Here is a 57,671-nt window from a genome sequence, read left to right as displayed (position 1 = left end):
ACCGCCGCGGTCGCGGCCGGCGATGATCGCCAGTCGGGCACCGGAATCGGAGAGCATGTGGGCCACGCGGTCGGACGGGTACTTCGGATCCACCGGGACGAACGCCGCACCGCTGCGGGTCACGCCCCAGACGCCGAGCACCGACTCGATGCCGCGGGCCATGCCCAGCGCCACCACATCCTCGGTACCGATGCCGCGGGCGATCAGCTCGCGCGCGATCCGGTTCGAGCGCTGGTCGAGTTCGCGGTAGGACATCGACCGGTCACCGCACACCAGCGCGATGCCGTCCGGGTTGAGGCGGACGGCCTCGTCGAGGATGTCGGAGAGCAACGTCGGTTGCGGTGCCTCTGGACCACGCACGGGGATGAGGTCACGGGTCTCGTCGTCGGCCAGGATGTCGATGTCGCCCACCGGGTTCGACACGTCGACGGTGAAGCCGTCGAGCATCCGGGTGAGTCGGTCCCCCAGCGCCCGCGCGGTGCCCGCGTCGAAGATGTCGGTGGCGTAGCCGACGAAACCGGTGACCCCGGCGGGCGTGCCGTCGGCGTCGAAGGACTCGCTGAGGTCGAAGGTCAGGTCGAACTTGCTGTACTCGGTGTCGACCGCACCGAGCTGCACGCGCAGACCGTCGAAGTCGAACCCGGTCTCCGCCGCGGCGTTGACGCCGATGACCACCTGGAAGATCGGGGTGTGCGACGCGGTCCGCGTCGGCGAGAGTGCGTCCACGACCTGCTCGAACGGGACGTCGCTGTGGGTGAACGCGTCGAGGTCGGTCCGGCGGACCTGCGTCAGCAGCTCCGCGACGGTCATCGACGGCTCGACCGTGGTGCGCAGGGCGAGCGTGTTGACGAACATACCGACCAGGGCGTCGAGTTCGGCGCTTCCGCGTCCGCCGATCGGGGCGCCGATGACGATGTCGGTACCGGTGTCGTGGCGGGCCATGACCGCGGCGAGCGCGGCGTGGAAGATCATGAACCGCGACACGCCGGTGGCGTTCGCGGTCGCCGCGATGCGCCGGTGCAGGTCCGGCGACAGGGTGAACACGTGGGTGGCACCGATGCCGCTGCGGGTCTGACCGCGCGGACGGTCGGTCGGGATGCCGATGATCTCGGGCGCGTCGGCCAGCGCGGCGCGCCAGTGGTCGAGCTGACGGGCCGCCGGTGACGCCGGATCGGTTCCGTCGCCGAAGGTCGCGGCCTGCCACACGGCGAAGTCGGTGTAGTGCGCGGTCAGGGGGGCCCAGTCCGGGCGGGTGCCCGCGACCCGAGCGCCGTAGGCCGCCAACAGATCGGTCGACAACGGTTGCATCGACAGCCCGTCGGCGGCGATGTGGTGGATGACGAAGACCAGCATGTGCACCGGCGGCTCGTCGGTGGCGTCCTCGTCGAGTCGCCACAGCGCCGTGCGCACCGGCACCGTGGTCGTCACGTCGAAGCCCGGACCGGCGAACTGCCGCAGACGATCCACCACCTCGTCGCGGTGGATCGAGTCGACCCGCACCGGTGGCAGGGCGTCCATGATCGGGACGACCGACTGCTCGGGCCCGTTCGGACCGGACGGGTAGATCGTGCGCAGCACGCGCTGGCGGTCGACGAGGTCGACGAGCGCGGCGCTCAGGGCGTCGATGTCGAGGTCGCCGGTGAAGACGAACGTCAGCGGGATGTTGTAGGCGCCCGACGCCGGGTCGTAGGTGTTGATGAACCACAGGCGTTGCTGGGCCAGCGACAGCGGGATCGGCGCGACGACCGGTTCGGACGGCACGGCGAAGCGCGGCACGACCGCGACGGCCTCCGACGATCCGTCGCGGCGGGCACTGATGAGCGACGCCAACTCACGGACGGTCTGCGCCTCGAAGAGGTCGCGGATGCCGATCTGGGTGCCGAGCGCATCGACGATGCGCGACGACAGTTGCGCCGCCATCAGCGAGTTGCCGCCCATCTCGAAGAACGAGCGGGTGGTGCTCACCCGGTCGAGACCGAGCAGGTCGCCGAACAACCCGGCGACGATCTCCTCGATCGGGCTCTCGGGCGCGACGAACTCGTCGTCGGACACCTCGAGGTCGGCCGACGGGCGGGGCAGGGCCGCGCGATCGAGCTTGCCGTTGACCGTCAGCGGGAACTCGTCGAGGACGACCACCACGTCGGGCACCATGTACGAGGTGAGGAACTCTCCTGCGGCACTGCGGGTTCCGGCCGGGGTGACGTCGGCCCCGGCGGCACGCACGACGTAGGCGATGAGACGGTCACCGCCGCCGGACGGCAGGGTCTCGACCATGGCGACGGCCGCGGCCACACCGGGCGAACGCAGCAACGCCGACTCGACCTCACCGAGTTCGATCCGAAATCCGCGCAACTGGACCTGGGTGTCGCTGCGACCGATGTACTCGACGTCGCCGCGCGAGTTCACCCGGGCGACGTCACCGGTGCGGTACAGCCGCCGACCGGTTCCGGCCGGGTCCGCGACGAAGCGGTGCGAGGTCAGGGCGACCTGACCGAGGTAGCCGCGGGAGAGCTGGGTGCCCGCGACGTAGACGTCGCCGGGGACGCCCCGCGGGACGACGCGCAGACGCGAGTCGAGGATTCGCAGCTCGAGACCGTCGATCGGGTCGCCGATCACCGAGCCGCCCGCCGACGCGGCGAACGCGCGGTCGAGCTTGATCCGGGTGACGTGCACCGTGGTCTCGGTGATGCCGTACATGTTGACCAGCACCGGCGACGAGTCGTCGTGCCGCTCGTACCACTTGGCGAGCTGTCCGAGGTCGAGCGCCTCACCGCCGAAGATGATGTAGCGCAACGACAGATCGTCGGTCGTCCCGCCACGGCCGGCGGCGACGCGACGGTCCTCCTCGGAGAGCTGGTAGAACGCCGACGGGGTCTGGTTGAGCACGGTCACGCCCTCGCGGACCAGCAATTCCCGGAAGGCACTCGGGGTGCGCGAGGTGGCGAAGTCCACGACCACCAGGGCACCGCCGTAGAGCAACGGTCCCCACAGTTCCCACACCGAGAAGTCGAACGCGTACGAGTGGAACATCGTCCAGACGTCGGATTCACCGAAGCCGAAGTAGGAGTCGGTGTTGTCGAACAGCGCGACGACGGACTCGTGGGTGACCACGACGCCCTTGGGTCGACCGGTCGAACCGGAGGTGTAGATCACGTAGGCGGCGTTCGACGCGCGCAACGGTCCGCGGCGTTCGGCGTCGGTGACCGGCGTCGCGTCCGCGGCGGCGAGTTCCCGTGCGAGCGTCGAGGATCCGAGGGTGAGCACGGTGGGCAGTGCGTCGGGCAGCGCCGCCCGCAGCGCCTCGGTGGTCAGGACCACCGAGGGCGACGCGTTCTCGACCACGTAGGTCAGGCGCTCGCGCGGGTGGGTGACGTCGAGGGGCAGGTAGGCGCCACCGGCCTTCATGGTGGCCAACAAGGCGACCACCAGGTCGACCGTCTTGTCGAGTGCGATCGCCACGAGCCGGTCCGGGCCGACCCCGCGGTCGATGAGCACCCGCGCGAGCCGGTTGGCCCGCGCGTCGAGCTCGGCGTAGGTCAGCGTGACGTCGCCGTCGGTGGTCGCCCGGTTGTCCGGGGTGCGGGCCACCTGATCGTCGAACCGCGAGACCAGGGTGACCTCGGTCGGCGGGGTCCCGGACAGGCCGGGGACGAATCCCACGGTCCGCCAGGCCTTGTCGACGGCGGAATCGAGCAGCGCACCGACCTCGGCGGGCGGGGCCACGGCGATCATCGGGACGAGACCGGTCAGCGCGATGGTCAGGATCGCGTCGGCGTTCATGCCCCGCTCGGTCAGCGGTCCGCTGATCATCGCCAGGCGGTCGTCGAGGTCGCGGTTGGACACCGCCGTCCCGTCGTAGGCGATGGCGTCGGCATCCGGGGCGATCGCGGCCGCGGCGGCCACCAGGGCCGGCATGTCGTCGACCGTCGGCACGCGTCCGTCCACGGCGGTGTCGGGCGATGCGGCGGCGTCCGACGCGGCGCCGGTCATGTCGAGGTCGGCGACGGCCAGCGACGGTGTCGTGGACGCGGCGCCCAGGAGCGCGACGTAGCGGTCGGCGATGTCGGCGACCGAGATCTCGTCGAACAGGTCGGTGGCGTAGCTGATCTGGCCGGTCAGTCCGACCACCGAACCGTCGTCGGAGAACACCTCGTCGAGGTTTACCGAAAGGTCGAACTGGGCGGTCGCCGTGCGCATCTCGGAGAAGATCTCGACGTCGACGTCACCGAGCGCCACGTGGGCACGCTCGTTGTTCTGGTAGGCGAGCACCACCTGGAAGAACGGCGAGTAGGCGTTCGTCCGGCGCCGTCCGAGCGCACCGACGAGCTCCTCGAACGGGACGTCGCTGTTGTCGAAGGCGGTGAGGTCGGTGTCGCGCACCGAGGCCAGCAGGTCGGAGAACGACGCGTCGGGGTCGACGTCGGTGCGCAGGACCACGGTGTTGACGAAGACGCCGACGAGGTCGGCGAGGCGGGGATCGGTCCGGCCGACGATCGGTGTGCCGATGGTGATGTCGCGGCTGCCGGAGTAACGCCCCAGCAGCACCGCGAGCGCCGCGTGAGCGACCATGAACACCGACACGGAGTGGTCGCGGGCCACCGCGTCGATGCGGGCGTAGGACGTCTCGTCGAGGCGGAAGGTGACCACGCCACCGTCGGTGGTGCGCTGTGGCGGTCGCGGACGGTCGGTGGGCAGTTCGAGCAGTTCCGGGGCGTCGGCGATGGTGCGGCGCCAGTGCTCGATCTGCCCCGCCACCACCGAGGTCGGATCGGTGGGGTCACCGAGGTGGCCCCGCTGCCACGCCGCGTAGTCGACGTACTGCACGGGCAGCGGCTCGAAGTCGGGTGCCGCGCCGCGTGATCGAGCCTCGTAGGACACGACGAGATCGCGGGCCAGCGGCGCGAGCGAGGCGCCGTCCCCGCTGATGTGGTGGATGATGACCGCGAGCACGACGTCGTCGGGGGCGATCTCGAACAGACCGGCACGCACCGGGATCGACGTGGTCACGTCGAACCCCTGCGAGGCGAACCCGATGACCGCGTCCGTCATCTCCGATTCGGTCACCGCGACCGCGGTGACGTCCACGTCGACGTCGTCGATCTCGAGGACCCGCTGGTACTGCGCGCCGTCGGCCGTCGGGAACACCGTGCGCAGCGTCTGCTGGCGGACGACCACATCACGCAATGCCGCCCGCAGGGCCTCGACGTCGAGGGCCCCGCGCATCCGCACGACCAGCGGGATGTTGTAGGCCGGCGACGTGGGGTCGAAGCGGTTGAGCAGCCACATCTGCTGCTGCGCCAGCGACAGCACCGGGCGCTCACCCGCGAGTCCGGGGCGCAGCGCGTCGGTCGACGGTGCGGGCATCGCGACGCCGGAGGCGCCGTCGATACGAGCGGCCAGGCCGGCGACCGTCGGATGGTCGAAGATGTCGCGGACCGGGACCCGGGTACCGACCGCCGAGGTCAGTCGCGCGGCGACCTTGGTCGCGACGAGCGAGTTGCCACCGAGGTCGAACATCGACGCGTCGGCGCCGACGGCGGGTAGTCCCAGTGCGTCGGCGAAGACGTCGGCCACCAGCTGCTCGGTCGGGGTCTGCGGCGTACGGCCCTCCCCCGCCATCGAACTTAGGTCGGGGACGGGCAAGGCCGCGCGGTCGAACTTGCCCGAGCGCGTCAGCGGGATCTCGTCGAGGAGCACGACAACCGACGGGACCATGTGCGACGGGACCCGGGTTCCGACGGACTCACGGATGTCGGCGGGGTCGGTGTGCCCGGGCGCGAGCACATAGGACACCAGCGCGGTGCCCCCCGAGGGCATGGGTGCGCCGATCGTGCTCGCGAACGTGACGTCGGGGTGCGCGGTCAGCGCGGCGTCGACCTCGCCGAGTTCGATGCGGAAGCCGCGCACCTTCACCTGGAAGTCGCGGCGTCCGACGTAGAAGATCTCGAGGTGGTCGCCGACCGGGATCCACCGGACGACGTCACCGGTCCGGTACATCCGATCACCGGGTGCACCATGGGGATTCGCGACGAAGCGGTCCGCCGTCAGACCCGGACGGGCGTGGTAACCACGCGCCGTCGCGGAGCCGCTCAGGTAGAGCTCCCCGTCGACGCCGACCGGTACCGGCTGCAGACGGCGGTCGAGCACGAGCGACGTCAGCCCGCGCACCGGTGACCCGATCGTGATGGTCTCACCGGGTGTCATCGGGCCGGCGATGTCGGCGAAACAGGTTGCCTCGGTGGGTCCGTAGCCGTTGAACATCGCGCGACCGGGAGCCCAGCGCTCGACCAACTCGGGCGGGCACGCCTCACCGCCGACGATGACGCTTCGGAAGGCGTCGAGTCCCGTGGGATCGACCGACGCCAGCGCCGCGGGGGTGATGAAACCGTGGGTAACCGCGTTCTGCGCCAGCAGGTCGTGCAGGTCGTCGCCGCCGTAGACCTCGGTCGGCGCGATGACCATCGTCGAGCCGTGCGCCAGCGCGAGAAGCACCTCGAGGACCGAAGCGTCGAAGCTCGGTGAGGCGAAATGCAGTGTCCGGGAATCGGGGTCGAGACCGAAACGGTCGGACTGCTCGGCCATCAGGCGGGCGAGCCCGCCGTGGGTCACCGCCACGCCCTTGGGCACACCGGTCGTGCCGGAGGTGTAGATCATGTACGCGAGGTTCGAGGTCCGCACCGGCGCGCGTCGATCGGCGTCGGTCACCGGCGTCGTGGGCTGCTCGGCGAGCGCACGTGCGCAGTCGTCGGAGTCGATCTCCCACCAGTCGACGGTCGAGGGGCGCGCATCGCGCCACCGTCCGGTCGACAGTCCGAACACCGCGGACGAGTCGGCGAGCATGTGCTCGATCCGGTCGGTCGGGTACCGCATGTCCACCGGCAGGTAGGCGGCACCGGTCTTGGCGACGGCCCACAGACCGACCATGAAGTCGACCGACCGACCCATGCCGAGCGCGACGATCTGCTCCGGGCCGATACCGCGTGCGATGAGGGCGTGCGCGAGCGCGGTGGATCGGGCGTCGAGGTCGGCGTAGGTGATCGACGCGTCCGGCGAGACCACCGCGTCCCGGGTACCTCCGAGTTCGGCTGCCCGGGCGAGCAACTCGGGCAGGGGGGTGACCGACGGGATCTCGACCGACCCGGTGCGGTCCTGGTGTAGCAGCAACGCGCGCTCGTCGGCGTCGAGGATGTCGAGGTCGAGAACGCACGCCGAGGGGTCGGCAGCGATCTGGGCGAGCACCCGGACGAAGGCGCGCAGGATGGCGTGTGCACGTTCGGCGTCGACGGCGTGCGGGAGAAACTTGGCCGAGAGCCGCAGTGCCGGATCGGTGATCGCGATGACGGTCAGCGGGTAGTGCGTCGCGTCGACGACGTCTGCGTCGGTGACCCGCATCCCGTCGACGCTGCTGGCCGCGGCCAGGGCATCCCGGTCGAGCGGATAGGACTCGTAGACCATCATCGTGTCGAACAGCGAGTCGACGTCGGTGGTGGCCACGATGTCGGCGAGACCGACGGTGTGGTGATCGAGCAGCTCGGCCTGTTCGTGGGAGACCCGCTTGAACAGTCCGGCGAGGTCGTCGCCGTCGTGCATGGTGACGCGCACCGGCAGGGTGTTGATGAACAACCCGACCATGGTCTCGATGCCGGGGACCTCGGGGGGACGGCCGGAGACGGTGGTGCCGAACACGACGTCGTCGCGACCGACCAACCGCGACAACACGATCGCCCATCCGGTCTGCAGGACGGTGTTCAGGGTGATGCCGGCGTCACGCACGTAATCGGTGAGCCGCGCCATCACGTCGTCGTCTACGGTCACCTCGACGACGCCGGGGACGGTGTCGGTCAGGTCGTCGGGCAGACCCGGCGCGACCAGCGTCGGCTCGTCGATCCCGTCGAGCGCCGATCCCCACACCTGCACCGAACGCTCGGTGTCCTGCTCGGCCGCCCAGGACAGGTAGTTGCGGTAGGCCGGTGGCGACGGCAGCTGGTCCCCGACCCCTCCGGCGGCGTAGATCGCGAACAGATCGCCGATGTAGAGCGGCATCGACCACCCGTCCATCAGGATGTGGTGGTTGGTCAGCACGAAACGGAAGCGGCCGTCACCGGTGTCCATCAACAGGAACCGGACGAGCGGCGGTGTGCCCATGTCGAATCGCGTGAGGCGGTCGCGTCGGGTCAGACGGTCGACCTCGGCCTGCGCCTCGGCGGCGTCGAGCGTACTGAGATCGTGCTCGTCCCACGCGGCGGTGGCGCCGGTGGTGACAACCTGCAGCGGCGAACCGCTCTCGGTGACCGCGAACGCCGCACGCAGGTTCGGATGACGCGCGATCAGGGCGTCGGCGCTCGCGTGGAGACGGTCGACGTCGACGACGCCGGTCAGGTCGAGCACGATCTGCGCGGTGTAGAGGTCCACCGATCCCGTCGACAGTTCGGCGTGGAACAGCAGGCCCTGTTGCAGCGGGGTCAGCGGCCACGCGTCGACCATCGCGGCGAAACGGGCCTCGAGGGTGTCGATGTCACCCTGCGTGAGCGCGACCAGGTCGAGGTCCGACGGCGTGAAACCGCCCGCGGTCGGGGTGGCCGCGTGCCGCGCGATCGACTCCAGCGAGCGCTGCCACAGGTCGACGAACTCGTCGATCGCGTCGTCGTCGATGGCGCCGGCCGGGTAGTCGATCGTCGCCGACAGCTGCGGCCCCGACGCGGACTCGGTGACCATCGCGTTGATGTCGATGACCGCGCGCACTGGCACGTCCGGTCCGCGCAGGCCCGCGAGTGCGTTGTCCCCGTCGGGGATCCATGCGCCGGATGCGTCCGTGCCGGTGAGCCGGCCGAGGTAGTTGAAGCTGATCGACGGGTCGCCGTGCCCGGCGAGCGCCGCGGACCCCTCGGGGTTGAGGTAGCGCAACAGTCCGTATCCGACACCTCGACGCGGGACCGCCGCGAGTTCTTCCTTGACCGTCTTGACCAGCGCGCCGGCCGCGGGGCCGCCGGCGAGTGCGTCGTCGATGTCGCACGAGCCGGTGTCCAGTCGCACCGGGTAGACGGTGGTGAACCATCCGACGGTGCGCGACAGGTCGGCACCCGGGAGGAGTTCCTCCTCGCGACCGTGGGCCTCGAGCGAGACCACCACGGAGTCGCCCGATCCGCCGTGCCGACCGCGCCAGTGCCGACTCGCCAGCGCCAGGGCTGCCAGCAACCCGTCGTTGACGCCGCCGTGGAAGGCCTGGGGAACCCGCGTCAGCAGGGTCTCGGTCAGTTCGGTCGACAGCGTCAGTTCCCGATGACGCAGCGTCGAGACGGTGTCGCGGGCGGGATCGATCGTCAGCGGTGAGTCGGCGACGCCGGAGAGCACCGACCGCCAGTGGTCGAGTTCGTCACCGATGTCGGGGTGGGTGGCGAGTTCGGCCAGACCGTGCGCCCACCGGCGCATCGACGTGCCCTGGGCGGGCAGCGCGACCGGTTGCCCCTGCTCGGCCTGCGACCACGCGACGGCGAGGTCGGGCAACAGGATTCGCCACGACACACCGTCGACGGCGAGATGATGGATCACCAGCAGCAGCCGGTGCGCGGCGTGCGCCGTCCAGTCACCACCGACGACGACCGCGCCGATGATCTCACCGGTCGACGGGTCGAGGCGGTCGGTGACCGTGTGCGCGGCCGTCCGAACCGCGTCGTCGAACGCACCCGTGCCCGGCTCCGCTGCGATCGTCAGGTGCTCGACCGTGGGGGCGGTGGCCTCGGAGGCCTCGGCGACGACGTGGTCGAGAGAGCCGTCCGGACGGGTCACCAACGACGATCGCAGGATGTCGTGCTGCGCGATGACCGCGCTCAGGGTCGCCGCCAACACCGCGTCGTCGAACGGTTCGGGCAGTGGCACGACGATCGACTGCGCGTACGGCGCGATGGCCGCGGGGTATTCGGCCATCCAGTTGATCACCGGTGTGGTGGGCAGGTCACCGACACCGCCGCCGGGCAGTTCGGCGAGCACCGACGTCGAGCCCTCCGCGCGGGCGACCGCGGCGAGCTCACCGATCGTCTTCTGCTCGAAGACCTCTCGCGAGGTGAAGTGCACACCGGCCGCGCGGGCGCGCGAGACCAACTGGATCGACATGATGCTGTCGCCACCGAGCCCGAAGAACGAGTCGTCGAGTCCGACGTCGCCGCGGCCGACGATCTCCTCGACCAGACCCACCAGCGTGCGTTCGGTGTCGGTGGTCGGCGGACGGAACGCCACCGCATGGGCGGTGAAGTCCGGCTCCGGCAACGCTTTTCGGTCCACCTTCCCGCTGGGACCGAGAGGCATCGCATCGAGCGCGACGACCGCATCGGGAACCATGTACCCGGGCAGTCGGGAACGCACCGCGCCGATGACCACGGCGGTGTCGATCTCGTGGTCGGCGGTGGCGACCGCGTAGGCGACGAGACGCTGCCCCTGCGGGCTCTCGTGGACGGTCACCACGGTCTCGCGGACCGCCGGGTCGGCCAGCACAGCGGCCTCGATCTCACCGAGTTCGATGCGCAGACCGCGGACCTTCACCTGGAAGTCGCTGCGGCCCACGTACTCGAGTTCGCCGTCCGGGTTCCACCGGACGAGGTCACCGGTGCGGTACATCCGATCCGACGCCCCACCGAACGGCGACGCCACGAAACGCGTCGAGGTCTGCACGGCGTCGGCCAGATAACCGCGTGCGAGCTGGACGCCGCCGAGGTACAACTCACCCACGGCACCCACGACAACCGGCCTCAGGCCACGGTCGAGCACCCACACACCGGTGTTCCAGACCGGCCGACCGATCGGGACCGACACCACGTCGTCGGCGACGTACTCGTGGAAGGTGACGTCGACGGCGGCCTCGGTCGGGCCGTAGAGGTTGTGCACCTCGACGTCGGTGAGCGCGGCCATACGCGAGGCGATGAGCGGGGTCAGGGCCTCGCCGCTGGCGAACACCCGACGCAGGGTGCCGAGGTCGGCCGCGTCGGCCGACTCGACGAACAGTGCGAGCATCGACGGCACGAAGTGCAGCGTCGTGACCGACCGCGCGGCGATGAGCCCGGCCAGGTACTCCGGGTCGCGGTGTCCGTCGGGGACGGCGATGGCGACCGATGCACCGACCTGCAGGGCCCAGAAGAGCTCCCACACCGACACGTCGAAGGTGACCGGCGTCTTGTGCATGACCACGTCGGAAGCCTGCAGCGGGTACTCCCCCTGCATCCAACGCAGACGGTTGACGATCGAACGGTGGCTGATCGCAACACCTTTGGGACGACCGGTCGATCCCGAGGTGAAGATTACGTAGGCGGTGTGATCGGGGCGCAACGGCGCGGTTCGATCGGCGTCGGTCAGCGGCGACGTCGGGTACGCGTCCGCGACCGAGTCCACCGACACCGGAGTCGGGGCGCCGCCGACACCCTCGGGAACCACGAACGCGTCGGCGTCGGTGGTCAGGATCGCGACCGGTGCCGCGGTGGTCAGGACCGCGACGATCCGGTCGTCGGGGCTGTCGAGGTCGAGCGGGACGTACGCGCCCCCCGCCTCCACGACGGCGTGGACAGCGATCAGCAGTTCGAACGACCGGCGCATCGCGATCGCGACGTGGGTGTCCGGGCCGACCCCGAGCGTGAGCAGATGGCGGGCGAGTCGTGTCACCCGGTCGGAGAACTCCCGGTACGTGAGCTCGGCATCGCCGAAGTGCAGGGCCGGCGCATCCGGTGTCGCCGCGGCCTGCGCGTGCCAGATCCCCGGCAGTGTCAGGGCATCGCCGATGTCGTGGGCGGTGTCGTTCCATTTCCGCGTGATCGTGTCGAGTTCGGCCGCCGAGCCCAGACGCACCGAGTCGACCGGCGCGGTCCGATCGGCCTCGAGCAACCGCTCGAGGAAATCGACGAAGCGATCGAGATGACGGTGCAGATCGACGTCCGTGTACGACCGCGGGTTGGCCTCGAGGTCGATCCGCAGCCGCTCACCCTCGGCACCGGGGTAGATGTTCACCGCGAGGTCCTCGACGGGCCCGGTGGTCAGCACGTGCGTCTGGCCCTCGATCTCGCCGAACGTCAGACCCGACTGGAACATCATCAGGTTGATCGACGGTCCGAACAGGCCACGCTCGCCGGTGCCCTGGCCGATGTCGCGACGCATGTCCTCGTGCCGGTACAGCTGGCGTCGCAGTGCGCCGGTCAGCGCGGTCTGCACGTCGGAGATGAGGCCGCCGACGGTGGCGGTCGCGGGTACCGACAGTCGCATCGGGACGATGTTGGAGACCATGCCTGCGGCGTTGCGCAGCTTCGCGGTGTTGCGGGCCGACACCGGGAGGCTGAGGACGACGTCGTCGGTGTCGGCCATCCGGGACATGTAGACCGCGAAGGCGGCGATCACGGCCGGGGCCGGACTGCCCGATGATTCGCGCGCGGCGGCATCGAGGAGGGCGCCGATCCGCTCGGACACCTCCACCGAGGCGATCCGGGAGAACTCACCGGGGGGCTCGCGCCGCGTCGCCAGCGAGACCGCACCGGGCAGGCCCTCGTTGCGTTCGGCCCAGTAGTCGCGGTCCTTGGCGAAGCGGGGCGATTCCCGGTAGACGCGCTCACCCTCGGTCAACTCGGCCAGGTGCGCACCCTTCCACGCCTCGGGCTCCTCGCCGGCGACGATGGCTGTGTAGGCGCGTGCCACGAAGCTGAGCATGGCCATCGCACCGAAACCGTCCATGACAATGTGGTGCGCGCGCCAGTACCAGAGGTGGTGGTCGGGGCCGAGTCGGAGCAGGGCGGTGATCGTGAGGCGGTCGGTGATGACGTCGATGGGCCGGCTGTAGTCGGCCCGCATCCATTCCAGGGCGGCCGCGCGCGGATCAGGGGCGTCGGAGAAGTCGATCTCGTCGATCGCGTCGTCGGCGGCGGAGTCGATGTACTGCAGGGGGACGTCGTCGGTCTCGACGATCCGGAGGAAGCCGGAACCGCCCGCACGGCCGGCGGCGTTCGACGCGGCGGTCAACGCCGCGAGATCAACCGGTCCGTTCAGTTCGACGTATTCGGCGATGTTGATGGGAATGCTGCCCAGAGCCTGCTGAGCGAACCAGATACCACGCTGCGCCGCCGAAAGCGGAAACGCTTCGGCGGGCACTACTGCTGGTGCATCAGAGCGGCCAGCAACCAAGTTCTCTAGCTCCAATCCCGAACCAAATGCTCGCCTGTCCCCGAAACAATGATCGCACGGACCTTTATGTCCGTACGCCAGGACAACATGATTTCATTCTGCGCTTCGAATAGGCGATCAACACGCCTGTAAGTCAGCAGATGCCTCTGGTCCTGGACAATCATTGCTCATCGGAAGCGCCTGTATGACTATCAGCAAAACGACTGCCAACGTTACACGAGCTACGACAAGACGGCACTGAGGTGGAGCGAGGATCCGAATGGCCGCCGAGACGCGCGCGGCCGGTCCGGGTCAGGCGTCGGAGAGCCTGCTGGCGATGCCGCGGAGGTCGATCTCGCTGGTGCGCATGGCGACACCGCGAGCCGGCCCCGTGGCGCCGGCGTCGAGGTCACTGAGATCGGAAAGGACACGGGCGAAGGTCCCGTCGACCACGGATGCGACCGTGGCCGGGTTCCGTTCGGCCGAGAGGGCGGGCATGCCCGCGAAGATGGCGGCCACGACAGCGGCGCGATCGTCCATCTGCTGGCTCCGGGTGACCGGGACCATCAGTTCGATGGCGGCGGCGAGGTCCCGGTAGCTCATGCTCCGGTAGTGGTAGCGGATGACCACACGATCCGGCGTGCTCTCGGCCAGTCGGCCGACCGCGGTCACCAGGTCATTGGTCGTGTCGTTGCCGACGCTCGATGCACTCATGGTCGATCCCCCCGACCGAACTGCTGCAAATGACATATCTCACCCCTAATGTTGGTGACACCATACGTGCTGATGGCCAGACTATGCGACCACCTGGTCCCCATGGGTTGACATTTTGTTACGCAATACAACGGTGACCTACACCACATCGGACACGAAACAGCCTCTGACGTGTGGGTTCGACCAAAATTCCCATGTAACCAATGTTTCACAGCTTGGTGATCTGTGCCACATTCGTGTCGCGATCGCGTCTGAGGCGTGATCTGCGGGCCTATCGGGGGTGAACAAACAGCCGCAGCCGGGCACGTACGTGCCCGGCTGCGGTGGAAGAGATGGGTGGTGAGCTACTGCTTCGCGTCGGCCTCCATGGCGTCGATCAGGCTCTGCGGCCGCAGATCGGTCCAGTGCTCGTTGACGTAGTCGAGGCACTCCGACCGCGACGCCTCTCCGAACACCTTGTTCCAGCCCGCCGGGATGTCGGCGAACGTCGGCCACAGCGAATGCTGGTTCTCGTCGTTGACCAGCACGAAGAACCGGCCGTCCTCATCATCGAATGGATTGCTCATCTGAAGTAGTCCCTCCTGAAGCTGGTCATGCGTGCCGACGAGCGGTTCACGCCTGGCGGGATCCCGCGACCGCCATCGTCGCCTGGATCCGGACGGACGACAGAGTAGTCGCAAGGCCGGACGCACCCGAGGCCGCGAGGCCGGGAATGGTCATCATCAGCGCGACGGTCAACGCGGAGTCGTCGATCGAGTTGCCACCGGACATGGCCATCGACGCGCCGGTCGCGCGCTGGGCCAGCTCACCGAGGCTCAGATCGACGTCGGGCATGCACACGGCGGGAACGGTGGGCGCGACCTTCGCCGCTGCGGCCACCAGTTCGGCGAGCGTGCGGCTCTCGGCCACGGGGTCTGCGGCCTGGCGACCACCCGGTAGACGGTGCGAGCGGAGCTGTATTGCCACGACGCCCTCCTGACTTGGTAAGAAACCTTCGAACCGGCGCTTTTACTGGACTCGAACGCAGTCTGCAAAATAATCGATTGTCTGGTTCAGGGAAAATACTAACCGTTCTCTCAACACCTATAAGAGAATGGCGGGTATTCGCTTCACTGGACTACCTATCGTCGCGGCGGGCCGTGGTGTTACCGCCGGTTTGCTGCGCTAGGTTCGTGGGGTGTTCCGCCGCACATGCGCGCGACACGCGTCGAGTCGGCGTAGCCGGACACCGACCACCCGAGGGACAGGACGGAAATGCAAGCCAGGCGGGCTGAACAGAGTGCCGTGGTCGCGGAGGGACTGGTCAAGCGCTTCGGGGAGTTCACGGCCGTCGACGGGGTCAGTTTCACCGTCGAGACGGGCACGGTGCTCGGCCTGCTGGGTCCCAACGGTGCAGGCAAGACGACCACGGTCAACATGCTCGCGACCCTGCTCCTCCCCGACGCCGGTACCGCGCGGATCGCCGGACACGACGTGGTCAGCGAACGCGCCGAGGTGCGCCGGTCCATCATGCTGACCGGCCAGTTCGCCGCTCTCGACGAGTCGCTCACCGGCCAGGAGAACCTCATTCTCTTCGGTCGGCTGATGGGCCTGGACAAGAAGACCGCTCGATTGCGCGCCGAGGAACTGCTCGAGGCCTTCAATCTGACCGAGGCCGCCAAGCGCCGCGTCGGCAAGTTCTCCGGCGGTATGCGCCGGCGCATCGACATCGCCTGCGGACTCGTCGTCCGACCCGAGGTGGTCTTCCTCGACGAGCCGACCACGGGCCTCGACCCGCGCAGCAGACAGGACGTCTGGAACATCGTCACGTCGCTGCGCGATCTGGGCATCACCACCCTGCTGACGACTCAGTACCTGGAGGAGGCCGACCTCCTCAGCGACAACATCGTCGTCATCGACAAGGGCAAGGTCATCGCCGAGGGCACCGCCGACGACCTCAAGGACCGCGTCAGTGGCACCTTCTGCGAGATCGTGCCGAGCTACCCCGACGACGTCGTCAAGATCACCGACCTGCTGGCCGACCTGGCCCCGTCGGATCAGATCCGGACCAACGCCGCGGGCACCTCGCTGACCGTTCCGGCCACCCGCGGCACGAACACCCTCGTCGAGATCGTCCGTCGGCTCGACGACGCCCAGATCGCGCTGACCGACGTCGGCCTGCGCCGCCCCTCGCTCGACGACGTCTTCCTCAAACTGACCGAGGCACCTCCGGTGCCGGGTGCCGCGCGGTGACCACCACGACCGACCGCCCGCTGGTGATCGGCGGGCTCACCAAGCCCGAGATCAGCACCGCTGGGCAGGTCTTCGCGCTCACCGAACGGTCGCTCCGGGGCATGATGCGCCAGGGCGAGTTCGTGCTCGGCATCGTTGCGCCGGTGATGCTGACGATCTGCTTCTACGTCCCGCTGCGCAGCATCTTCGACTCGTTCCCCGGCGTGAACTACGCGCAGTTCCTGATGCCCGTCATCCTGCTGCAGTCGGTGGGGTTCGTCGCGACGTCGGCGGCGATGCGCGCCGCGGCCGACGGCAGCGCCGGTATCACCGACCGACTGCGCAGCATGCCGGTCAACGCCGTGATCCCCATGCTGGCGCGACTGGTCGCGAACGCGATCCTGCTCGTGATCTCGTTGATCTGGGCGGTCATCTCGGGTCTGGTGATCGGATGGCGCCCCGAACACGGGCCGGGGTACCTGTTCGGGTTCCTGCTCGTGGCGTTCGTCGTCGGACTGCTCCTCGCGCTCGGCGCCGACGCGATCGGCGTGGTGTCGTCCAACCCCGAGGCCACCAGCCAGGCGCTCGCCCTCCCCCAGCTCATCCTCGGCATGCTCTCGACCGGGTTCGTCCCCGAGACCTCGTTCCCTGAGTGGATCCGCCCCTTCGCCCGTAATCAGCCCATCTCGCAGTTCACCGAACTGATGCGCGGCTTCGACGCCGGCAAGGTCACGTGGGACATCGCCACCGCGCCGCTGATCTGGGCGGGCAGCATCGCCGTCCTCGCCGTCGGCGGCGGGGTGTACATCATCGTCAAGGGCGCGCGCCGATGAACTGGGAGATCACCGGGCAGCCGTCCGACGACCGCGAGCCTCCGACCACCCGCATACCCCGACGGCCGCGACACCGGTCGCCCGACGACTCGGGCAGCGACCACTGGTGGAGCTCCGACCGACCCGCGGCACGGCGCCGGTCGGTGGCCCCGGACGACGCGGTGACCCGTCGCACCGAGGCCCCGCCGTCACGTCAGGTCCTGTTCCCCGGAACGGGATCGATCCGCGCGGTCGTCGGCCCGTGGACCGTCCTCGCACCCGAGGCCTCGACCGACTGGGCGACCGAACGCATCTCGGCATCGTCGAGGGACGCCGGCGCCGACGAGCCGGCCACGACCCGCCTCACTCCGCTGGCCCACACACTCACCAAGGACCCGGCCGAGCGCGGCGAGCATCCGGCCCCGACGACCACCCGGACCGCCGAACGGTCGATGGTCACCCGGTTCCCCGTCGCCGAACAGACCGGCGAACGCGGGCTGCGGGCCTACCTCCTGCACACCAGCATCCTCACCGGACGCCAGGTGCTGGTGGTGCTGCGCGACCGCGTCACCCTGCTGCAGACCCTGCTCTTCCCCGCGTTGAGCATGATCATGTTCAAGGTCGTCCTCGGCGACGCCATCGGTCAGGCGACCGGCCAGAACAGCGCGTTCGGCACCGTCCCACTCGTGGTTCTCGTCGGCGCGATGTTCGGCTCGCTGGCCGGCGGCGTCCGGGTCACGAGCGAGCGCAAGACCGGCCTGCTGACCCGCCTCTATGTGCTCCCGGTGCACCGGGGGGCCGACCTGTCGTCCCGGGTGATCGCCGAGCTGATGCGCATCCTGCTCGGAACGGTCATCCTGATGCTGTTCGGGATGTTCATCGGCTGGCGTTTCAACCAGGGGCTCATCCCCGCCATCGGCATCTTCGTCGTCGCGCTGCTCTACGGTGCCGCGTTCTTCAGCATCGTCCTGGCCCTGGCGTTGTCGGCATCGAACATCCCACTCGTACCGATCATGTCGTTGGTGTCGAGCCTGTTCATGTTCTTCAACTCGGGCTTCTCGCCGGTCAGCGCGTATCCCGGTGCGCTGCAGCCGATCGTCGCCAATCAGCCGATGACGTGTGCCATCGACACCATGCGCGCCCTCGCCATCGGCGGACCCGTGGCCGACAGTCTGACCAAGACCCTGATCTGGGCGATCGGTGCGCTTCTGCTGTTCACCTACCCGGCGCTGCGCGGCTACCGTCGTGCCGCGAGTTCGGCCGCCTGACCGCAGCCCTGCACTCCCCCGTACGACCTGTGCGACCCCCCGGTGTGATGCGAACGCACGATTGACCGGTGCGCTCGGCCTGGCGATCATCGAAACCCGAGACGCCGACGCCGATCGGTGGGACAACCCGGGGGGGGACTCACATCCATGTCTGACATGAGCGATCAGCGACCACGCACGCTGTCGGTGGTGATACCGGCGTTCAACGAGGCCGACGCGATCGGCACGTGCCTGCGGGCCCTGCTGGCCCAGTCGCCGCCACCCACCGAGATCATCGTCGTGGACAACAACTCCTCCGACGACACCGCGCGGGCCGCCGCGGCGTTCAGCGGGCCGCAGTCGGTGGTCCGCGTGGTGACCGAAACCCGTCAGGGCGTGCAGCACGCCCGGGATCGGGGAGTGGCCGAGGCGACCGGCGATCTCATCGCACGCATCGACGCCGACACCTACGCGTCGGCCGGATGGGTGGCTGCCATCCATCGGTTCTTCGCGGTGGCACCCCATCACATCGGTGGCGGCTACGGGATGATGACGATGCACGATCTGCCGTTCCAGAAACCCTTCGCGGCGATGCAGCGTCGGCTGACGGCCCGGGTGCGCTCGAAACTGGACGCGGGGTCGGTGACCGTGGTCGGCGAGGCGATCGGCGGGAACTGCGTGATGCGCGCCCAGGTGTGGCGGGAGGTGGCGGGCACGACCAGTCGGCGTGGCGACATCATGGAGGACGCCGACCTGTCGCTGACCATCCGCGGGGCCGGGTGGAAGTTCGGCCTGATCCCCGACATGACCGCCCAGACTTCCGGCCGTCGGCTCGCGTCGAGTCCCCGGAACTACTGGCGCTACACCGCCTACAGCCCGCGCACCTATGCCATGCACGGCCGACGGCGGGCCGCGGTGTTCGCCGCCATCGGGATCCAGTTCGCCCGCGCCGCCCATCTCCTGATCTGGGCGGTGCTGCTGTGGTGGGACCTCGACGAGAGACGTTTCCGCGGCCGACCCGCGGGGCTGCGCAAGGGCGATCGCGAACTGCCGTCGGGGCTGCGGACGGGCTGACGTCACGGAGGACACCGCCCGGCACGCGAGACGTCTGCCGGGAGTCGGGGTCGCGGGTACCTCCCGGGTACCATCGGACCGACCGACACAGCGGGGGGACCACCTCGGAAACCTCAGGGGGTAGATCCATGGCTGACAGACAGCCGACACTGTCGGTGGTCGTCCCGGCGTTCAACGAAGCCCGGTCGATCGGTCGATGCCTCGACATGTTGCTCGCTCAGTCGAATCCGATCGACGAGATCATCGTCGTCGACAACAACTCGACCGATGAGACGTTCGCCATCGCATCGGAGTACAGCCGCGACAACGCCAACGTCCAGGTCCTGATCGAACCGCGTCAGGGTGTGCAGCACACCCGTGACCTCGGCGTCGGCACGGCCACCGGCGAACTGGTCGCCCGTATCGACGCCGACACCTACGCTGAGCCCCGCTGGGCCGCCAACATCGTCGACTTCTTCGCCGTGGCCCCCGATGACATCGCCGGCGGCTACGGGATGTCGACCATGCACGACATGCCACTCCAACGTCCGTTCACGGCGATTCAGGCTCGTATGACCCGGCGTGTGGGCAAGGCTTTGGCCGAGGGCCAGGTGACCGTGGTCGGCGAGGCGATCGGCGCCAACTGCGTCATGCGCAAGGAGGTCTGGCGAGAGGTCGCCGGGAAGACCAGTCACCGCGACGACATCATGGAAGACGCCGACCTGTCGCTGACGATCAGGGACGCCGGGTGGCGAATCGCCCTCATCCCCGGCATGGACGCGCAGACCTCGGGACGCCGTCTGTACTCGAGCCCGCGGAGCTACTGGAAGTACACCGCGTACAGCCCGCGTACCTACGCGATGCACGGGCGCCGGCGCGCGATGGTGATGGCGTCGGTCGGTATCCAGTTCGCCCGACTCGCGCAGATCGGGGTCTGGATCCCGTTGCTGTGGTGGGATCCGACCGCCAAGAGGTTCGGTCTGGTGCCGCGGGGACTGCGTCGCACGGATCGGGAACTCCCGTCGGGGCACCGCGCCGATTCCCTACCGGAGAACTGAGCGCCGTCACGAGCGCCGCGTGTCGGCCATCCCGGTGCGTGGTTACAGGATTTGACCGGTCCGCAGTGTGCGATTCTTCGTCGGGATGACGTGACCGCAGGGCGGGGCGGGCGACGCGTCCGGGAAGGTCGGCGATGAAACAGTTGCGAGCGCGCGACTCGGCGTATGTGTTCCTCGGCGGATCGCGGGGGATCTCCTCGCGGGTGTTGTCCTGCTGGGTCCTGGCTCACGACGACGGTGGCGCGGCGGACCTTCCCGCGGACGAGGTGGTCGACACCATCCGTCGACGATTGAGCGTCGACGAACGGTTCACCAGCCGGTTGATGCGTGTCCCTGGCGATCTCGGTCACCCGTACTGGGTACACGACCCGACCATCGACATCGCCGAACAGATCGTCGTCGACGATCGGCCGGGCCTGCGGTGGCACGACGCGCAGGAGACACTCGCCGACATCGCGGCCACCCCCTTCGACACCGACCGTCCGCTGTGGTCGATGCACCTGATCACCAACGTCACCGGGCTCCCGTCCCAGCCCGGTCTCGCGACCATCCTGTGCGTGACGTTCCACCACGCGGCGTTCGACGGGATGTCGTGGGAGAAGACGATGCACCGACTTCTCGCCGACACCCCGTCCGCTCCCCCGGAACACGTCGAGATCGGCCCGCGCGAGGCGTCCACCGCGCGCATCGCCGCGGCCCAGATACGCAGGGCCCCAAGGGAATGGGCGACATTTTTCGGCAACCTCGGACGCATGCTGCGCGAGACGCGGCAGATCGCGCGGGCACGGCGTCCCGAGCAACTGCAGTACGAACGCAACGGCGCCCCGCGTACCCGGTTCAACACCGGGGTCCAGGGCAGGCGATGGACCGACTATCTCGAGTTCCCGTTGACCGATCTGCAGGCCGTGCGCGACCGCGTCCCGGGTGCGACGGTCAACGACGCCCTGCTGTCGATCATCGGCCGCACAGCGCACCTGTACCTGACCGAACACGGCGAGGAACCCGACGCGTCGCTCGTCGCCCTCGTGCCGATGTCCACCCGCGGTTCGCAGGCCGACGAGAACGCCAACCAATTCGTGCCGCTGGCCATCGACGTGCACTCCAGGGTGGCCGACATCGACACCCGCCTGGGCATGATCGCGACCAGTTCGTCCGTCGAGAAGTCACGGGCCACGAAGATCACCCGCAGCGAGTTCTGGAAGGCCGTGAACTCTGCTCCCGCACTGGCACTGCGTCTGGTGGCGCAGACTGAACGCATCCCACGGCCGGGAGGGGCGAGGAAGCGGCCGAGTGTGAACACGGTGGTGTCCAACGTCATCAACCGCACCCCGGTGAGCTCGATGATGGGGGTGCCGACCGCATCGGGGTTCGCCTACTCACCGCTGGGCGGCGACTCGACGCTCTCGCACTGCGTCGTCACGGGTCTGGGCAAGGTCATGATCGTGGTGACCTCGGATCAGACGGTCATGCCCGACATGACGCGCTACATGCAGTTGCTGCAGGATTCGGTCGACGCGCACCAGGCCCTGATCCGGCGCTCCGACGCGGGGTGATCAGGCGGTCGCGTCCAGCGACGCGATGACCTTGGTCTCGGTGATCCACACCGCCAACTCGCCGGGCACCCCGTTGCGGGCGCCGAACTCCTCGGCCCGATCGGCCCCCATGTACCGGGCACCGGCCGCGGTGGCGATCCGCCGGACATCGTCGAGGTCCTCGCTGATCTCCACCCGGCCCTGCACCTGCACGAATGCGTACGGCGGTTCGGGGAGGTCGATGCACATGACGACCCGCGGATCACGCGCCAGCGCACGGCCTTTGGCGGTGGTGGCAGCGGTGTTGAAGGCGATACGGTCGCCGTCGAGGACGAACCACACCGGCGCGACCAGCGGGCGACCGTCGGATGCTGTGTAGCCCAGGTGACCGGTCTTCGTGCCCTCGGTGACAAAGGCGCGCACCTGCGGGTCGGACAGTTCACTCATCGTCGATCTCCGGTCTCTCGGGGGCGGGTTTCGGAACCAGCGTAATGCTCCACCTCAGAACCTTTCCGACGCCAACCGCGCGGCGATGACCGACGCCGTCATCATCAGAGTGGCGTGCGGCCCGCTCGATCCGGGGCCGGGCAGGATCGATCCGTCGATCACCCGCAGGCCGTCGAGACCGAGGAACGCGCCGTTGACATCGGTGACCCCGCCCATCGGCATCGACCCCCAGGCGTGCTGGGACGTGAGCACATCGTCGTCGACCGTCACGCTGTCGGCGTCGAGCAGCGTCGCGAACCGTCGGTCGGCGAGCATCTCCGCCACCCGCTCACCCCAGGAACGCATCTGCACGAGGTCCTGCGGGTCGATGTCGCCGAGGTCCACCTGTTGGGCTCCGCCGGCCTCGATCACGAGCGCTCCCGCCGCGCGGGGCTTCATGAGCGCGATGCCGATCGCCGACCCGGTCGGCTCAACCCCGTCGATGTAGCGGGCGAAATCGCCGTTGTAGCAGCGGATCTCCATTCCGTCCTCGGTGTGCAGCACGGTCGGCAGCAGCGGCATCCGCGCACCGACGTCGTCTCGGGGGCGATACCGGACGAGCAGTTCGCGGTGTTCGCCGATCCGCCGTGTCGAGGCGGTGCCCGTCGACCGGGAGATCAGCGCCGCCGACGCCAGGGTGCCCGCACACAGGATGGTCTCGTCGGCGACGATGGTCTCACCGGTGTCGAGCACCACCCCGCGGACGCGAGCCCCGTCGACATGCAGACGGTCTGCCCGTGCGCCCGCGCGAACGGTGAGGCTCGTCCGTCCCCTCGCCGGCCACAGGTAGGCGCGGTCAGCGGGCATGCGGTGCGAGCCGCGTGAGTTCGATCGGACCCGGTTGACGCCCACCCGGGGTATGACGCTGTCCACACGGTCGTAACCGATTTCTGCCCAATGGTTTTCGAACTCGGACGCGATCGGGGTCAACTCGGCGTCGGCGAACCGGCGTACCGACATGGCACCGCCGCCTCCGACGCCGCCGTCGATGTCGGTGTAGGCCGCCGCGATGGCGTCGAGGTCCCACGAGCGATCCCACCCCGCGAAATCGTCGTCGTGCCAGCGCATGAAGTAACCACCGTTGACCGCCGATGAGCCGCCCGGTCCACGCCCCCGGGGCAGCGTCAGCCCGCCGGTCGAGCGATGGTGGGTCACACGGTCGGAGGCCGGACCGACCGGCAACATCGCCAGTTCCAGATCCGCGTCGTCGGCCGCCGTCGGCCCCTGCTCCAGGAGGATCACCTCGACGGTGTCGTCCCGGGTCAGACGCTCGGCCACGACGCATCCGCAGCTACCCGCGCCGACCACGACGATCCGACGCCGCGCCTTCACTCCGGTGGTCGTCGGCCCGCGGCGGAGGACGGCAGCTGATCGGAGCCCCAGCGGCCGATGACCGGGCGCAGGGCACCGAGGTTCCGACCGCTGACCGCGCCCTGCCACAACCCGGTTCCGTAGGCGAGATCGTCGAGTCGTTTGATGGCGACGAATCGTGTGACACCCAGGCGGACAGGCGCATCGGGGTTGAGCATCTCCGAGCGCATCCACTCGACGACACCCTCGGCCAGCGCCACCGCCAGCAGCACTGATCGGAAGCGACGTGACACCAGGGCCAGCAAGAGCGACAGCGGCCAGTAGTGCCGACACAGTGCCGATGCCATCTGCAGGAAGCCGAACCCCACCGACTGCGCGGTGAGTCGCGCGGCGACGCGGGGGGCATCGGGGATGTGCGCGATGCGCTGGTGGAGTCGGTGGGCGATGAACCCGATCATCGCGACCATCAGTCCGAAACCCCACCGGGAACGGGTGAGCGCCGCGACCATCGCCACCACCATCGGGGTGTTCATCACCATCGGCGACGCCAGCGTCTGGTGCCGGTCGGTGAGCAGGGCAGCACCGGTTCCGTAGTAGCGACGACGATCGAGGCCCGCCCGCAGCGCCGCGCGGTGATCGTGCTCGGCCAGCGCGACGGGATCGTATCGGATGACCCACCCGTCCGAGCGCAGGCGCCAGCACAGATCGACGTCCTCGGCCACGTGGAGCGACTCGTCGAATCCGTCGAACGCACTGCGCCGCATGATCATCGCCGCACTGGGCACATAGGCGATGCGAGTTCCCGGTGCGACGGGCCCTTCGCGACGCCCCATGTCGAGCGAGGAGTGCAGTGCCTCGTACCGGGCCATCGGGCCACCGTCCGGTCGCATCGCGGTGATCCGTGGTGCGACCAGCGCGACCTGCTCGTCGGAGAAATGGCCGAGGAGTTTGGGCAGCCAGTCCGAGCCCGGCGTGACGTCGGAGTCGAGGAAGGCCACGAAGTCTGTCTGGACCCGGGCGGCACCCAGGTTGCGGGCCGCGGCGGGCCCCGCGCTGGTCTCGGTACGGATCACCTCGGCACCATCGGCAGTCACCGGCACCCGGGAACCGTCGTCGACGACGATGACACGCACCCCGTGTAGCGCAGACACGAGTCGATCGACCCCGGTCTGGTTGTCGCGCACCGGGATCACCACGGTGACGTCGGACTCGGTGGGTCCGAACATCGGGCGGGGGTGCGCGACGCCGGCGTCGAGCAGCGTCCGCGCCAGCGAAGCCGTGCCCGGACTGCTCACGAGGATCCGACCGTCGGCGTCGATCATCTCCGCCGCCGCAACGGACAGTGAGAGCACGCGCAGCGGTGAACCACCCACGAGGTGCCGACCCCCGGGGACCACCGTCGTCCGCAGGTCGATCTGAACCTGGAACCCGTTGGGAAGAGCCTGTTTCGGCGTGACCGGACGATCCTCGTCGGCGTCCGACTCGGTCTCGTCGACCGATGGCGTGGTGTTCGACGTCATCGGATCATGCCGTTCGCGTCGGGCGACCACCGGTCGACCGCGGAGACCAGACGCGCGGTGAGATCGTCGAACAGCTCCCGGCCGTGGCCGGCACTGGCGGTCACCGGATCCCCGAGGACACCGGTTGCGCTCACGGCCCGCACACCACCGGATCGCATAGCACCCATCAGTTCGCCCAGCGGAGTGGTGTTGCCCGACGTGACCCGCTCGGAGCGCACGAGCTGGGGTGAGAGATGCAGCAGCAGTGAGGTTTCCGTCTCACCGGCGTGGGCGTCGGCCCCGGCGACGCCGCAGGGGAACCAGACCACGTCGCGTCCCTCATGGCGTAGCAGGGCGACGGCCGACGACAGGGTGGCCACGTTGCCACCGTGTCCGTTGACGAACACCACACGCGAGGCCCAGAGGCAGGCGCTGCGTCCGAACTCGACGAGAAGGATCCGTAGCGCCTCGTGACCGATCGACAGGGTTCCCGGGAAGCTCTGGTGTTCGCCGCTCGCCCCGTAGTTGAGGGCGGGCGCCACCAGCGCGTCGCCGGCGACCCGGTCGGCCACGTCCTCCGCGACCGCAGCGGCGATGCGCACGTCGGTGTCGAGCGGGAGATGGGGTCCGTGCTGTTCGACCGACCCGAGCGGTACGACCAGAGTGCACCCGCGTTCGTCCAGCTCGGTCCACGTCTGCGCACCGAGCCCACCGGGGCAGGTCATTCGGACAATGGTAGACACCGCGGCCGGATCTGAACACCGGAAGCGCGTAATGGATTTCGAGACGTCGGCGTGTCGCGCGGTACCGGCGTCGGCGCGGGGCTCGCCGACACCCCACACATGAACCCGCATTCAGTTATGCGATGCTGAGGTACCGTGCGGCCGCCAGGTGCGGACGCGTTCCCCACTGTCGACGACGAGGTGTGCGATGAGCGAGAGCAACCGTCCCCAGAATGGCCCGCTGAGCAGCGTGCGAGTGATCGAGTTCGCCGGGATCGGCCCCGGTCCGCACGCCGCGATGTTGCTCGCCGACCTCGGCGCCGACGTGATCCGCGTCCAGCGAGCGGGCACGTTGCCCACACCGGACCGCAATGCCGACCAGTTGCTGCGCGGGCGGTCCGCGGTCGTCGAGGCGAACCTGAAGTCGCCCGAGGACAAGGCGGCCGTCCTCCGTCTCATCGAGAAGGCCGACGTGATCGTCGAGGGCTTCCGCCCCGGCGTGATGGAACGACTGGGTCTCGGCCCCGACGATCTGCACGCGGTCAACCAGGGACTGATCTACGGGCGGATGACCGGATGGGGACAGGAGGGGCCGCTGGCCGACCGCGCAGGCCACGACATCAACTACATCTCGCTGACCGGCCTCCTGCACGCCGTGGGCCGCGCCGAAGAACGTCCGACCCCGCCCCTCAACCTCGTCGGTGATTTCGGCGGAGGGTCGATGTTCCTCGTCCTCGGTGTCCTCGCGGCCGTCATCGAGCGGCAGCAGTCGGGTAAGGGTCAGGTGGTCGACGCCGCGATGGTCGACGGCGCTTCAGTTCTGGGACAGATGATGTGGGCTTTCCGCGGCACCGGCCTGTGGCAGGACGAGAGGGGCGTGAACCTGCTCGACACGGGTGCGCCGTACTACGAGGTGTACGAGACCTCGGACGGCAAGTACATGGCCGCAGGGGCCATCGAGCCGCAGTTCTACGCCGAGATGATCAATGGACTCGGTCTGGCGGAGGCGGATCTGCCCGACCAGAACGACATCGCGCGCTGGCCCGAGCTCAAGGCGCGTTTCACCGAGACGTTCGCGTCGAAGACGCGCGACGAGTGGGCGGCGATCTTCGACGGCACCGATGCGTGTACGACTCCGGTGCTCACCTTCGCCGAGGCCCCCGAGCACCCGCACATGGCCGCACGGCGAAACCTCACCGAGATCGACTCGGTCATGCAAGCCGCTCCCGCACCGCGGTTCTCGCGTACCGGCACCGACGAGCCCGCGGGACCGGTCCGGACGGCCACCGATCCGGCGACCATCTGGACCGACTGAGTCGAGACAAGCCACCGACAGTGCCGAAGCGACGCACCGAGCGTGCACCGTTTCCGACGCCCCTCACGCCACGTCCACAGCACACTCAGTACCTCATTTCGACCCGGCCAGCAACAACGGATCCGGCGCTGACTGTGTGGAAACGCCAGTCGAGTGTGCTCACAGCGGAACCCGAGATTCCTTCACAACAACGCACACTCGACGACGCGATTCCGCACCGTCAGCGGCTCGAGACCCACACACCACAAGGACGTCAAGCCGCCGACAGTGCCGAAACGACGCACCGAGCGTGCACCGTTTCCGACGCCCCTCACGCCACGTCCACAGCACACTCAGTACCTCATTTCGACCCGGTCAGCAAACGCCCGATCGCGCCGAAGCGTCACTCAGACCTTCGTACTGCCCTGGTCCATCGAAAACTGTGATGCGGTGATCGTGCGGGCGGCATCGGAGCACAGGAACATCACCATGGCCGTCACCTCGTCGCGGGTACTGAAGAACGGGTCGTTGAGGATCGGCGCGAAGTGCGGCTTGTACTTCTCGATGGTGAAGGCGTGCTGGGCCGAGGTGTCCTCGAAGGCCATCGGTGTGTCGACGGCGTACGGATGGATGGTGTTGACCCGGATCTTGTACTCGCCAACCTCTTTGGCGACGGTCTGAGCCATCCCGGTGAGGGCGTACTTCGACGCCGTGTACGACGCCTGCAGCGGCATGGCCTTGAGACCCGCCGACGAACTGACCACCACGATCGAGCCACCCCGCCCGCCCTCGATCATCGAGGGCAGCACCGCGCGCAACGTCTTCCACGTGCCGACGACGTTCACGTCAAGCACGTCGGTGAACTGCGCCTCGGTCAACTCCCAGGACTGACCCCACGTGAGGATGCCGGCGTTGGCGATGACGTGGTCGATGGCCCCGAACTGCTCCACGCCGTCGGCGACGAGCTGCTCCTGGAAGGCGAGATCACGCGTATCACCTTGTCGGGCAAGAATCTTGCCGCCGACACTCTCGACCTCACGGATCGTCTCGGCGAGGTCGTCGGCGGTCGCGTGCGGGTAGGTGGTGTGGTCGGCGACCGGCCCGGCGATGTCGAGGCCGATGATCGACGCACCCTCCTCCGCGAACCGGATGGCGTGATTGCGACCCTGCCCACGGGCGAGCCCGGTGATGTAGACGACCTTGCCGTCGAACTGTCCCATGGCATCAAGTTACACCAAACTGGAACGTGTTCTAGTATTTTCCCTGGCGGTCGATCCGGGGTCAGGCCGTCTGCTCGCCGAACCGTCTCTCGAAGCCGTCGGGGATGATGATGTCGTCACGGGACAACTCGTGGATGCTCTTGCGGCCCAGTCCCATCAGGGCGGAGTCGATGCCACCGCGCAGGATGTCGAGGACGTTCTCCACGCCGGCCTGCCCGTTGGCCGCGAGACCCCAGAGGTAGGCGCGGCCGATCATGACGGCGTCGGCTCCGAGGGCGAGTGCTTTGACGACGTCGCTGCCGCGTCGGATGCCGCCGTCGAGCAGGACCTGCATGTCGTTGCCGACGGCGTCGGCGATCGGACCGAGCATCCGGATGGTGGCCGGGGTGCCGTCGAGGTTGTTTCCACCGTGGTTCGACACCGACAACGCCGTGGCGCCGATGTCGCGGGCGCGTTTGGCGTCGTCGAGTCGCGTGATGCCCTTGACCATGAACGGCCCACCCCACTGCTCCCGGAGCCACTGCAGGTCCTCCCAGGACGGCGGCGCGGTCTGCATCCACTGGCCGTACGCGCCGAAGAACGTCGGTCCGAGCTCTCCGGGCTCGGCGAGGTTCGGCGCCGTCAGATCGGGGATGATGGGCTTGCCCTTGTTGAACCAGTCCCACGCATACCGTGGGCGCATCGCGATCTCCGGCGCGAGCTTGAGTAGCGCCTTGAGGTCCACCTTCTCCGGGATCTCGGGGCTTCCCCAGTCGCGGCCCATCGAGAACGACCAGTCGGTGGTCACGATGAGTCCCTTGGCCCCCGCGGTACGGGCCCGCTCGGCTCGGGCCAGGATCTCCTCCCGCGAGTTCAGCCAGTAGATCTGGAAGAACGTCTGCGGGTTCGCGGCCGCCACGTCCTCGACCGGCTTCGACGCGAAGCTACTCAGTCCCATGGCGGTTCCGCGAGCCGCCGAGGCACGGGCCACCGCGATCTCGCCGTCCTTGTCGACCGCCTGGACGCCGGTCGGGGAAATGATCACCGGCATCGAGATGTCCTGGCCCATGATCGAGGTCGACAGCTCACGCTCGGCATGCGCGCCGACGACGTGCGGCGCGAAGCCGATCTCACCGAACGCCTCGACGTTGTCGGTGATGGTGATGCCCTTTTCGCTGCCGGCGACGAGCGCGGAATAGACGGACTTCGGGAGACGCTTCTGAGCGCGCCGCTGCGCCTCGAGGACAGTCTCGAACCAGGGGTTGGCCATGGGGTTCAACTACTTTCGGTGGAGGAGGTCAGATTGCGGCGAACCCGGCCAGCGGGTTCTCGTCGCAGTCACGCGATGGTGGGCGGGTCATCAACGTCAGGGGCACCCCTCGCGAATGGTCCTTGTTCGCAGTGGGCGTCGAGCGTTCGCCGGCGAGCAGCGCCTCGCCGAAGCCCTGAACGCATTCCGGGTCGGGACCGTCGAGCGGCAGGCCGGTGAAGAACTTCGCCGCCATGCAGCCACCGCGGCAGGCGTCGAAGTGTGCGCACTTGGTGCACGCACCGGCGTTCTGCGGTTCGCGCAGTTCCAGGAACAACTCCGACTGCTGCCAGATGGTCTGAAACCCACCATCGGACAGGATGTTCCCGGCCAGGAAGTTCTCATGGATCGCGAACGGGCAGGCGTAGACATCGCCGATCGGATCGATCAGGCAGACCACCCGACCCGCGCCGCACAGGTTCAGCCCCGCCAGACCCGAGCCCGGCGAGCCGTCGCTGTAGGCGGCCAGGTGGAAGAACGAGTCGCCGGTGAGGACCTTGTCGCCACGCTTGACCAGCCAGTCGTAGAGCTCCCGTTGCTGGGACGGTAACGGGTGCAGATCATCCCACACGTCTGCGCCGCGTCCCGAGGGCCGCATCCGGGTGATACGCAACGTCGCGCCGTACCGGTCGGCGAGATCCTTGAACTCGTCGAGCTGGGAGACGTTGTGGCGGGTGACGACCACGGAGATCTTGGCGTCGGCGAAGCCGGCCTCGTGCAGATTCTCCAGGGCCTTGATCGCCATGTCGTAGGAACCCGGGCCGCGTACGGCGTCGTTGACCTCGGCGGTCGCACCGTCGAGGGAGATCTGCACGTCGACGTAGTCCGATGCCGCCAACCGCTGCGCGACCTTCTTGTCGATCTTCAACCCGTTGGTGGAGAACTTCACCCCCACCTGATGCGACGTCGCGTAGTCGACCAACTCCCAGAAGTCCGGGCGCACCGTCGGCTCGCCACCACCGATGTTGACGTAGAACACCTGCATCCGCTGCAACTCGTCGATGATCGCCTTGCACTGCGCGGTGTCGAGCTCACGCGGATCACGCTTACCCGACGACGACAGACAGTGCACACACGACAGATTGCACGCGTACGTCAGCTCCCACGTCAGACAGATCGGGGCGTCCAAACCCTTCTCGAACTGATCGACGAGACGGCCGACGGGAGCAGAGGCGGGACGATCGAGCGTGGCGGTCATGCGGACTCCCGGGGCGAGGTGGCGGGCACGATCGTCGCGGACGCCGCGAGCGAGGTGAGCGCCTGGAGGTACAGGGGGCGGTCGGCGTCGGAGATCGGAGATGCCGCCAGGGCGGACTCGGCACTCGGGTGGTCGGCGAGAGACTTGACGAGGTCGACGACGATCAGGTTCTTGAGGAACGACAGTTTGCGCGTCCCGAAGTGATACAGCAGCGCACCGAACGGCTCGGGCCTCAGGGCCACGCTCGGATTGAGCACCCACGCGGCCGAAGCGTCGAACGCCCTCGGACCGTCCGCGGCACCAGTGGTGTCCGACGTCTCGGCCGTGTCGACGCTCATGTCAGTAGACGCCGCACATACCGTCGATCGAGACCTCTTCGACGAGGCTCTCGGTGACCAGCTCGGCGGACTCGGCGACGGGCGCGGTGACGTCGGTGGACGGGGTGGAGGTGTTCTCGGCCATGATTGTCCTCTCGGGTGATGTGGGTCACGTCGGACTATAATGGCACCGAGTGCAGAAAAGCTAGACCCGAGCGATCACTCGCACGGAATCGGACGCGGCGAGAGAGGGCGGTCATGGCATCACCGCAGCTCGGTCGACGTCCGAGCACCACGAAGACGCATATCAGCGAGCTGGCCATCGCGCTGTTCGCCGAGCGCGGCTTCGACGAGACGAGCGTCGACGAGGTCGCTCAGGCCGCCGGGATCGCCCGCCGGACACTGTTCCGCTACTACCCCTCGAAGAACGCGATCCCCTGGGGCGATTTCGACGACCACCTGTCGGCCATGCGCGATCACCTGGCGGGACTCCCCTGCGACGAGTCCGTCGCCGAGGCCCTGCGTTCGGCGCTCATCGCGTTCAACGAGGTGTCCGACGACCAGGTCGACGCGCATCGTCGACGGATGACGCTGTTGCTCACCGTGCCTGCGCTGCAGGCTCATTCGATGCTGATGTACACCGGCTGGCGCGACGTGATCGCGGAGTTCGTCGCGAAACGCACGGGCGGCACGCCCGGTGACCATCTACCGCAGACCGTGGCTTGGTTGATGCTGGGAGTCGCCCTGTCGTCCTACGAGCAGTGGCTGGCCGACCCGTCGACAAACCTGACCGCTCTGCTGGCCGACGGCAGCCGTATTCTCGGACGTGGCCTGGAAGCGCTCTAGTGGTCTGCCACGAAACGAGCGGGGTGTGGAACCGCCGCCTCCCACTGGGTACTCTGAAAACTAGAACGTGTTCTCATTCTGCGAAGGGTGTCCGATGTCGCCGATCACGCCGCACAGCGCGCGCAGTGTCGTCCTGACCGTCGCCGAGGTGGTCACCGAGACCGCGGACGCCAGATCGCTGGTGTTCGACGTCCCCACCGCCGACGGTGTGCCGCCGATGGACTACAAGCCGGGCCAGTTCCTCACGCTGCGGGTCCCCAGCGATCAGACCGGCTCGGTCGCGCGCTGTTACTCCCTGTCGTCGTCGCCCTTCACCGACGACAAGCCCAAGGTGACCGTCAAGCGCACCGCGGACGGCTACGGCTCCAACTGGCTGTGCGACAACATCTCCGCCGGCGACGAGATCGAGGTGCTGCCGCCGTCGGGCGTGTTCACGCCCCCCGATCTCGACGCACCGCTGCTGTTGCTGGCGGCCGGGAGCGGCGTCACGCCGATCATGTCGATCCTCAAGGCCGCCCTCGAGAAGGGCTCGGCGCCGGTGGTGTTCTTCTACGCCAACCGCAGCCAGGACGACGTCATCTTCGCCGACGAACTGCGGGCATTGCACGAGCGTCACGACGACCGACTGACCGTCGTCCACTGGCTCGAGAGCGTCCAGGGCCTCCCCCGCGTCTCCGCGCTGACCGCGTTGTTCCGCCCCTACGCCGCCCACCATGCCTTCATGTGCGGCCCCGGCCCCTTCATGGACGCGCTCCACACCGCCCTGGCCGACGCCGGATTCCCGCACAAGCAGGTACACGCCGAGGTCTTCACCTCGCTGTCCGGCGACCCGTTCGACGACCCGGAAGCCCCCGAGCTGACCGAGGAGCAGACCGCCGACGCCGCGTCGGTATCGGTCGAACTCGACGGCACCGTGCACGAGCTGTCCTGGCCGCGCAGCCAGACCCTCGTCGACATCATGATGGCCGCCGGCCTCGACGTGCCGTACTCGTGCCGCGAGGGCGAATGTGGTTCGTGCGCATGCACCGTGGTCGACGGGACGGTGGAGATGGAGAACGTCGGCGCCCTCGATCAGGAGGACATCGACGACGGCTACATCCTGGGGTGCCAGGCCCGACCGACCTCGGACCACCTGACGATCGAGTTCTGAGCCGGCCCGCCGGCGCGAATTCTGAGCCGACTCAACGCAGTGCGCGCAGCGCCCTGCGGTGCTCGGGTTCGAGATGTTCGGTGGCGTACGACAGGGCGGTGCGGCCCATCTCATGCGCGTGCTGTTCGAGAAATGCGATCAGTTCGTCTCTGTCGCAGCGTTTCCCGGCCTCCCGCAGCATCCAGCCGCACGCCTTCTGAATGAGGTCTCGCCGGTCACCGATGACGAGCGGGGCCAGGTCGTACAGCGCGGTAGCGTCGCCTCGTCTGATGAACGCGAACGTGGCGACGATGCCCACCCGTCGAGTCCACAGCGTGTCGTCGGCCGCCAGTTCGGTGAGCAGGCCGCGGGGCCGATCGACGAGCCATTCGCCGAGGATCGGATCGGCCGAGCTGTCGACCAGATCCCAGTTGTTCACCCGACCACGTCGCACCGCGTCGAGGTAGAGATCCACCCACCGCTCCCGCTGCTCATCGGTGTCCGCCCGCTCGAATCCGTCGCGCAGCAGGAACAGTCCGATCAGCCGGTGTTCGTGGATCGCGCCGTCGAGCAGCGAGCGCACACCGCGTTCGTCGAGTCCGGTGAACTTCTTCACGACCGAACGCAGTTGGGGGACAGTGACCCCGATGAAGCGATCACCCTCGCCGTAGTCGCCGGGGCCCGTCTTGAAGAACCGCTGCGCGTTCGCCGCTCGTGTCGGGTCGGCGAGATCGTCGACGGCGGCACGCACCGCGGTCGCGGTGGGCCGTGGCGGGTTCACCGCCTCTACACCAGGTCGGAGATGGGGGTCCGCGCCGCGACGGTTGCCCGCATCTTCATCACCGCGCCGGCTCGTCCGGCACCGACCACACCGGTCAGGATGCCGTCGCGGCTGAAGTAGGCGAGGAACTTGTCGCCGTCCTCGTCGACGATGTGGACGTCGTCGTCGGCCGCGGGCGCGCCCAGGCACTGGATCTTGAGATCGAACTGGTCGGTCCAGAAGTAGTGGACCACCGGGGTCGAGGACGCCTTGTCGGTGCCCGCGATCGCGTCGGCGACGACCTTCGCCTGTTCGACGACGTGATTCCAGTGCTCGACGCGCCGACCGAACTCGCCGGTCTCGTCGGACCAGTTCGCGACGTCTCCGAGCGCGTAGACGCCGTCGGCGGAGGTCTTTCCGGTGGCGTCGCAGGCGATCCCGCCGCCGACCGAACGATCGGAGAGGTCCAGGCCGATGGACTCGGCGAGCGAGGTCGTGGGGATCGAGCCGATGCCGAGCACCACGAGGTCGGCGTCGAGCGTGGACCCGTCGTCGAGCCTGATCCCGGTGACGGCGCCGTCGGCGGTCAACAGTTCGGCGACGCCCACCCCCGTGCGGACGGTGACGCCGCGGTCGGTGTGCAGCTTCTCGACGCGTGCGCCGATGGTCGGTCCGAGCGCGGCGTGCAGTGCGCTCGGCGCCGGCTCGACGATGGTGACCGTCGCGCCGAGGATCGACAGGCTCGCCGCCGCCTCGCAGCCGATGAAACCGGCCCCGACGACCACGGCCCGTACGCCCTCGCGCGCCGCGGCGCGCAGCTCGAGCGCGTCGTCATAGGTGCGCAGGACGTGCACGCCGTCGAGTTCGGCCGCAGCCGAGCCGCCCTGCACAGCACTGTCGGGGAGGAAGCGCGGGTCGAGACCCGTTGCCAACACCAGGGTCTCGAACGCCAGGGACTCCCCCGCACCGACATCGACCTTCTTCGCGGCGAGGTCGACGGCCTCGACCTCGGTGTCGAGGAGCAGGTGGATGTGGTTCTCGGCGTACCACTCCGGCGTCTTGAGGGCCACCAGATCACGCTCACCACGCAGCACCGCCTTGGACAGCGGCGGGCGGTCATAGGGGATCTGACTCTCCTTGCCGATCAGCGTGATCGGCTCGGAGTACCCGGCCTGCCGCAGGTTCTCCGCCAGTCGCGCGCCACCGAGCCCGGCACCGACCACCACCACTCCAGCACTCATTTGACGATCCCTCTCGTGTCAGCCACACCCGACCGGCCCGACCTCGATCGCCTATCCGCCGATTCCGGCGGGATAGATGTCGGCCATACGCCAGGTGGAACCGACTCTACGCATCACGGCCCATCGCACGATCGGCACCATCGAGGTGGGAGGGGTCGCCGAGGGGACGGTGATCTTCTCGGTCGCAAAGACGAGGAGGCGCACCGTGTCCGGCGCGACGTCGCCGACGCCGACCGCCTGCACCGTGGTCTGAAGCGAGGCCCTCGATTCGACGGCGGAGGGCAGCACCACGTTGGGCCCCTGACTGCGGTAGTCGGCGAGCAGTCGACCGGTCAGTCGGGGAGCCAGCATCTCCGACCGTTGTTGCGCCGCCTGGGCGGTGAAGTCCGACGGACCGAAACCGAACAGCGTCGTGAAGGTCTCCGTCGCGGCGGCGGTCACGGCCGGGTCGACGTCGACACGGTCGTCGTCACCCACCCCGACCACGGCGGTCACCGTTGTCGCGACGGTGAGCGCGGCGGCCAGTGCGAGCATCCCCGCGTCGGCGCGTCCGGGGTCGCGGGGCGCCCTGCGTGCGGTCACGAGACAGATCACCGACAGCGCCACCACGACGACCAGCGGCGCGATCGACCAGCCCGGCCAGTCGAGCAGCGCGGCGAGGGTGACCGCGGCAGCAGCGGTGACGAACGCGAGAAGGCAGCGCAGAACGGTCATTGCAGTTGCGCCCGTTCGATCTTCCACGCGCCGTCGGCACGCACCATGTGCACCAGCAGCACGATGCGCGCATCGCCGGCGCCACCGCCGAGCAATTGCGGATTGGTGGCCTCGGCCACCAGCAGCACATCGGCCGCCGACCCGGGGTCGGGGCCGACGATCCCCGCGGAGATCACCTGGCCGGTACCCGCGATCGCCTGCGCGGCCACCGACGACTCGATCTCACCGCGCGAGTCCGTCACCCGTCGGCGGAATTCGCCGGTGCTCACCCCGAGGACGGATTCGACGTACTCGCTCGGTCGCCCCGGGTCGGCGGTCAATGCGGTGGCGATGCCCGCGCGCGCGGAGGCCAGGACGGCGTCCGCTCGTTCGGACGCCGCGACGCCGCCACCGCCGACGGACACGAGGACGATCGCCGCCACGACGAGGGCGACGGTGAGGATCAGGCCGACGACCGAAACGACCCGAGCCCACCGTCCGACGCGACGCGCACGGTCTCGGCGGGCGTCGTCGGCGGCGGCGCGGGCGGCCGCGTGGACCTCGGTCGCCTCGGCGAGTCGCGTTCGCGCCGCGGCCAGTCGGACCGAGGTGGTCGAACCGGTCTCGCCCGCGCTCACCGGATCACGTCCAGCGTCGCCACTCGCCAGGTGCCGCCGACCTTCTCCAGGCGTGCGGCGATCACCCGGCCCGATGCGGATTCGTCCGAGCCGACGCGTTCGGTGAGGTTGGCCGCGACGACGACGTCGGCGGAGTCGGGGGTGACCGCACCCAGACCGATCCGTGCGGGGATGCAGCGCGTGGTGGAACGCGCCTGATCCGAACTCGCTGCGGCAGCACCCGAGCGAAGCCGGGCCCCGAGCTCGCCGGTCGCCACCCGCAGGGCGGCGGCGCGGTCGGCGTCGGTCCCGGTGCGCAGCGTCGTACACACCAGCTCACCCGAGATCCGCCGGACATCGGCGCGGTCGTCGCTCAGCGCGCGGTCGGCTCGCAGGTGGACGACGGCACCGAGCATCAGGGCCACCGCGGCGACGACGACGGCGACGGTCATCGCGGCGGCGAGCAGCAGGCGGGGCTCGTCACGTCTGGTCACGACCCCGTATCCGATCGCGCCGGCGACGGTGAGCACCATCAGCGAGATCCACCACCCCGGCCAGTCGTCGATCGCACCGAGGCCGATCACGACCCCGACACCGGCAATTGGGACGCCGACGGCGATCCACGCGTCGACGATCCGCGCCCGGCGCGTCACGGTAGGAACTCCACGGAGGCAAGTCGTAGCGCCCCGCCGTCCGGTTCGATCTGCACGCGGAGCCGAAACCGCCTGGGCTCGGCGGTGTCCCGGTCCGACGTGGTCGGCCCGACCCGCGTCGTCACCACCGACGTCACGAGCGCACTGACCGTGTCGCCGGTGCGCCCGGCGATGGCGACACCGTCCACGACCCCGGTCGCCACCGTTCCCAGACGCGCGACGAAGGCACTGTAGGCCCCGGTGGATTGTGCGAACTCGTCGCGGAACGTACCGGTGGACAGTTCGAGGATGCGTCGGGCGCGGTCGGCCTCCCGCGAGTCGGGCGTCAGCAGCAGCCCCACGGCGTCGGCGGCGAACGTGCAATAGTCGGCGTCGGAGAAGGTGTCCCGTTGCGCGCGCCAACCGACGGCGACGGCGGCCACGACGGCGAGGACGACCACCACCGCCACCGCGAGGGCGAACCGTCCGCGGACACCGCCGCCGGACCGCGGGGCGACGCCGGTCAGCCGGTCCACCTCGTCGCGGGCGCGGGCGAGATCGCGCTGCGCGGCACGCTGCGCCGCGAACGGGCTCTGCGCCACCGGACACCTCCAGACTCACCCGTCGCACGGTTGTCCCGTCGGGCACCTCGGGCGCCATCGTAGATGCCGTGACAGAGATGGTCCGGTTGCGCTGACACCCCGCGCGGCCGGTGGTTTCATTGGGCATTCGCTTCAGGAGGGGACCCCCATGGCTGCACGTCCGACCGGCCCGGCGCCGCTGAACCCGGCACCTCTGTCACGGTCGACCCTGCTCCGACGCAAACCGATCCCCACCGGCTGGGCGGCCGAGTCCGACACCGGCCTCAAACGCAACATCACCACGGTCCAGTTGGCGAGTTTCGGCATCGGGTCGACCATCGGCACCGGCATCTTCTTCGTCATGTCGGTCGCGGTGCCCGAGGCCGGGCCGTCGGTGATCGTCTCGTTCGTCTTCGCGGGCCTCGCCGCCGGACTGGCCGCGCTGTGTTACGCCGAGATGGCTTCGGCCGTACCGGTCTCCGGGTCGACCTACTCCTACGCGTACGCCACCCTCGGTGAGCTGACCGCGATGGCGGTGGCCGGTTGTCTGCTGCTCGAGTACGGGGTGTCGACGGCGGCGGTGTCGGTCGGCTGGAGCGGCTACCTCAACGAACTGCTCGGCGATCTGAACATCCCGGAGATCCCGCACGCATTGAGCGCAGCCCCGTTCGACGCCGATCCCGGAGTGGTCAACCTCCCCGCGATCATCCTCGTCGCCATGTGCGCGATGCTGCTGATCCGTGGAGCCAGCGAATCCGCGCGTGCCAACACGATCATGGTGGCCATCAAGCTCGCGGTTCTCACCATGTTCGTCGTCATCGCGTTCACCGCGTTCAACGACGACAACCTGACCCCGTTCTTCACCGACGGCGCGCACGGCGTGACCCTCGCCGCTGGCACGATCTTCTTCTCCTTCATCGGACTCGACACCATCTCGACGGCCGGCGAGGAGGTCAAGGACCCGCAGCGGACCATGCCGCGGGCGCTGCTCGCCGCGCTGGCGACCGTCGTGCTGGTCTACGTGTTGGTGGCGCTCGCGGCGGTCGCCGCGCAGCCGACGGAGAACTTCGCGAAGCAGCAGAGTGCCGGCCTGGCCCAGATCCTCAACGATGTCACCGGCCAGACCTGGCCCTCGCTGATCCTGTCGGCGGGCGCGGTCATCTCGATCTTCTCGGTGACCCTGGTGACGCTGTACGGGCAGACCCGAATCCTGTTCGCGATGGGCCGCGACGGCATGCTGCCGGAGTTCTTCACCAAGGTGAACCCCCGCACCCTGACCCCGGTCAACAACACGATCGTGGTGGCCATCGTCGTCGCGATCCTGGCCGGTTTCATCCCGCTGGACTACCTGGCCGACATGGTCTCGGTGGGCACGCTGGTGGCGTTCATCGTCGTCAGCCTCGGCGTCATCATCCTGCGCCGACGCCAACCCGACCTCGAGCGCCCGTTCCGCGTGCCGCTGTACCCGATCACCCCCATCCTCGCGATCGCCGCGTGCGCCTACATCCTCTACGGGCTGCACTGGTACACCTTCGTCTTCTTCGGGATCTGGGTCGGCGCGGTCATCGCCTTCTATCTGCTGTGGGGACGTCATCATTCCGCGCTGAACAAGCCCGGCCCCGACGACGCCGGTCTGGGGACCCCGACGACCGAGGCAGCTCCGTGACCGTGGTCGTCGGGTACCGACCGGGGTTCGGTGGCGAGGAGGCGCTCGAACTCGGCATCGCCATGGCCGGGTCGCTGGACCTGCGTCTGGAGATCGTGATCGCGCTCCCCCGGCCCTGGACCACGCCGTCGATGGCCAAGGTCGACGCCGAGTTCGCCTCGTACGCTGCGCGACTCGGCGAGGAGTCCGAACGGGCCGCGCACGCCGCGCTCTCCCGGCACTCGGTCACCGCACCGGTCGGGGTCCACCGGGTCACCGAGCGGTCGGTGAGTGTCGCGTTGACGAAGGTGTCGGGTGAACTCGAGGCACAGTTCCTGGTGATGGGCACCCGCCACCGCACCCGCGGGGGCTTCTCCCTGGGGTCCACGACGAGTCGGATGATCCACTCCAGCGAGATCCCGCTCGCCCTCGCACCCCCCGACTACATCGCACCCCCGGGCGGGTTGAGCGGCGTGACGTGCGCCTACTCGGCCACCGCCGACGGCACCGATGTCGTGGCAGGCGCGAGCACGATCGCCTCCTCGGCCGGGGTCCGGTTGCGGGTGGCCAGCTTCGGGGTGGCGCCGGCGGACATGTATCCGCCCGAGGTCGGTCTCGACGCCGAACGCGGTGTGCTCGCCGCATGGGTGGACCAGACGACCGCCGCCCAGTCCGCGCTGCGCACGTCCGGTCTGATCGACCCGTCGGTGGCCACCGTGATCGGGACCGGTGCCGACTACACCGCCGCGCTGGCCGCCATCGACTGGCCCGCGGGAGAGGTACTGGCCATCGGGACGACACCGCGCAGTCCGGTCAAGCGGGTGTTCCTCGGTTCGACGGCCACCCGGATCCTCGGTGGCGCAACGGTTCCGGTCATCGTCCTCCCGGGCTGATCGACCGTTCGGCGCGTCAGCGACACGGGCTGACGTAGTCGGCGGTGGGCAGGTACCGGGCCCACTCCTCCCTGGTCAACAGCGCCGTGCCCGACGCACAGACCGACGCCGCGACCCGATCCGGGTCGGTCGTCCACGACTGGATGACACCGGCCGCGCCGGTGGCCAGGACCGTTCGGTCGTCGGCGCCGAACTGGACGTCGTAGATCCGACCCGGGTATGCGCGCAACCGCGCCACGGCCGCCGGGTGCCCGCGGCGGGTCACGTCCCACAGCCAGAGGTCCCCGTCGGCCGCGCCGGCGGCGACCAGTCGACCGTCGCGAGAGAAGGCACCGCCGTAGATCGTGCTGCTCGGGCCGGTCATCTCGTCGACGACCTGCGGCCGCGTGGGATCGGAGATGTCGACGACCTTGACCTGCTTGGTCGCCGAGGTGACCACGACCGAACGCTGGTCGGGGCTGAATCGGGCGGCCAGCGCCAGGGTGTCGAACATCTTCTCGCGGAACAGGATGCGTGGTGCCCGCCGATCACTCAGGTCGAGCAGCACGACGTAGCCGCGCGGCGTCGTGACGATCGCGCGGGTGCCCGCGTCGTCGAGGTTGGTCCACGCGACGCCGTCGCCGATGTCGACGGCCGCGGTCGAGGTGGGTCGAGCCGGGTCGGAGATGTCGACGACGGCGAACCGGTTCGACGACAGCGTGCCCGCGACCACCAACTCCGACCGCTCGCTGATGTCGACGGTCTCGGCGAGATCGGGCAGAACCTTCAGCGGCGGACCCGCCAGGACCGGCCGCGCGGGATCGGAGTAGTCGGCGAGGAACACCTGACCGGTCACCGACCCTGCCACCGCGAGCCGCCCCGAGGCGCCCAGGGACAGCGACGCGAACTTGTCACCCGGCGGCGGCGCCAGCAGCGGGCCGCGTCGGGTGATGTCGGGCCCTTCGCCGATCCTCCACTGCGACAGCGAGCCGTCGGTCGCGGCGTTCCCGCTGATGAAGTCGGTCCCGCGTGCGTCGAACGCGAACTGGAACGTGGGATCGACGCCCGCCTGCACCCCGGGGTCATCCGGACCCCACACCCGCAGGTAGCCGTCCTCGGACAACCCGGCAACGTGATCGCCGTCGAACACCGCGGAGCTCACGACGGCGCCGCTCTTGAGCACGCGATCGGGCTGGTTGCCCCGCAGATCCACGACCCGCGACGTGTTGTCCGAACTCGCGCCGAGCAGCCGTCCACCGTCCGGGCTGAAGTCGACATCGTTGACGTAGCTCTCGAAGCCGGTCAGATCACGGGTCAGGACCGGTCGGGCCGGGTCGGTGAGCGAGTACAACTTCACGTCGCGTGAGTTGAGGGCGACCGCCAGATCACCGATCGGCGAGAACGTCAGCGCCCGTGCCTCGACGTTGTCCGACCCGGGCAGCGGTATCGACGCGGTCCGTTCGATGCGGTCGGCGACCACGCGGTACAGGTCGACACGTTTGTTGCCGCCGCGCGCGGTGGCCAACTGAGAACCGTTGCGTGAGAGGGCGACGGCGGTGCCCTTTCCGGCCACGTCCGCGGGCAGCGCCACCGGTTCCCATCGCATCCCGACCGCATCGGGCCCGCCCGCCCCACCGCCTGCGGACGTCACCCTGCGGAAGGCGAGCGTGCCCGCGTTGTCGACCGCGGCGGTCAGCAGATCGCCCGCCGGGTCGATCGCGAGGTCACGGACCGTCTCGGGGATGACCGGAGCGCCCTCGATCCGCCGGGGCCGGGTGCGGTCGCTCAGATCCCAGATCGTCAGCGGCGCCGCGCCGGCGGTGTACAGGGTCCGGGAGTCCGCGCCGAAGGCGACCGCGTAGAGCGGCAGTTCGCGGTCGGCCCCGCCGAACTCGGCGAGCGAGCGCCCGACCCCACCGGTTCCGGACGCGAAGAGTCGGACCCGGTTGTCGGCGTTGACGACCGCGATCATCGACCCGTCCGGCGACCGCGCGATGGACCCGGGCCCTGACGCGGTGAAGTGGCGAACCGGGATCGCCTCGGCGGACGCGTCGAGCACACTCGACCTGGCCTCCATGGTCGGCGAGAGTCGGTACGCCGACATCGCCAACTGCACCGCGAGCGACGGGTCGGTGGTGCGCAGTTCGTCGGCCTGCACGGCGAGCTGCGCGCTCTGCGCGTCGCGACGGAGCTGATCGGTCGCACGCTCCTGCGACACCGCCTCGGACCGGGCGACGATCGCGACCACGGCCGCGACCAACGCGACCACCGCGAACACCGTGGCCGCCATGGCCACCCGACGCAGCTGCCGCACGTGTCGACGCTGCACCGACTCCCGGCGCTTCTCGCGGTCGGTGGCCAGATCGAGGAAACGCTCCTCCCGGGGACGCAGGCGCGACCCGTTCTCCGGCGCCGCGGCGAACTCGGTGAACGCGACCAGACGGCCGCCCCTCGGCAACAGATCGGGGCTGCGGTCACCCTCCTCCCACATCTGCATCGCGGTGTGGAGTCGGCGGTGGATCACGAGGTTGGCACGGTCCTCCTCGATCCACCCGGCCAGCCGGGGCCAGGCCGAGAACAGCGTCTCGTGGGTGATCTCCGCGTAGGTCTCGGCGACGGTGACCAGCCGGGCCCCGGCGAACCGTTCGAGGACCTCCGCGGCCCGACGCTGCCGCACGTCCCGTTTGATGTTCGTGTTCGCCGTGGTGATGAACCCGAGCTCGTCGAGCGCCGCGCGCCTGCGGGTCGCGACCTCGTCGTCGACGTGGCTCATCGACAGCATCTGCCGACGGGCGACCTGCTTCTCGGCGTAGTCGAGCCCGGAGTAGACCTTCTCGGCGGTCTGCTCCACCGCCCCGCGGATGCGTCCGGTCGCGAGATAGTCCGCGACCGTGAGCCGCCGCTTGTCCGACGCCGACCACGTCGAGAGCAGTGCGTGGGAGAGCAGCGGCAGCGACCCCGCGTATCCGACGGTGGCGCCCGCCGGACGAAGGTCGGCCAACAGCAGTTCGACGAGGTCGTCGGCGACGTCGAGCCCTGCCGTGCGGGCGGGGCCGACGATGACCTCACGCAGTCCCGCGTCGTCGAGTCCGGGCACGAGGACGTGCCCGTTCTGCAGCGCGGTCGCCAGGCGCGGGTTGCCCGCGACCGAGCCGTAGTGATCGGCGCGGATCGCGAGCACGATCACCAACTGCTCGACACGCGCGGCCGGCGACAACAACGCATCGGCGAACGACATACGGACGGGCGCGTCGTCGACGAGCGTCCACAACTCCTCGAGTTGATCCACCGCGAGCACGACCGGGCCGTCCCCGGCGGGCAGTCCCGCGACCGCCTCGGCGACCGCGGCGGACGGGTCGGCCGACGGGGTCATCAGCGCGTACCGCCACCCCGCGAACGGTCCCTCCTCGCCGATCCGCGACAACAGACCGGCCCGCAGCATCGACGACTTGCCCGCGCCCGACGAACCGACGAGGGTGATGATCGGCGTGCGTTCGTGGCCGGCGATGACCGCGGTCGGCCGTTCGACCTGATCGAGCACGGTGTCCACGAGTCGCTCGACGGCGTCCTCGCGTCCGAAGAACCAGTCGGCGTCCTCGACCTGGAACGACTCGAACCCGCGGTAGGGCGTGGGGGCGTCGAGGGATCGGCGGGCACCGGGCTTGCGGGCGCGGGCCGCCGCAGCGACCCATGAGTCCTGTTCGGTGGGATCGGTGACCCCGCAGACCTCCAGGACCGTTCGGAACACGCTCTCGTTGGCGGCCGTGGGGGCGTGCTTACCGGTGAACCAGCCCGACAGGGTGCCCGCGATCGCCCCCGCTCGCGACGCCGTCTCGCGGATGGACAGGCCCGCGTTCTCCCGGATCTCGGTCAGCCCACGGGCCAGATCCTCACGTGTCCGGACCTCGTCGGGCCTCACCCCACCACCTCTCTGAACTGCACGAACACACCCAGCCGTATGGACCTTCGTATGGACTTGCCGCAAACCGGCCTCTCAGCTGGTACTCGGCAGTCTCACCAGAGATTATTGGTCACATCGCACATCTGTGCAGGGAAAAAGGGTTCCCGGGAGGGTTTTTATGTCAATCGCTAATCATTTCGTGCTGCCGTCATCGACGACATCGTCTGAACAGATGAACCGGCAGCCGGTCCTGCGGGTGGTGGCCGGCGGTCGCCCCACCCTCTCGGCCCGCGAGGTCGAGGTGCTCCTGGCCTGGCTGGCCGCGGAGTCCAAGGCGCAGGCCGCCGAGACGCTGTTCATCACCGCGTCGACGGTCAACACCCACCTGACGCGCATCCGGGCGAAGTACGCCACCGCGGGCCGTCCGGCGCGTTCGAAGGCCAACCTGTTCGCGCGCGCCATCCAGGACGGGTACACCCGACTCGAGGACTGGTGACCTCGGGTCCGCCGCCGAACTGACGACAACGCCCTCGACCGGATGGAACGGTCGAGGGCGTTGTCGTGTGTGCGACGCGCGACGCGTCAGAGCTTCCCGCTCGGGGTCGGGTTGCCGTTGACCCGCTCGAGGTACTCCGCGCGTGCGGTCGCGTCGTAGCTCATGAACAGCTTGTCCATCCCCGTCATCCGCAGCGACGCCCGCTTCATCGACCGCGGCATGATGCCGGTGGCATGCACCCAGGACACCGACTTGGGCACGGTCGCGTGCATCTTGTCGCCTTCGATGCTGGCCAGCACCTGCGCGGCCACCTGTGCCGGCGTGACCGTCTGGGTGAACTTGTTGGTCTTGATGCCCGAGATGAGACCGGTCTGGGTGAAGGTCGGGTTGACCGTCTTCACGCGGACACCGGAATCGGCCAGCTCGGCGTCTGCGGCCTCGGAGAACGCGATCACGCCGGCCTTCGCACCGTTGTAGATGGTGAGCCCGGGTACGGCGAGCCGACCCGCGATCGACCCGATGTTGATGACCTGACCGCCGCCACGGGCGACCATCCGCTTCGCGGCGAGCTGGGTGCCGATGACGACGCCGAGCAGGTCGATGTCGAAGTTGCGGCGCACGACGTTGATGTCGTAGTTCAGCAGCGGGCCGGTGGGCATGATGCCCGCGTTGTTGATCAGCACGTCGATGGGACCGGCCGACGCCTCGACCTCGTCGAGGAACTTCTCGAACGACGTGGGATCGGTGACGTCGACCTCGAATCCGTCGTGGCCGAGCTCGGCGGTCGCCTTGCCGACGGCGTCGGAGTCGATGTCGCCGATGACGACGGTCGCGCCTCGGTCCTGCAGGGTCTTGGCCGTCTCGAACCCGATGCCGCGGGCGGCGCCGGTGATCGCGATGACCAACCCGCGCACGTCGGTGGTGGACTTCTTGTTGTTGCGGGGCATGTGGGTACTCCTCATAGGCGCACGGCGTCGGGCCGGGCGTGGTTGGTCGAACAGATGGGTGGTCAGGTCACCGGCGCGGCGGTCACCAGATCATGGGGGCGAGATGGCGTCTCGCGAACTCCCGGACGTAATCGGGTTCCTGTCGCCGCTCGTCGGTGGCCGGCGATTCCAGCAGCGAGATCACCAACCGGACGACGATCTCCACCGCCTCGTGCAACTCCTCCTCGGGCCGCGTCGCCCCCACACTGCGCAGGGCGCGAACCGTGCGGGCGGTCACGACGTCTATGAACATCGCCGACACCGAGGACGACATGATCGCCTTCATCTCGGCGTCGTCGATGACCAGCCGGTGCATCAGCGGATCCTTCAGGATCATCTGGGCACCGACCGAGAACGCCTCGGCGATGGCCTCTTTCGGGTCGAGCCCGACGATCGAGGCCTCCAGGGTCCGCATGCCGTCGAGGTACAGACTCGTGGCCACGGCCAGGAGCAACGCCTCCTTGTTCGGGAAACGTCGGTACAACGTGCTGCGGCTGACGCCCGCGCGCTTGGCCACCTCGTCGACCGAGGTGCGACGGACGCCGACCTCGGTGAACTCGGCTGCGGCGGCGGCGACGATCGCACCCTCCTGATCCGACGGACTGTTGGTGTTCCGCGTCTTTCGCAGCGGTGACGGTTCGACCACGGGTTACAACCGCCGCAGGGTGACGGGCAGGCCGTCCTTGGGGATCGGCAGCGAGCTGTAGTCCATCGGCAGCTCGTAGTCGGCGGGCACGTCCCAGTCGTAGTTGCGCAGGAGGTGATGCATGATCGTCTTGATCTCCATCTGACCGAAGTAGAGGCCGATGCACTTGTGCACGCCACCGCCGAACGGGCTCCAGGCCATGCGGTGCTTCTTGTCCTCCGCCCGCTCCTTGGAGAAGCGGTCGGGGTCGAAGGTCCACGGATCGGAGTAGATCGACTCGTCGTAGTGGTTCCAGAGTGCGGTCAGCGTGACCATCGACCCCTTGGGTACGAAGTAGCCCTGGACCTCGGTGTCCTCGACGGCCATTCGCGGGTGCGCGGGCACCGGGGTGCACATGCGCAGCGACTCCTTGAAGATGGCGTCGAGCGCGGGCAACTTGTTCAGGTCGTCGTAGCTCAGCTCGGCGCCCAACGCCATCGACTCCTCGCGGGCCTTGGTGAGCCACTCGGGCGACTTGGCCATCCGGTAACACATCTGGGTCATCGAGATGGTCGACGTGTCGTGCGCGGCCATCAGGACGAAGATGAGGTGGTTGACGACGTCCTCGTCGGTGAAGGTCTGCCCCTCCTCGCTCTCCGCGCGGCACAGGACCGAGAACAGGTCGTCGGTCGCGGTGGCCCGCTTGGCCGGGATGTGCGAGTAGAAGAACTCCTCGAGGATCTTGCGGGAGCGGATGCCCTTCCACCAACGGGTGCCCGGGACGGGCTTGCGGATCACGGCGACGCCGGCCTGCACGGTCTCCAGGAACGCCTTGTTGATGCGGTCGGCCTCGTCCTTGGGCAGCTCGAGACCCAGGAAGACCTCGAGCGCGACGTCGAGGGTGAGTGCCTTGAACTCCTTGAACAGCAGGACCTTCCCGGTCGGGAAGTCCTGCATGCGCTTGGCGATCATCGGCTGCATGAGGTCCATGTAGGACTTGAGGGCGGCCGTGCTGAACCCCTGCTGGAGGATCAGTCGGTGGCTGCGGTGCTCGTCGAAGTCGAGCAGCATCACGCCGCGGTTGAAGAAGGGGCCGATGAGGTAGCTCCACGCCGGGCCGTTGGCGAAGGCCTTCTTCTTGTTCATCAGGACTTCCTCGGCGGCGGGCGCGCCGGAGGCGACGACCCACTTCTTGCCGAAGGCGCTCATGCCCGAGACGCGGCCGAACTCCTCCTCGCGCTTGCGCTGGAAACCGAACGGGTCCTTGCGCATCCCGAGGACGGAACTGATCCCGCTCTTCTTCGAGAACTGGACTTCTTTGAGATCGCTGTCGGCCGGGATCTGTGAGTACGCGGTTGTCATGGCTGTGCACCTCCATTGGAACAGATACCGATAATCGTATCTTTGAGGAGCCGTGCTGTCTACCAGGTCACATTTCCGACGAGGCCGCGGGATGTCCGCCGTCAAGCAATCCGTGCACGCGGGCGAGTCGATCGAGCCACCATTGCCGCCGGTCGTCGGAGGCGAGCGGGGCGCGGCCGTCGGGGACGACGGTGCCGGTGAGCAACGCGCCGTCGACCACCGGGATGGGCGGTGCGACGTCGGCGACGAACAGGTTGCCGGTCCCGAGACCGCAGTCGAGCGGGGGCGTCGCGAGCGCGGCCGCGGTGGCCACACCCGCGGAGATCCCCACCGCGGTGTCGAGCGCACTCGAGATCACCACCCGCAGATCGATCTGCTCGGCCAGGGCCAACACGCGGCGCATCCCGCCCAGCGGCGCCACCTTGAGCACCGCGACGTCGGCGGCACCGGCACGGACCACGCGCAGTGGATCCTCGGCACGCCGGATGCTCTCGTCGGCCGCGATCGGGGTGTCGACCGCGGCGCGGACCGCGGCCAGCTCCTCGATGGTCGCGCACGGTTGTTCGGCGTACTCCAACTCCCCCAACGCTTTCAGCGCGCGGACGGCCTGGTCGACCGACCACTTGCCGTTGGCGTCGACGCGGACCGAGGGGACGACCGCGCGGACGGCGTCGATCCGGGCGACCTCGTCGTCGAGAGAGTCGCCGGGATCGGCGACCTTGACCTTCGCCGTCCTCGCCCCCGGATACCGGGCGAGGATCTCCGCCACGGCGTCGGCGGGGACCGCGGGAACGGTCGCGTTGACCGGCACGCGATCGCGCAGCGCAGGCGGCGGGCCGGCGAACGCGGCCTCGATCCCGGCGGCCAGCCACCACGCGGCCTCGGTGTCGTCGTACTCGACGAAGGCACCGAACTCGCCCCACCCGTGCGGCCCCCGGAAGATCATCGTCTCGCGAACGGTGATGCCGCGGAAGCGTTCGCGCATCGGGAGCGCGACGACGACCGCGGTGTCTATCAGTGCGCCGAGCGATGGGATCTGCACGCGTCGAGCCTCCTGCCATCGGTTCTCCGCGAGCGTAACGGTTGAGACGAATGTTAGAGTTCGTCTCACATTGACGCGTATCCGAGGCCTCCACCGCCGAGCGGTCGCGTTCACCAGCGAAGGGACGACCCTGATGACCCAGGACGTCGAGCACGCCGCACTTCCGGACTTCGACGCGCGGATCCGTGAGGCGACCCCGGTCCTGCACGACACCGACCCCACCTCCCCGGCGCCGCCACAGCTGGGCCCGGAGACATTGACGTGGAAGTTCTACGGGGACATGCGTGGACTGCTCGGGTTCCAGCGCCTGGCCGGTACCGAGAACTGCATCGAGCAGCTCGGGCAGGGCGTCGCCGACCACTCGGTGATCTTCGGCGACTTCCTCGGTCGCGCCCGACGCACGGGACCGCCGATCATGCGCACGGTGTACCACCGCGACGCCGCCGAATGGGGTCGCACGGTGCGCGACTTCCACCGGGACATCAAGGGCACGATCAGTGACGGCTCCCGCTATCACGCAATGAACCCGGAGTTGTTCTATTGGGCCCACGCGACTTTCGTCGATCAGGTGCTCTATGTGACCGACACCTTCATCCGCCGCCTCAGCCACGCCGAGAAGTCGCAGATCTTCGAGGAGAGCAAGACCTGGTATGCGCTCTACGGGATCAGCGCGCGTGATCAACCGCAGACCTACGACGAGTTCTGCGCGTACTGGGACGCGATGCTGGAGCGATTCGTCCCGCACAAGACGATCGTCTACGCCACCGGCTACATCCGGAAGGGCGTGCCGGGTCCACGTCGGGTGCCCGCGCCGATCTGGCGGGTCGTCTCGGCTCCGCTGAACGCGTTCATCCGGACCGTGGTCGTCGGAACGCTGCCGCAGCAGATGCGAGACGTCTGCGACCTCGAGTGGAACGACCGCCTGCAGCGACGATTCGACCGGTTCGCCGCGTTCATGCGCCTGATCAACCCGCTGGTGAACCGGCTGCCGCTCAAGGCGCTCTACACACCGTGGGCGTACGAGGCGTGGCGCGACGCCGGCATCGATCCGCGACGGTTGCACAACAAAGCCGCGCGCTGACCGCCCGACAAACGCGCGCTCGGCGTTCACACGCGCGCCCAGGTTGGCGCGCGTCGGAACGTTCGACGCGCGTTCACGTGCGGGGTGAACGTCACTTCCGTAGCGACCGCGCCATCTCCAGCTCCGTCAGATGCGGATGCGCCGGGTTCGTCACCGACCCACCGGTGAGGACGAAGCCGTTGCGCTCGTAGAACCGCCGGGCGCGGGCGTTGCTGGTGGCGACGTGCAGGAGCATCCGATCGGCGTGCCGGGTCGCCCAGTTCGACATCGTCGCGAGCAACCCCTGCGCGACGCCGCCGCCCCGCGAGGCCGGCACCACGTAGACCCCGTACAACCACGCGTCGTCGCCGGTGATCGCCCCGCGCATCGTCGCTGTCCACGTTCCGTCGTCGGCCACGGCCACGACGCCCAACGCGTGTCCACCCTGCATGCGCGACAACCGCTGCCGCCATTGGATTTCGGTGCAGGACCGCGCGTGGTCGATGGTCTCGCCGAACGCCTCGGGGGTGTCGGCGAGGCCGGCGATCCGCAGATCGCGGTATCGCTCCCAGTCGTCGACGCCCAGCCGATGGATCTGCATGGGACGTGACGCTAGATCGCCGCCCGCCCGACGTCGATCGATTTACCGATGACGCTCAGCCGGCGCGGAACACGGCCAGCTCATCGGACCGGGGATCGACCACGACGGCGTCCGCGCCGAGCGACGCATCACCGAACGTGCGCACCGGCCGACTCGTGCCGACGCGATCCCAACCCGGATCTCCGGTGGTCGCGAAGCGGACCCATGTCGAGTGCATCTCGTCGGCAAGATCCTGTGGCGGAGTGGGCCCGGCGAGCTGCGCCGAGCCGTGCAGGGTGTCGAAGACGAACGCCAACTCCAGAGCGTGGCAAGCACGGAGATCGCGCACCGGGGTCGGCCACGCGAACTCGTATTGCCACGCCGACTCGTCGCGCGCCGCAATCGCGTCGACGAGATCGGCTGTGCCGGAACGGAACGAGTAGTCAGTGAACATCGCACACATCACGTCGCCCGGCGACTCGTCGGGTCGGTTGCGGGTGTAGGTGGCCACCGCGTCGGCTCCGACACCGAGTCGGCCGACGATCCCGGGGAGCATCTCGGCGGTGACCACGGCGGCGAGACCACTCGGGACGAGGAAGAACCGCATCTCCTCGCGGGTCGTGCCGGCCAGCACCTCGACGCCGCGACCGGCGCCGGCCCGGATGGCGTCGATCGGCAGCGCAGGCAGGACGTCGCCGTCGATGGTCGGGAACATGCTCATCACCCCGAGGCCCCGGGCGATGGTGCTCGCGCCCCACCGACCCGGGTTCGGGTCGCCGACGAGCGCCAGACCGAGCGCGTCCTGTGCCCGCTGCAGTTCGGCGGTGGTCAGGTCGGCGACCCCGACAACGGTGGGCGGCAGACCCAGTGTCTCGGTCAACTCGCTCGCGACCAGGCGCGCGTCGCCCAGATCCGACGCGGACACCGCGTTCCCGCTCTGCACGATCGCGCGGTGGAACAATCCCTCCGCATGCGGCGACGCCAGCAGGGCGGCGATGCTCATCGCGCCCGCCGATTCGCCGAAGACGGTGACCTGGTCGGGATCGCCGCCGAAGTCTACGACGTTGTCGCGCACCCATTCCAGCGCCGCGATCTGGTCGCGCAGCCCACGGTTGTCGGGTGCGCCGGCGAGGCTCAGGAACCCGAGGGCGCCGAGGCGGTAGTTGATCCCGACGACCACGACCCCGTCACGGGCGAAGGCGGCGCCGTCGTAGGTGGGCAGGCGATGTGTGCCGCGGGTGAAGGCGCCGCCGTGGATCCACACCATGACCGGGAGTCGGCCGGTTCCCGGCTCCGGTGTCCACACCGACAGGTTCAGCGACTCGTCGCCGTCGACGATCACACTCGGCAGCAACTCCGACGTCGGCGCCGGGTACGGCCCCTGCGGCGGGGTCGGACCGTGCTCGGTCGCGGGCCGTTCGCCCTCCCAGGGCTCGACCGCGCTCGGGGCGGCGAACCGGGCAGCGCCGACGAGCGGCCCGGCGTACGGGATCCCGAGGAAGGCATGCACCACCGAATCGCCGACGGCCACCCGGCGTCCTCGGACCACACCCGACCTGGTCGTCACCCGTACGCCGGTCATCGCCTCGTCCGCACCCACCGCATCGTCATTGCTCACCACCTCACCATGCCATGCGACAGTGAACCGTTGATCGTCGAACATGCTCTCCTGCAGGTGACACCGGGTCGGGGCGCGGAGTTCCGCGCCGCGTTCGCCGAGGCGAAGTCCATCATCTCCGGTATGCCCGGTTTCCTGGACCTGCGTCTGTCACGGGGCATCGAGAGCCCCGACACCTACCTGCTGCTGGTCGAGTGGCAGACGGTCGCCGACCACACCCACGGCTTCCGCGGATCACCGGAGTACGAACCATGGCGCACCCTGCTCCACCACTTCTACGACCCGTTCCCGGACGTCGAGCATTTCGACCCGGTCGACGGGGTGTGAGCTCTCAGGCCGACGGGAGGTACTCCGCGCGCAGCTGCTTCTTGAGCAGCTTGCCCGCCTCGGTGCGGGGCAGTTGCGCGACGAAGTCGACACTCCGAGGACACTTGAACGCGGCGATGTGCGACCGGCAGTGCTCGATCAGCGTGGCCGCGAGATCGTCTGTCGCCGACTCGGAGTCGACGAGCTGGACCACCGCGCGGACCTCCTCGCCGAGGTCGTCGTGCGGTACGCCGATCACGGCGGCGTCGAGGACCGCGGGGTGCTCGATGAGGACGTTCTCGGCTTCCTGCGGATAAATGTTCACGCCGCCGGAGATGATCAGGAACGACGACCGGTCGGTCAGGTACAGATATCCGTCGCCATCGAGACGTCCGACGTCACCGACACTGCGCCACCCGTCGGAGTTCGTGGTCTCCTGCTCCTTGGCCTGGTCGCCGAGGTAGGAGAACGGCGGGGAGTTCTCCGCCCAGATGGCCCCGACCTCACCCACCGGCAGTTCGACACCCTCGTCGTCGCAGATGTGCAAGGTGCCCATCAGGGACTGGCCCACCGAACCGGGATGGGCCAGCCAGTCATCGGAGCCGATGAAGGTGAACCCGGCCAACTCCGACGACGACCAGTACTCGAAGACGATCGGGCCCCACCAGTCGATCATCGCCCGCTTCACCTCGATCGGACACGGGGCCGCGGCGTGGACGACGCCGGTGAGGCTGGACACGTCGAACGACAGCCGTTGTTGCTCGGGCAGTTTGAGCATCCGGACGAACATCGTGGGGACGAACTGACCCGTCTGGACCCTGTACGTCTCGATCGCACGCAACGCCTCGACCGGATCGAACCGTTCCATGACCACGACCGTGCCGCCGAGGCGCAGCGCTCCCATGGACCAGCCGATGGGCGCCGAATGGTAGAGCGGGGCCGGCGACAGGTAGACCGTCCCCTCCTGCGCCCCGATTCCCCGCAGGAACAACACGAGGGGGTCGGCCTCGGCCGGTACCGGGTCGTCGGCGAGTGGACGCCGGATCCCCTTGGGGCGCCCGGTGGTCCCGGAGGAGTACTGCAGCAGGTCGCCCTCGCCGGCCGCGGGTGGGATCGTGGTGTCGGCCGACGCGATTTCGGCGTCGTAGTCGCGGTACCCGTCGATCGCGCCGAACTGCGCGAGGCGGTGCGTCACCGTGGGGACCATGTCGTCGCTCAGCTGGGCTGACGTCTCGAGGTTCGCACTGGCGACGAGGACCTGTGCGCCGCAGTCGTTCACGATGTAGGCGATCTCGTTCGCGGTGAGGTGACGGTTCACCGGCGTGAAGTAGAACCCGCCGAGACGGCACGCCCAGAACACCTCGTGGAAGCGGTGCGAGTTCTCCGACAGCATCGCCACGACGTCGCCCCGCTGCAGACCGTAGGACCGCAACAGGTTGGCCAGTCGCACCGCGCGGTCGGCGAGCTCGGCGTAGGTGGTGGTGACCCCGGAACCGGCCATGACCACGGCGACCCGATCCGGATCCGACGCCGCCCAGGTCACCGGGTTGTTGGTCCAGCCGCCGAGTGGCGTTTCCGGGGTGGCAGCGTCAGGTGCGGATTCGTCGGCCATCAGTGTCGGGCTCCTTTGCCACAGTGAAGTCGTTGGAACAAATATCAATATATGTCCCAACAGCTCAGGAGTCCAGAGCGATCACTCGGTTGCCTATGCCGTGGTCACACCGAACCGCTTCTCGAAGTCGTCGGGGATGATGATGTCGTCGCGGGACAACTCGTGGATGCTCTTGCGGCCCAGTCCCATCAGGGCGGAGTCGATGCCACCGCGCAGGATGTCGAGGACGTTCTCCACGCCGGCCTGCCCGTTCGCCGCGAGACCCCACAGATAGGCGCGGCCGATCATCACCGCGTCGGCTCCGAGGGCGAGTGCTTTGACGACGTCGCTGCCGCGCCGGATGCCACCGTCGAGCAGGACCTGCATGTCGTTGCCGACGGCATCGGCAATCGGACCGAGCATCCGGATCGTGGCCGGGGTGCCGTCGAGGTTGTTACCACCGTGGTTCGACACCGACAACGCCGTGGCCCCGATGTCGCGGGCGCGTTTGGCGTCGTCGAGTCGCGTGATGCCCTTGACCATGAACGGCCCACCCCACTGCTCCCGGAGCCACGCCAGGTCCTCCCAGGACGGCGGCGCGGTCTGCATCCACTGCCCGTACGCGCCGAAGAAAGTCGGCCCGGTCTGGCCCTTGTCGACCAGATTGGGGGCCGTGAGATCCGGGACGATCGGTCTGCCCTTGTTGAACCAATCCCAGGCATAGCGCGGCTTCACCGCGATCTCCGGCGCGAGCTTGAGCAGTGCCTTGAGATCGACCTTCTCCGGGATCTCCGGACTCCCCCAGTCGCGGCCCATCGAGAACGACCAGTCGGTCGTCACGATCAACCCCTTCGCGCCCGCGGCCCGTGCACGCTCGGCGCGCTTGAGAATGTCCTCGCGAGAGTTGAGCCAGTAGGCCTGAAAGAAGACCTTGTCGTTGACCGCCGTCACTTCTTCGATGGGTTTGCTGGCAAAGCTGCTCAGTCCGATCGCTGTTCCGCGCGCGGCAGCCGCCCTGGCCACGGCAACCTCGCCGTCGATGTCGACCGCCTGCACCCCGGTCGGGGAGATGATCACCGGCAGCGAGATCTCCTGGCCCATGATCGACGTCGACAACTCCCGATCAGCGCTGGCACCCACCACGTGGGGGGCGAAGCCGATCTCACCGAACGCCTCGACGTTGTCGGTGATGGTGATGCCCTTCTCGCTGCCGGCGACGAGCGCGGAGTAGACGGACTTCGGCAGTCGCTTCTGAGCGCGCCGCTGCGCCTCGAGAACGGTCTCGAACCAAGGGTTGGCCATGGGGATCAACTACTTTCGGTACAGCGATCAGACCGGCGCGAAGCCGGCGAGGGGGTTCTCGTCGCAGTCGCGTGAGGGCGGCCGCGTCATGAGCGTGAGTGGTACGCCACGGGAGTGGTCCTTGTTGGCCGACGGCGTGTTGCGTTCACCGGCAAGCAACTCCTCGCCCAAGCCCTGCACGCATTCCGGATCCGGGCCGGCGAGCGGCAATCCGGTGAAGAACTTCGCCGCCATGCAGCCACCGCGGCAGGCGTCGAAGTGTGCGCACTTGGTGCACGCACCGGCGTTCTGCGGTTCGCGCAGTTCCAGGAACAGCTCCGACTGCTGCCAGATGGTCTGAAAACCACCATCGGACAGGATGTTCCCGGCCAGGAAGTTCTCATGGATCGCGAACGGACAGGCGTACACGTCGCCGATCGGATCGATCAGGCAGACCACCCGACCGGCTCCACACAGGTTGAGGCCCGGAAGACCACCCGAACCCGGCTCGGCGAACGCGGCAAGATGGAAGAACGAGTCACCCGTCAGCACACCATCGCCATGCGCGACGAGCCAGTCGTACAGCTCACGCTGCTGAGACGGCAACGGGTGCAGGTCATCCCACACATCGGCACCACGCCCCGACGGGCGCAACCGCGTGATGCGCAATGTCGCACCGAAACCATCAGCCAGGGCCTTGAACTCATCGAGCTGCGACACATTGTGCCGTGTCACGACCACGCTGATCTTCGCATCCTTGAACCCCGCCTCAGCCAGGTTCTCCAACGCTGTGATCGCCATGTCGAACGAACCCACCCCGCGCACAGCGTCGTTGACCTCGGCGGTCGCACCGTCGAGGGAGATCTGCACATCGACATAGTCCGATGCCGCCAACCGCGCCGCGACCTTCTGGTCGATCTTCAACCCGTTCGTGGAGAACTTCACCCCCACCTGATGCGACGTCGCGTAATCGACCAACTCCCAGAAATCCGGGCGCACCGTCGGCTCGCCACCACCGATGTTGACGTAGAACACCTGCATCCGCTGCAACTCGTCGATGATCGCCTTGCACTGCGCGGTGTCGAGCTCACGCGGATCACGCTTACCCGACGACGACAGACAATGCACACACGACAGATTGCACGCATAGGTCAACTCCCACGTCAGACAGATCGGGGCATCGAGACCCTTCTCGAACTGATCGACGAGACGGCCGACGGGAGCAGAGGCGGGACGATCGAGCGTGGCGGTCATGCGGACTCCTACGGTACCGGGGTGGGGATGATGGTCTCCGAGCGCGCCAGCGACCGCAGCGCGTCGAGATACATCGGTCGGTCAGCCACGCCGATGCCCGAGGCGGCCAGCGCGGCGTGTGCGCTGGAGTGGTCGGCAAGCGAGCGGACCAGATCGACGACGATAAGGTTCTTCAGGAACGACAGTTTGCGCGTCCCGAAGTGATACAGCAACGCGCCGAACGGTTCCGGACGCAACACAACACTCGGGTTGAGGGTCCAGGACCCGTTCAGGTCGACGTCGTCGACCGTGACGGCGGTCGGCATGTCAGTAGACGCCGCACATGCCGTCGATCGAGACCTCTTCGACGAGGCTCTCGGTGACCAGATCCGTCTCGCACACGACGATTGGCGCGGTGACGTCGGCGGACGGGGTGGAGGTGTTCTCGGCCATGATGGTCCTCTCGATCGGGCTGTGATGTGAGCTCAGACTAGGAGCGCGCCCCCTCCCGGCAAGTCCGTCCGGGCACCGAACCGACCGTTCGGAACGCCGATCCACCCGATCGGGTAGGTGACCCACCCGCCACCAGGCCGCGATCATCCTTCGTGCCGGTCGGACTCCGTCCTTGCCCACCCGCTCGACCGGTCTGCGTACCTACCGTCGGGACATCGGCTCGAGCGAAACGGCTCAGGCTCTTCACAGAAGTGAGACGGACGTGACGCTCACCGCACCTCCCGCCGCGCGCCGGCCCGGCTCCTTCGCCCCGACACCGCCGGGCGTGTGGGACCGCGGCGTCGTCCACGTTCGCCGCGACCGCAACCGGCTCACCGGTTCCATCGTCGTGCAGCGCAACGGTGACGACATCCTGGTGCGACACAATCTGACCGGAGCCGATCTGTCGGACAGCCTGGTCGGCCGCACCACATCGGCGATCGCGGACACGGGCGGCGGACGGGCCGAGTTCGAGGCCACGATGGTGGGACTGGTCCGGACCACCATCGACGACCCCAGCGACGCCTGGACGGCGTTCTATCGCAATTCGATGGACGAGTTGTGCAGCGGCGCCGCACCGTTCGCCCCAGTTCACGATCGCGCCATCGCGACCGTGGTCGGATCGGTCCTCGACCTCGGCTCGTGCTTCGGCTTCTTCCCTCTGCGGATGGCGGCCGCCGACCCGAGCCGCACGGTGGTCGCCACCGACCTCCACGCCGACACCATGGCATTGCTCGACGCCGTCGCCCCGCGCCTGGGCGTCACGATCGACACCGTGGCGTGCGATGCTGCCGCACTCCCGTTCCCGGACGCATCGTTCGACACGGTCACTGCACTGCATCTGCTCGAGCACGTGGATCGTGCGACGGGGCACCGCGTCCTGACCGAGGCCTGCCGCGTCGCCCGGCAGCGGGTCATCGTGGCGGTCCCCTATGAGGCGGAGCCCGCCGCCTGCCACGGGCACGTGCGCACATTCGACCGTTCCGAGCTGC

General features: G+C 68.6%; 46 protein-coding genes (2 of these 46 only partly in view). 15 read left to right on the top strand and 31 right to left on the bottom strand.

Annotated elements, in window-relative coordinates:
- The 4 genes from IEV93_RS10240 to IEV93_RS10225 form a co-directional block, all read right to left on the bottom strand.
- Nucleotides 1–13,116, bottom strand: partial view of a non-ribosomal peptide synthase/polyketide synthase gene (locus tag IEV93_RS10240; protein ID WP_229705014.1) — the 5' end (the start) only. Its footprint begins 20,712 nt before the window's first position; only the first 13,116 of its 33,828 coding nucleotides appear in the window; its start codon is at nucleotides 13,114–13,116; the stop codon falls past the left edge of the window.
- A 324-nt stretch (nucleotides 13,117–13,440) separates the two neighbouring features.
- Nucleotides 13,441–13,842, bottom strand: coding sequence for a hypothetical protein (locus tag IEV93_RS10235; protein WP_188489343.1), 402 nt, complete (start codon nucleotides 13,840–13,842; stop codon nucleotides 13,441–13,443).
- A gap of 344 nt (nucleotides 13,843–14,186) precedes the next feature.
- Nucleotides 14,187–14,408, bottom strand: coding sequence for an MbtH family protein (locus IEV93_RS10230; protein WP_188489341.1), 222 nt, complete (start codon nucleotides 14,406–14,408; stop codon nucleotides 14,187–14,189).
- A gap of 46 nt (nucleotides 14,409–14,454) precedes the next feature.
- Nucleotides 14,455–14,808 (bottom strand): hypothetical protein, encoded by a 354-nt coding sequence (locus IEV93_RS10225; RefSeq protein WP_188489339.1) that lies wholly within the window; start codon nucleotides 14,806–14,808, stop codon nucleotides 14,455–14,457.
- 288 nt (nucleotides 14,809–15,096) lie between these two features.
- On the opposite strand from IEV93_RS10225, the gene IEV93_RS10220 reads away from it, so the two are divergent.
- The 6 genes from IEV93_RS10220 (at nucleotide 15,097) to IEV93_RS10195 (ending at nucleotide 21,776) form a co-directional block, all read left to right on the top strand.
- The gene (locus IEV93_RS10220) at nucleotides 15,097–16,074 is read left to right on the top strand and encodes an ATP-binding cassette domain-containing protein (RefSeq protein ID WP_188489337.1); all 978 of its coding nucleotides are present in this window, start codon (nucleotides 15,097–15,099) and stop codon (nucleotides 16,072–16,074) included.
- Nucleotides 16,071–16,886, top strand: coding sequence for an ABC transporter permease (locus IEV93_RS10215; protein ID WP_229705013.1), 816 nt, complete (start codon nucleotides 16,071–16,073; stop codon nucleotides 16,884–16,886). The genes IEV93_RS10220 and IEV93_RS10215 overlap by 4 nt, the downstream gene beginning before the upstream one ends.
- Before the next feature lie 431 nt (nucleotides 16,887–17,317).
- Nucleotides 17,318–18,133, top strand: coding sequence for an ABC transporter permease (locus tag IEV93_RS10210; protein ID WP_188490499.1), 816 nt, complete (start codon nucleotides 17,318–17,320; stop codon nucleotides 18,131–18,133).
- Between the two features lie 147 nt (nucleotides 18,134–18,280).
- A complete protein-coding gene (locus tag IEV93_RS10205; RefSeq protein WP_188489335.1) occupies nucleotides 18,281–19,186 on the top strand; it encodes a glycosyltransferase family 2 protein in 906 nt (301 codons plus the stop codon).
- A gap of 128 nt (nucleotides 19,187–19,314) precedes the next feature.
- The gene (locus tag IEV93_RS10200; protein WP_188489333.1) at nucleotides 19,315–20,223 is read left to right on the top strand and encodes a glycosyltransferase family 2 protein; all 909 of its coding nucleotides are present in this window, start codon (nucleotides 19,315–19,317) and stop codon (nucleotides 20,221–20,223) included.
- Between the two features lie 134 nt (nucleotides 20,224–20,357).
- Nucleotides 20,358–21,776 (top strand): wax ester/triacylglycerol synthase domain-containing protein, encoded by a 1,419-nt coding sequence (locus tag IEV93_RS10195; protein ID WP_188489331.1) that lies wholly within the window; start codon nucleotides 20,358–20,360, stop codon nucleotides 21,774–21,776.
- Here the strand turns inward: IEV93_RS10195 and IEV93_RS10190 are convergent, their stop codons facing one another.
- Genes IEV93_RS10190 through mftE form a run of 4 tightly spaced genes read right to left on the bottom strand, consistent with a single transcriptional unit; the run spans nucleotide 21,777 to nucleotide 25,776 of the window.
- Nucleotides 21,777–22,202 carry a PPOX class F420-dependent oxidoreductase gene (locus tag IEV93_RS10190; protein ID WP_188489329.1) on the bottom strand — a complete coding sequence of 142 codons (426 nt, stop codon included), beginning with the start codon at nucleotides 22,200–22,202 and terminating at the stop codon, nucleotides 21,777–21,779.
- A gap of 54 nt (nucleotides 22,203–22,256) precedes the next feature.
- Nucleotides 22,257–23,573: a mycofactocin system GMC family oxidoreductase MftG gene (mftG, locus tag IEV93_RS10185; protein WP_188489326.1), complete on the bottom strand. Its 1,317-nt coding sequence runs from the start codon at nucleotides 23,571–23,573 to the stop codon at nucleotides 22,257–22,259.
- Nucleotides 23,570–25,072 (bottom strand): mycofactocin biosynthesis glycosyltransferase MftF, encoded by a 1,503-nt coding sequence (gene mftF, locus IEV93_RS10180; RefSeq protein ID WP_188489324.1) that lies wholly within the window; start codon nucleotides 25,070–25,072, stop codon nucleotides 23,570–23,572. The genes mftG and mftF overlap by 4 nt, the downstream gene beginning before the upstream one ends.
- Nucleotides 25,069–25,776 carry a mycofactocin biosynthesis peptidyl-dipeptidase MftE gene (gene mftE / locus IEV93_RS10175; protein WP_188489322.1) on the bottom strand — a complete coding sequence of 236 codons (708 nt, stop codon included), beginning with the start codon at nucleotides 25,774–25,776 and terminating at the stop codon, nucleotides 25,069–25,071. The genes mftF and mftE overlap by 4 nt, the downstream gene beginning before the upstream one ends.
- A gap of 205 nt (nucleotides 25,777–25,981) precedes the next feature.
- Between mftE and IEV93_RS10170 the strand changes: the two genes are divergently transcribed.
- On the top strand, nucleotides 25,982–27,088 hold the full coding sequence (locus tag IEV93_RS10170) for a CaiB/BaiF CoA transferase family protein (RefSeq protein ID WP_188489320.1): 1,107 nt from the start codon (nucleotides 25,982–25,984) through the stop codon (nucleotides 27,086–27,088).
- Between the two features lie 386 nt (nucleotides 27,089–27,474).
- Here IEV93_RS10170 and IEV93_RS10165 read toward each other — a convergent pair whose 3' ends face one another.
- From IEV93_RS10165 to mftA (IEV93_RS10145), 5 genes are all read right to left on the bottom strand, one after another.
- Nucleotides 27,475–28,287 (bottom strand): mycofactocin-coupled SDR family oxidoreductase, encoded by an 813-nt coding sequence (locus IEV93_RS10165; RefSeq protein WP_188489318.1) that lies wholly within the window; start codon nucleotides 28,285–28,287, stop codon nucleotides 27,475–27,477.
- A gap of 61 nt (nucleotides 28,288–28,348) precedes the next feature.
- Nucleotides 28,349–29,536 carry a pre-mycofactocin synthase MftD gene (gene mftD / locus IEV93_RS10160; protein ID WP_188489316.1) on the bottom strand — a complete coding sequence of 396 codons (1,188 nt, stop codon included), beginning with the start codon at nucleotides 29,534–29,536 and terminating at the stop codon, nucleotides 28,349–28,351.
- A gap of 28 nt (nucleotides 29,537–29,564) precedes the next feature.
- Nucleotides 29,565–30,773 (bottom strand): mycofactocin radical SAM maturase, encoded by a 1,209-nt coding sequence (mftC, locus tag IEV93_RS10155; RefSeq protein WP_188489314.1) that lies wholly within the window; start codon nucleotides 30,771–30,773, stop codon nucleotides 29,565–29,567.
- Nucleotides 30,770–31,111, bottom strand: a complete 342-nt coding sequence (gene mftB, locus IEV93_RS10150; RefSeq protein WP_188489312.1) for a mycofactocin biosynthesis chaperone MftB — start codon at nucleotides 31,109–31,111, stop codon at nucleotides 30,770–30,772. The genes mftC (IEV93_RS10155) and mftB (IEV93_RS10150) overlap by 4 nt, the downstream gene beginning before the upstream one ends.
- 1 nt (nucleotide 31,112) lies before the next feature.
- Nucleotides 31,113–31,235, bottom strand: a complete 123-nt coding sequence (mftA, locus tag IEV93_RS10145) for a mycofactocin precursor MftA (RefSeq protein WP_188489310.1) — start codon at nucleotides 31,233–31,235, stop codon at nucleotides 31,113–31,115.
- A 113-nt stretch (nucleotides 31,236–31,348) separates the two neighbouring features.
- Here mftA (IEV93_RS10145) and mftR point away from each other — a divergent pair, with 113 nt between their 5' ends.
- Nucleotides 31,349–31,936, top strand: a complete 588-nt coding sequence (mftR, locus tag IEV93_RS10140) for a mycofactocin system transcriptional regulator MftR (RefSeq protein ID WP_188489308.1) — start codon at nucleotides 31,349–31,351, stop codon at nucleotides 31,934–31,936.
- 94 nt (nucleotides 31,937–32,030) lie between these two features.
- The gene (locus tag IEV93_RS10135; RefSeq protein WP_188489306.1) at nucleotides 32,031–33,086 is read left to right on the top strand and encodes a ferredoxin--NADP reductase; all 1,056 of its coding nucleotides are present in this window, start codon (nucleotides 32,031–32,033) and stop codon (nucleotides 33,084–33,086) included.
- A gap of 31 nt (nucleotides 33,087–33,117) precedes the next feature.
- Here the strand turns inward: IEV93_RS10135 and IEV93_RS10130 are convergent, their stop codons facing one another.
- The 6 genes from IEV93_RS10130 to IEV93_RS10105 are packed head-to-tail and all read right to left on the bottom strand — an operon-like array spanning nucleotide 33,118 to nucleotide 37,610.
- A complete protein-coding gene (locus IEV93_RS10130) occupies nucleotides 33,118–33,846 on the bottom strand; it encodes a DNA alkylation repair protein (RefSeq protein WP_229705012.1) in 729 nt (242 codons plus the stop codon).
- Between the two features lie 5 nt (nucleotides 33,847–33,851).
- On the bottom strand, nucleotides 33,852–35,066 hold the full coding sequence (locus IEV93_RS10125; RefSeq protein ID WP_188489304.1) for an NAD(P)/FAD-dependent oxidoreductase: 1,215 nt from the start codon (nucleotides 35,064–35,066) through the stop codon (nucleotides 33,852–33,854).
- 51 nt (nucleotides 35,067–35,117) lie between these two features.
- The gene (locus IEV93_RS10120; protein WP_188489302.1) at nucleotides 35,118–35,780 is read right to left on the bottom strand and encodes a hypothetical protein; all 663 of its coding nucleotides are present in this window, start codon (nucleotides 35,778–35,780) and stop codon (nucleotides 35,118–35,120) included.
- The gene (locus tag IEV93_RS10115; protein ID WP_188489300.1) at nucleotides 35,777–36,397 is read right to left on the bottom strand and encodes a hypothetical protein; all 621 of its coding nucleotides are present in this window, start codon (nucleotides 36,395–36,397) and stop codon (nucleotides 35,777–35,779) included. Before IEV93_RS10115 ends, IEV93_RS10120 begins: the two co-directional genes overlap by 4 nt.
- Nucleotides 36,394–37,029: a hypothetical protein gene (locus IEV93_RS10110; RefSeq protein WP_188489298.1), complete on the bottom strand. Its 636-nt coding sequence runs from the start codon at nucleotides 37,027–37,029 to the stop codon at nucleotides 36,394–36,396. Before IEV93_RS10110 ends, IEV93_RS10115 begins: the two co-directional genes overlap by 4 nt.
- Nucleotides 37,026–37,610: an Rv1363c family protein gene (locus tag IEV93_RS10105; protein WP_188489296.1), complete on the bottom strand. Its 585-nt coding sequence runs from the start codon at nucleotides 37,608–37,610 to the stop codon at nucleotides 37,026–37,028. Before IEV93_RS10105 ends, IEV93_RS10110 begins: the two co-directional genes overlap by 4 nt.
- A gap of 148 nt (nucleotides 37,611–37,758) precedes the next feature.
- Between IEV93_RS10105 and IEV93_RS10100 the strand changes: the two genes are divergently transcribed.
- Nucleotides 37,759–39,255, top strand: coding sequence for an amino acid permease (locus IEV93_RS10100; RefSeq protein ID WP_188489294.1), 1,497 nt, complete (start codon nucleotides 37,759–37,761; stop codon nucleotides 39,253–39,255).
- Nucleotides 39,252–40,127: a universal stress protein gene (locus IEV93_RS10095; RefSeq protein ID WP_188489292.1), complete on the top strand. Its 876-nt coding sequence runs from the start codon at nucleotides 39,252–39,254 to the stop codon at nucleotides 40,125–40,127. The genes IEV93_RS10100 and IEV93_RS10095 overlap by 4 nt, the downstream gene beginning before the upstream one ends.
- Nucleotides 40,128–40,143: 16 nt before the next feature.
- Here IEV93_RS10095 and IEV93_RS10090 read toward each other — a convergent pair whose 3' ends face one another.
- Entirely contained in the window at nucleotides 40,144–44,025 is a 3,882-nt protein-coding gene (locus IEV93_RS10090) for an nSTAND1 domain-containing NTPase (RefSeq protein ID WP_188489289.1), read from the bottom strand.
- A 214-nt stretch (nucleotides 44,026–44,239) separates the two neighbouring features.
- Between IEV93_RS10090 and IEV93_RS10085 the strand changes: the two genes are divergently transcribed.
- Nucleotides 44,240–44,503: a LuxR C-terminal-related transcriptional regulator gene (locus tag IEV93_RS10085; protein WP_229705011.1), complete on the top strand. Its 264-nt coding sequence runs from the start codon at nucleotides 44,240–44,242 to the stop codon at nucleotides 44,501–44,503.
- Nucleotides 44,504–44,589: 86 nt separating this feature from the next.
- On the opposite strand, the gene IEV93_RS10080 is transcribed toward IEV93_RS10085, so the two are convergent.
- The 4 genes from IEV93_RS10080 to IEV93_RS10065 form a co-directional block, all read right to left on the bottom strand.
- Nucleotides 44,590–45,450 carry an SDR family oxidoreductase gene (locus IEV93_RS10080; protein ID WP_229705010.1) on the bottom strand — a complete coding sequence of 287 codons (861 nt, stop codon included), beginning with the start codon at nucleotides 45,448–45,450 and terminating at the stop codon, nucleotides 44,590–44,592.
- 82 nt (nucleotides 45,451–45,532) lie between these two features.
- The gene (locus IEV93_RS10075; protein WP_188489283.1) at nucleotides 45,533–46,135 is read right to left on the bottom strand and encodes a TetR/AcrR family transcriptional regulator; all 603 of its coding nucleotides are present in this window, start codon (nucleotides 46,133–46,135) and stop codon (nucleotides 45,533–45,535) included.
- A 3-nt stretch (nucleotides 46,136–46,138) separates the two neighbouring features.
- The gene (locus tag IEV93_RS10070) at nucleotides 46,139–47,476 is read right to left on the bottom strand and encodes a cytochrome P450 (RefSeq protein WP_188489281.1); all 1,338 of its coding nucleotides are present in this window, start codon (nucleotides 47,474–47,476) and stop codon (nucleotides 46,139–46,141) included.
- A 67-nt stretch (nucleotides 47,477–47,543) separates the two neighbouring features.
- Nucleotides 47,544–48,461 (bottom strand): o-succinylbenzoate synthase, encoded by a 918-nt coding sequence (locus IEV93_RS10065; RefSeq protein ID WP_229705151.1) that lies wholly within the window; start codon nucleotides 48,459–48,461, stop codon nucleotides 47,544–47,546.
- Nucleotides 48,462–48,651: 190 nt separating this feature from the next.
- Here IEV93_RS10065 and IEV93_RS10060 point away from each other — a divergent pair, with 190 nt between their 5' ends.
- The gene (locus IEV93_RS10060; RefSeq protein ID WP_188489277.1) at nucleotides 48,652–49,599 is read left to right on the top strand and encodes an oxygenase MpaB family protein; all 948 of its coding nucleotides are present in this window, start codon (nucleotides 48,652–48,654) and stop codon (nucleotides 49,597–49,599) included.
- A gap of 91 nt (nucleotides 49,600–49,690) precedes the next feature.
- On the opposite strand, the gene IEV93_RS10055 is transcribed toward IEV93_RS10060, so the two are convergent.
- Together IEV93_RS10055 and IEV93_RS10050 are read right to left on the bottom strand one after the other, a co-directional pair.
- The gene (locus IEV93_RS10055; protein ID WP_188489275.1) at nucleotides 49,691–50,179 is read right to left on the bottom strand and encodes a GNAT family N-acetyltransferase; all 489 of its coding nucleotides are present in this window, start codon (nucleotides 50,177–50,179) and stop codon (nucleotides 49,691–49,693) included.
- Nucleotides 50,180–50,234: 55 nt separating this feature from the next.
- Nucleotides 50,235–51,740: a carboxylesterase/lipase family protein gene (locus tag IEV93_RS10050; protein ID WP_188490497.1), complete on the bottom strand. Its 1,506-nt coding sequence runs from the start codon at nucleotides 51,738–51,740 to the stop codon at nucleotides 50,235–50,237.
- Nucleotides 51,741–51,806: 66 nt separating this feature from the next.
- Between IEV93_RS10050 and IEV93_RS10045 the strand changes: the two genes are divergently transcribed.
- Complete coding sequence (locus tag IEV93_RS10045; RefSeq protein ID WP_188489273.1) at nucleotides 51,807–52,103, top strand: antibiotic biosynthesis monooxygenase family protein; 297 nt, start codon at nucleotides 51,807–51,809, stop codon at nucleotides 52,101–52,103.
- A 4-nt stretch (nucleotides 52,104–52,107) separates the two neighbouring features.
- Here IEV93_RS10045 and IEV93_RS10040 read toward each other — a convergent pair whose 3' ends face one another.
- The 5 genes from IEV93_RS10040 to mftA (IEV93_RS10020) all read right to left on the bottom strand — a co-directional run bounded on the left by IEV93_RS10040 (nucleotide 52,108) and on the right by mftA (IEV93_RS10020) (nucleotide 56,640).
- The gene (locus IEV93_RS10040) at nucleotides 52,108–53,694 is read right to left on the bottom strand and encodes an acyl-CoA synthetase (RefSeq protein ID WP_188489271.1); all 1,587 of its coding nucleotides are present in this window, start codon (nucleotides 53,692–53,694) and stop codon (nucleotides 52,108–52,110) included.
- A 93-nt stretch (nucleotides 53,695–53,787) separates the two neighbouring features.
- Nucleotides 53,788–54,975 (bottom strand): pre-mycofactocin synthase MftD, encoded by a 1,188-nt coding sequence (gene mftD, locus IEV93_RS10035; RefSeq protein WP_188489269.1) that lies wholly within the window; start codon nucleotides 54,973–54,975, stop codon nucleotides 53,788–53,790.
- 27 nt (nucleotides 54,976–55,002) lie between these two features.
- A complete protein-coding gene (gene mftC, locus IEV93_RS10030) occupies nucleotides 55,003–56,208 on the bottom strand; it encodes a mycofactocin radical SAM maturase (protein ID WP_188489267.1) in 1,206 nt (401 codons plus the stop codon).
- 8 nt (nucleotides 56,209–56,216) lie between these two features.
- The gene (mftB, locus tag IEV93_RS10025) at nucleotides 56,217–56,513 is read right to left on the bottom strand and encodes a mycofactocin biosynthesis chaperone MftB (protein WP_188489265.1); all 297 of its coding nucleotides are present in this window, start codon (nucleotides 56,511–56,513) and stop codon (nucleotides 56,217–56,219) included.
- A 1-nt stretch (nucleotide 56,514) separates the two neighbouring features.
- Nucleotides 56,515–56,640: a mycofactocin precursor MftA gene (gene mftA, locus IEV93_RS10020; RefSeq protein ID WP_188489262.1), complete on the bottom strand. Its 126-nt coding sequence runs from the start codon at nucleotides 56,638–56,640 to the stop codon at nucleotides 56,515–56,517.
- A 262-nt stretch (nucleotides 56,641–56,902) separates the two neighbouring features.
- Between mftA (IEV93_RS10020) and mftM the strand changes: the two genes are divergently transcribed.
- On the top strand, nucleotides 56,903–57,671 hold the 5' portion of the coding sequence (gene mftM, locus IEV93_RS10015) for a mycofactocin oligosaccharide methyltransferase MftM (protein WP_188489260.1). The gene runs 80 nt beyond the window's last position; only the first 769 of its 849 coding nucleotides appear in the window; it begins with the start codon at nucleotides 56,903–56,905; its stop codon lies beyond the right edge, outside the window.

The sequence above is a fragment of the Williamsia phyllosphaerae genome (assembly GCF_014635305.1).
In the GTDB taxonomy this organism is placed as follows: domain Bacteria; phylum Actinomycetota; class Actinomycetes; order Mycobacteriales; family Mycobacteriaceae; genus Williamsia_A; species Williamsia_A phyllosphaerae.
Note: the sequence above shows the minus strand (reverse complement) of the source record. Positions and strands in the feature narration are given on the sequence as shown.

Bases quoted from the DNA above. Each gene is read 5' to 3' on its own strand.
- IEV93_RS10070 (WP_188489281.1), bottom strand. From the start codon at position 47,476: ATGACAACCGCGTACTCACAGATCCCGGCCGACAGCGATCTCAAAGAA.
- mftE (WP_188489322.1), bottom strand. From the start codon at position 25,776: ATGACCTGCCCCGGTGGGCTCGGTGCGCAGACGTGGACCGAGCTGGAC.
- IEV93_RS10125 (WP_188489304.1), bottom strand. From the start codon at position 35,066: ATGAGTGCTGGAGTGGTGGTGGTCGGTGCCGGGCTCGGTGGCGCGCGA.
- IEV93_RS10080 (WP_229705010.1), bottom strand. From the start codon at position 45,450: ATGCCCCGCAACAACAAGAAGTCCACCACCGACGTGCGCGGGTTGGTC.
- IEV93_RS10205 (WP_188489335.1), top strand. From the start codon at position 18,281: ATGTCTGACATGAGCGATCAGCGACCACGCACGCTGTCGGTGGTGATA.
- mftB (WP_188489312.1), bottom strand. From the start codon at position 31,111: ATGAGCGTCGACACGGCCGAGACGTCGGACACCACTGGTGCCGCGGAC.
- IEV93_RS10210 (WP_188490499.1), top strand. From the start codon at position 17,318: ATGGTCACCCGGTTCCCCGTCGCCGAACAGACCGGCGAACGCGGGCTG.
- mftC (WP_188489267.1), bottom strand. From the start codon at position 56,208: ATGACCGCCACGCTCGATCGTCCCGCCTCTGCTCCCGTCGGCCGTCTC.
- IEV93_RS10235 (WP_188489343.1), bottom strand. From the start codon at position 13,842: ATGAGTGCATCGAGCGTCGGCAACGACACGACCAATGACCTGGTGACC.
- mftR (WP_188489308.1), top strand. From the start codon at position 31,349: ATGGCATCACCGCAGCTCGGTCGACGTCCGAGCACCACGAAGACGCAT.
- mftC (WP_188489314.1), bottom strand. From the start codon at position 30,773: ATGACCGCCACGCTCGATCGTCCCGCCTCTGCTCCCGTCGGCCGTCTC.
- mftD (WP_188489269.1), bottom strand. From the start codon at position 54,975: ATGGCCAACCCTTGGTTCGAGACCGTTCTCGAGGCGCAGCGGCGCGCT.
- mftA (WP_188489310.1), bottom strand. From the start codon at position 31,235: ATGGCCGAGAACACCTCCACCCCGTCCACCGACGTCACCGCGCCCGTC.
- mftF (WP_188489324.1), bottom strand. From the start codon at position 25,072: ATGACGTCGAACACCACGCCATCGGTCGACGAGACCGAGTCGGACGCC.
- IEV93_RS10060 (WP_188489277.1), top strand. From the start codon at position 48,652: ATGACCCAGGACGTCGAGCACGCCGCACTTCCGGACTTCGACGCGCGG.
- IEV93_RS10230 (WP_188489341.1), bottom strand. From the start codon at position 14,408: ATGAGCAATCCATTCGATGATGAGGACGGCCGGTTCTTCGTGCTGGTC.
- IEV93_RS10120 (WP_188489302.1), bottom strand. From the start codon at position 35,780: ATGACCGTTCTGCGCTGCCTTCTCGCGTTCGTCACCGCTGCTGCCGCG.
- IEV93_RS10135 (WP_188489306.1), top strand. From the start codon at position 32,031: ATGTCGCCGATCACGCCGCACAGCGCGCGCAGTGTCGTCCTGACCGTC.
- IEV93_RS10190 (WP_188489329.1), bottom strand. From the start codon at position 22,202: ATGAGTGAACTGTCCGACCCGCAGGTGCGCGCCTTTGTCACCGAGGGC.
- IEV93_RS10195 (WP_188489331.1), top strand. From the start codon at position 20,358: ATGAAACAGTTGCGAGCGCGCGACTCGGCGTATGTGTTCCTCGGCGGA.
- IEV93_RS10220 (WP_188489337.1), top strand. From the start codon at position 15,097: ATGCAAGCCAGGCGGGCTGAACAGAGTGCCGTGGTCGCGGAGGGACTG.
- IEV93_RS10050 (WP_188490497.1), bottom strand. From the start codon at position 51,740: ATGACCGGCGTACGGGTGACGACCAGGTCGGGTGTGGTCCGAGGACGC.
- IEV93_RS10165 (WP_188489318.1), bottom strand. From the start codon at position 28,287: ATGGGACAGTTCGACGGCAAGGTCGTCTACATCACCGGGCTCGCCCGT.
- mftB (WP_188489265.1), bottom strand. From the start codon at position 56,513: ATGCCGACCGCCGTCACGGTCGACGACGTCGACCTGAACGGGTCCTGG.
- IEV93_RS10085 (WP_229705011.1), top strand. From the start codon at position 44,240: ATGAACCGGCAGCCGGTCCTGCGGGTGGTGGCCGGCGGTCGCCCCACC.
- IEV93_RS10100 (WP_188489294.1), top strand. From the start codon at position 37,759: ATGGCTGCACGTCCGACCGGCCCGGCGCCGCTGAACCCGGCACCTCTG.
- IEV93_RS10040 (WP_188489271.1), bottom strand. From the start codon at position 53,694: ATGGCCGACGAATCCGCACCTGACGCTGCCACCCCGGAAACGCCACTC.
- IEV93_RS10170 (WP_188489320.1), top strand. From the start codon at position 25,982: ATGAGCGAGAGCAACCGTCCCCAGAATGGCCCGCTGAGCAGCGTGCGA.
- IEV93_RS10065 (WP_229705151.1), bottom strand. From the start codon at position 48,461: ATGCGCGAACGCTTCCGCGGCATCACCGTTCGCGAGACGATGATCTTC.
- mftD (WP_188489316.1), bottom strand. From the start codon at position 29,536: ATGGCCAACCCCTGGTTCGAGACTGTCCTCGAGGCGCAGCGGCGCGCT.
- IEV93_RS10055 (WP_188489275.1), bottom strand. From the start codon at position 50,179: ATGCAGATCCATCGGCTGGGCGTCGACGACTGGGAGCGATACCGCGAT.
- IEV93_RS10200 (WP_188489333.1), top strand. From the start codon at position 19,315: ATGGCTGACAGACAGCCGACACTGTCGGTGGTCGTCCCGGCGTTCAAC.
- mftA (WP_188489262.1), bottom strand. From the start codon at position 56,640: ATGGCCGAGAACACCTCCACCCCGTCCGCCGACGTCACCGCGCCAATC.